The 57,671-nt window shown below is 45.5% G+C and carries 54 protein-coding genes, 2 pseudogenes and 2 riboswitches (1 of these 58 running past the window's edge); of the genes and pseudogenes, 3 read left to right on the top strand and 53 right to left on the bottom strand.

The features are described 5' to 3' along the window. From cysK to QFZ78_RS23940, 41 genes and pseudogenes are all read right to left on the bottom strand, one after another. Nucleotides 1–517, bottom strand: the 5' portion of a protein-coding gene (gene cysK / locus QFZ78_RS24140) for a cysteine synthase A (RefSeq protein ID WP_261303583.1). It extends 425 nt beyond the left edge of the window; the window shows 517 of its 942 coding nt (coding positions 1–517); the start codon lies at nucleotides 515–517; its stop codon lies beyond the left edge, outside the window. A 113-nt stretch (nucleotides 518–630) separates the two neighbouring features. Continuing rightward, complete coding sequence (locus QFZ78_RS24135) at nucleotides 631–1,581, bottom strand: peptidyl-prolyl cis-trans isomerase (protein WP_307551329.1); 951 nt, start codon at nucleotides 1,579–1,581, stop codon at nucleotides 631–633. A gap of 36 nt (nucleotides 1,582–1,617) precedes the next feature. Next, on the bottom strand, nucleotides 1,618–2,484 hold the full coding sequence (gene hslO / locus QFZ78_RS24130; RefSeq protein WP_307551327.1) for an Hsp33 family molecular chaperone HslO: 867 nt from the start codon (nucleotides 2,482–2,484) through the stop codon (nucleotides 1,618–1,620). Nucleotides 2,485–2,507: 23 nt separating this feature from the next. Next, nucleotides 2,508–3,272, bottom strand: coding sequence for a type III pantothenate kinase (locus QFZ78_RS24125; protein WP_307551326.1), 765 nt, complete (start codon nucleotides 3,270–3,272; stop codon nucleotides 2,508–2,510). Further along, nucleotides 3,269–4,138 (bottom strand): carboxylating nicotinate-nucleotide diphosphorylase, encoded by an 870-nt coding sequence (gene nadC / locus QFZ78_RS24120; RefSeq protein ID WP_057303840.1) that lies wholly within the window; start codon nucleotides 4,136–4,138, stop codon nucleotides 3,269–3,271. Before nadC ends, QFZ78_RS24125 begins: the two co-directional genes overlap by 4 nt. Before the next feature lies 1 nt (nucleotide 4,139). Next, on the bottom strand, nucleotides 4,140–5,750 hold the full coding sequence (gene nadB, locus QFZ78_RS24115; RefSeq protein ID WP_307551323.1) for an L-aspartate oxidase: 1,611 nt from the start codon (nucleotides 5,748–5,750) through the stop codon (nucleotides 4,140–4,142). 118 nt (nucleotides 5,751–5,868) lie between these two features. Next, nucleotides 5,869–6,807 (bottom strand): quinolinate synthase NadA, encoded by a 939-nt coding sequence (nadA, locus tag QFZ78_RS24110; protein ID WP_047682971.1) that lies wholly within the window; start codon nucleotides 6,805–6,807, stop codon nucleotides 5,869–5,871. A 212-nt stretch (nucleotides 6,808–7,019) separates the two neighbouring features. After that, a complete protein-coding gene (ftsH, locus tag QFZ78_RS24105; protein ID WP_307551321.1) occupies nucleotides 7,020–8,972 on the bottom strand; it encodes an ATP-dependent zinc metalloprotease FtsH in 1,953 nt (650 codons plus the stop codon). 97 nt (nucleotides 8,973–9,069) lie between these two features. Beyond that, nucleotides 9,070–9,609 carry a hypoxanthine phosphoribosyltransferase gene (gene hpt, locus QFZ78_RS24100; protein ID WP_029197788.1) on the bottom strand — a complete coding sequence of 180 codons (540 nt, stop codon included), beginning with the start codon at nucleotides 9,607–9,609 and terminating at the stop codon, nucleotides 9,070–9,072. 71 nt (nucleotides 9,610–9,680) lie between these two features. Next, the gene (gene tilS / locus QFZ78_RS24095; protein ID WP_307551319.1) at nucleotides 9,681–11,096 is read right to left on the bottom strand and encodes a tRNA lysidine(34) synthetase TilS; all 1,416 of its coding nucleotides are present in this window, start codon (nucleotides 11,094–11,096) and stop codon (nucleotides 9,681–9,683) included. Nucleotides 11,097–11,132: 36 nt separating this feature from the next. Then, complete coding sequence (locus QFZ78_RS24090; RefSeq protein WP_307551317.1) at nucleotides 11,133–12,038, bottom strand: protein kinase domain-containing protein; 906 nt, start codon at nucleotides 12,036–12,038, stop codon at nucleotides 11,133–11,135. Beyond that, on the bottom strand, nucleotides 12,022–12,741 hold the full coding sequence (locus tag QFZ78_RS24085) for a vWA domain-containing protein (protein ID WP_307555862.1): 720 nt from the start codon (nucleotides 12,739–12,741) through the stop codon (nucleotides 12,022–12,024). The genes QFZ78_RS24090 and QFZ78_RS24085 overlap by 17 nt, the downstream gene beginning before the upstream one ends. Before the next feature lie 158 nt (nucleotides 12,742–12,899). Further along, entirely contained in the window at nucleotides 12,900–15,785 is a 2,886-nt protein-coding gene (locus tag QFZ78_RS24080; RefSeq protein ID WP_307551316.1) for a collagen binding domain-containing protein, read from the bottom strand. Nucleotides 15,786–15,984: 199 nt separating this feature from the next. After that, nucleotides 15,985–16,797: a transglutaminase-like domain-containing protein gene (locus tag QFZ78_RS24075; RefSeq protein WP_307551314.1), complete on the bottom strand. Its 813-nt coding sequence runs from the start codon at nucleotides 16,795–16,797 to the stop codon at nucleotides 15,985–15,987. Nucleotides 16,798–16,810: 13 nt separating this feature from the next. Beyond that, nucleotides 16,811–16,898: riboswitch (cyclic di-GMP riboswitch) on the bottom strand. Nucleotides 16,899–16,977: 79 nt separating this feature from the next. After that, nucleotides 16,978–17,679, bottom strand: a complete 702-nt coding sequence (locus QFZ78_RS24070; protein ID WP_307551312.1) for a class D sortase — start codon at nucleotides 17,677–17,679, stop codon at nucleotides 16,978–16,980. Between the two features lie 286 nt (nucleotides 17,680–17,965). Then, nucleotides 17,966–20,458 carry a stage II sporulation protein E gene (gene spoIIE, locus QFZ78_RS24065; protein WP_307551309.1) on the bottom strand — a complete coding sequence of 831 codons (2,493 nt, stop codon included), beginning with the start codon at nucleotides 20,456–20,458 and terminating at the stop codon, nucleotides 17,966–17,968. A 328-nt stretch (nucleotides 20,459–20,786) separates the two neighbouring features. Then, entirely contained in the window at nucleotides 20,787–21,383 is a 597-nt protein-coding gene (locus QFZ78_RS24060; protein ID WP_307551306.1) for a S1 domain-containing RNA-binding protein, read from the bottom strand. Nucleotides 21,384–21,491: 108 nt separating this feature from the next. Beyond that, a complete protein-coding gene (locus QFZ78_RS24055) occupies nucleotides 21,492–21,815 on the bottom strand; it encodes an FtsB family cell division protein (protein WP_307551305.1) in 324 nt (107 codons plus the stop codon). Nucleotides 21,816–21,830: 15 nt separating this feature from the next. After that, nucleotides 21,831–22,406, bottom strand: a complete 576-nt coding sequence (yabQ, locus tag QFZ78_RS24050) for a spore cortex biosynthesis protein YabQ (protein WP_307551303.1) — start codon at nucleotides 22,404–22,406, stop codon at nucleotides 21,831–21,833. Then, nucleotides 22,403–22,690, bottom strand: a complete 288-nt coding sequence (yabP, locus tag QFZ78_RS24045; RefSeq protein ID WP_029197777.1) for a sporulation protein YabP — start codon at nucleotides 22,688–22,690, stop codon at nucleotides 22,403–22,405. The genes yabQ and yabP overlap by 4 nt, the downstream gene beginning before the upstream one ends. A gap of 138 nt (nucleotides 22,691–22,828) precedes the next feature. Then, the gene (locus QFZ78_RS24040; RefSeq protein WP_029197990.1) at nucleotides 22,829–23,092 is read right to left on the bottom strand and encodes an RNA-binding S4 domain-containing protein; all 264 of its coding nucleotides are present in this window, start codon (nucleotides 23,090–23,092) and stop codon (nucleotides 22,829–22,831) included. Further along, nucleotides 23,092–23,364 (bottom strand): HU family DNA-binding protein, encoded by a 273-nt coding sequence (locus QFZ78_RS24035; RefSeq protein ID WP_029197991.1) that lies wholly within the window; start codon nucleotides 23,362–23,364, stop codon nucleotides 23,092–23,094. Before QFZ78_RS24035 ends, QFZ78_RS24040 begins: the two co-directional genes overlap by 1 nt. Nucleotides 23,365–23,528: 164 nt before the next feature. Continuing rightward, a pseudogene (gene yabN, locus QFZ78_RS24030) lies at nucleotides 23,529–25,053 on the bottom strand (bifunctional methyltransferase/pyrophosphohydrolase YabN). A gap of 509 nt (nucleotides 25,054–25,562) precedes the next feature. Beyond that, the gene (locus tag QFZ78_RS24025) at nucleotides 25,563–27,398 is read right to left on the bottom strand and encodes a putative polysaccharide biosynthesis protein (RefSeq protein ID WP_307551301.1); all 1,836 of its coding nucleotides are present in this window, start codon (nucleotides 27,396–27,398) and stop codon (nucleotides 25,563–25,565) included. A 132-nt stretch (nucleotides 27,399–27,530) separates the two neighbouring features. Continuing rightward, the gene (gene spoVT / locus QFZ78_RS24020; RefSeq protein ID WP_307551299.1) at nucleotides 27,531–28,073 is read right to left on the bottom strand and encodes a stage V sporulation protein T; all 543 of its coding nucleotides are present in this window, start codon (nucleotides 28,071–28,073) and stop codon (nucleotides 27,531–27,533) included. Between the two features lie 244 nt (nucleotides 28,074–28,317). Then, nucleotides 28,318–29,415: a peptidylprolyl isomerase gene (locus QFZ78_RS24015; RefSeq protein WP_307551297.1), complete on the bottom strand. Its 1,098-nt coding sequence runs from the start codon at nucleotides 29,413–29,415 to the stop codon at nucleotides 28,318–28,320. After that, nucleotides 29,402–32,923: a transcription-repair coupling factor gene (gene mfd / locus QFZ78_RS24010; protein ID WP_307551294.1), complete on the bottom strand. Its 3,522-nt coding sequence runs from the start codon at nucleotides 32,921–32,923 to the stop codon at nucleotides 29,402–29,404. Before mfd ends, QFZ78_RS24015 begins: the two co-directional genes overlap by 14 nt. A gap of 74 nt (nucleotides 32,924–32,997) precedes the next feature. Next, entirely contained in the window at nucleotides 32,998–33,225 is a 228-nt protein-coding gene (gene fin / locus QFZ78_RS24005) for an anti-sigma-F factor Fin (protein ID WP_307551292.1), read from the bottom strand. Between the two features lie 131 nt (nucleotides 33,226–33,356). Next, nucleotides 33,357–33,917, bottom strand: coding sequence for an aminoacyl-tRNA hydrolase (gene pth, locus QFZ78_RS24000; protein WP_307551290.1), 561 nt, complete (start codon nucleotides 33,915–33,917; stop codon nucleotides 33,357–33,359). Between the two features lie 392 nt (nucleotides 33,918–34,309). Then, entirely contained in the window at nucleotides 34,310–34,957 is a 648-nt protein-coding gene (locus tag QFZ78_RS23995; protein ID WP_307551288.1) for a 50S ribosomal protein L25, read from the bottom strand. A 153-nt stretch (nucleotides 34,958–35,110) separates the two neighbouring features. Continuing rightward, nucleotides 35,111–36,514 carry a bifunctional UDP-N-acetylglucosamine diphosphorylase/glucosamine-1-phosphate N-acetyltransferase GlmU gene (gene glmU, locus QFZ78_RS23990; protein WP_307551286.1) on the bottom strand — a complete coding sequence of 468 codons (1,404 nt, stop codon included), beginning with the start codon at nucleotides 36,512–36,514 and terminating at the stop codon, nucleotides 35,111–35,113. Nucleotides 36,515–36,645: 131 nt separating this feature from the next. After that, nucleotides 36,646–36,930 (bottom strand): septation regulator SpoVG, encoded by a 285-nt coding sequence (gene spoVG, locus QFZ78_RS23985; RefSeq protein ID WP_028557369.1) that lies wholly within the window; start codon nucleotides 36,928–36,930, stop codon nucleotides 36,646–36,648. Between the two features lie 118 nt (nucleotides 36,931–37,048). Continuing rightward, nucleotides 37,049–37,432, bottom strand: a complete 384-nt coding sequence (locus tag QFZ78_RS23980) for a RidA family protein (RefSeq protein ID WP_307551283.1) — start codon at nucleotides 37,430–37,432, stop codon at nucleotides 37,049–37,051. A 4-nt stretch (nucleotides 37,433–37,436) separates the two neighbouring features. Next, entirely contained in the window at nucleotides 37,437–38,273 is an 837-nt protein-coding gene (gene purR, locus QFZ78_RS23975; protein WP_307551282.1) for a pur operon repressor, read from the bottom strand. 198 nt (nucleotides 38,274–38,471) lie between these two features. After that, entirely contained in the window at nucleotides 38,472–39,326 is an 855-nt protein-coding gene (gene ispE / locus QFZ78_RS23970) for a 4-(cytidine 5'-diphospho)-2-C-methyl-D-erythritol kinase (RefSeq protein WP_307551280.1), read from the bottom strand. Nucleotides 39,327–39,806: 480 nt separating this feature from the next. Beyond that, a pseudogene (locus QFZ78_RS23965) lies at nucleotides 39,807–39,977 on the bottom strand (small, acid-soluble spore protein, alpha/beta type); the annotation flags it as partial. A gap of 105 nt (nucleotides 39,978–40,082) precedes the next feature. Continuing rightward, a complete protein-coding gene (gene veg / locus QFZ78_RS23960) occupies nucleotides 40,083–40,358 on the bottom strand; it encodes a biofilm formation stimulator Veg (protein ID WP_028557365.1) in 276 nt (91 codons plus the stop codon). A gap of 296 nt (nucleotides 40,359–40,654) precedes the next feature. Continuing rightward, nucleotides 40,655–41,527: a sporulation peptidase YabG gene (yabG, locus tag QFZ78_RS23955; RefSeq protein ID WP_307551278.1), complete on the bottom strand. Its 873-nt coding sequence runs from the start codon at nucleotides 41,525–41,527 to the stop codon at nucleotides 40,655–40,657. Between the two features lie 56 nt (nucleotides 41,528–41,583). Beyond that, a complete protein-coding gene (gene rsmA / locus QFZ78_RS23950) occupies nucleotides 41,584–42,492 on the bottom strand; it encodes a 16S rRNA (adenine(1518)-N(6)/adenine(1519)-N(6))-dimethyltransferase RsmA (protein ID WP_307551277.1) in 909 nt (302 codons plus the stop codon). Between the two features lie 226 nt (nucleotides 42,493–42,718). Further along, entirely contained in the window at nucleotides 42,719–43,261 is a 543-nt protein-coding gene (gene rnmV / locus QFZ78_RS23945) for a ribonuclease M5 (protein ID WP_307551276.1), read from the bottom strand. Nucleotides 43,262–43,377: 116 nt separating this feature from the next. Further along, entirely contained in the window at nucleotides 43,378–44,517 is a 1,140-nt protein-coding gene (locus tag QFZ78_RS23940; RefSeq protein WP_307551274.1) for a resuscitation-promoting factor, read from the bottom strand. 293 nt (nucleotides 44,518–44,810) lie between these two features. Continuing rightward, nucleotides 44,811–44,996: riboswitch (cyclic di-AMP (ydaO/yuaA leader) on the bottom strand. A 282-nt stretch (nucleotides 44,997–45,278) separates the two neighbouring features. Here QFZ78_RS23940 and QFZ78_RS23935 point away from each other — a divergent pair. Then, the gene (locus tag QFZ78_RS23935; RefSeq protein WP_307551272.1) at nucleotides 45,279–46,022 is read left to right on the top strand and encodes an ABC transporter ATP-binding protein; all 744 of its coding nucleotides are present in this window, start codon (nucleotides 45,279–45,281) and stop codon (nucleotides 46,020–46,022) included. Next, nucleotides 46,019–47,251, top strand: a complete 1,233-nt coding sequence (locus QFZ78_RS23930) for an ABC transporter permease (protein WP_307551270.1) — start codon at nucleotides 46,019–46,021, stop codon at nucleotides 47,249–47,251. The genes QFZ78_RS23935 and QFZ78_RS23930 overlap by 4 nt, the downstream gene beginning before the upstream one ends. Here QFZ78_RS23930 and QFZ78_RS23925 read toward each other — a convergent pair. After that, entirely contained in the window at nucleotides 47,237–48,004 is a 768-nt protein-coding gene (locus QFZ78_RS23925) for a TatD family hydrolase (protein ID WP_307551268.1), read from the bottom strand. The two genes, QFZ78_RS23930 and QFZ78_RS23925, sit on opposite strands and share 15 nt — an antisense overlap. A 56-nt stretch (nucleotides 48,005–48,060) precedes the next feature. Beyond that, nucleotides 48,061–49,338, bottom strand: a complete 1,278-nt coding sequence (locus tag QFZ78_RS23920; RefSeq protein ID WP_307551266.1) for an HD domain-containing protein — start codon at nucleotides 49,336–49,338, stop codon at nucleotides 48,061–48,063. A gap of 371 nt (nucleotides 49,339–49,709) precedes the next feature. Between QFZ78_RS23920 and QFZ78_RS23915 the strand changes: the two genes are divergently transcribed. Then, nucleotides 49,710–49,964 carry an AbrB/MazE/SpoVT family DNA-binding domain-containing protein gene (locus QFZ78_RS23915; RefSeq protein WP_028557356.1) on the top strand — a complete coding sequence of 85 codons (255 nt, stop codon included), beginning with the start codon at nucleotides 49,710–49,712 and terminating at the stop codon, nucleotides 49,962–49,964. Between the two features lie 170 nt (nucleotides 49,965–50,134). Here QFZ78_RS23915 and rsmI read toward each other — a convergent pair whose 3' ends face one another. The 10 genes from rsmI to QFZ78_RS23865 all read right to left on the bottom strand — a co-directional run bounded on the left by rsmI (nucleotide 50,135) and on the right by QFZ78_RS23865 (nucleotide 57,634). Then, nucleotides 50,135–51,022 (bottom strand): 16S rRNA (cytidine(1402)-2'-O)-methyltransferase, encoded by an 888-nt coding sequence (gene rsmI, locus QFZ78_RS23910; protein WP_307551264.1) that lies wholly within the window; start codon nucleotides 51,020–51,022, stop codon nucleotides 50,135–50,137. Nucleotides 51,023–51,146: 124 nt separating this feature from the next. Beyond that, nucleotides 51,147–51,908: a tRNA1(Val) (adenine(37)-N6)-methyltransferase gene (locus QFZ78_RS23905; RefSeq protein ID WP_307551262.1), complete on the bottom strand. Its 762-nt coding sequence runs from the start codon at nucleotides 51,906–51,908 to the stop codon at nucleotides 51,147–51,149. An 81-nt stretch (nucleotides 51,909–51,989) separates the two neighbouring features. Further along, on the bottom strand, nucleotides 51,990–52,331 hold the full coding sequence (gene yabA, locus QFZ78_RS23900) for a DNA replication initiation control protein YabA (protein ID WP_029198494.1): 342 nt from the start codon (nucleotides 52,329–52,331) through the stop codon (nucleotides 51,990–51,992). A 59-nt stretch (nucleotides 52,332–52,390) separates the two neighbouring features. Continuing rightward, nucleotides 52,391–53,194, bottom strand: coding sequence for a PSP1 domain-containing protein (locus QFZ78_RS23895; RefSeq protein ID WP_307551260.1), 804 nt, complete (start codon nucleotides 53,192–53,194; stop codon nucleotides 52,391–52,393). 1 nt (nucleotide 53,195) lies between these two features. Then, on the bottom strand, nucleotides 53,196–54,173 hold the full coding sequence (gene holB / locus QFZ78_RS23890; RefSeq protein ID WP_307551258.1) for a DNA polymerase III subunit delta': 978 nt from the start codon (nucleotides 54,171–54,173) through the stop codon (nucleotides 53,196–53,198). 104 nt (nucleotides 54,174–54,277) lie between these two features. Next, nucleotides 54,278–54,724 (bottom strand): YaaR family protein, encoded by a 447-nt coding sequence (locus QFZ78_RS23885; RefSeq protein WP_029198491.1) that lies wholly within the window; start codon nucleotides 54,722–54,724, stop codon nucleotides 54,278–54,280. A 33-nt stretch (nucleotides 54,725–54,757) separates the two neighbouring features. After that, nucleotides 54,758–55,087 (bottom strand): cyclic-di-AMP receptor, encoded by a 330-nt coding sequence (locus tag QFZ78_RS23880; protein ID WP_029198490.1) that lies wholly within the window; start codon nucleotides 55,085–55,087, stop codon nucleotides 54,758–54,760. 46 nt (nucleotides 55,088–55,133) lie between these two features. After that, nucleotides 55,134–55,793, bottom strand: coding sequence for a dTMP kinase (gene tmk, locus QFZ78_RS23875; RefSeq protein WP_307551256.1), 660 nt, complete (start codon nucleotides 55,791–55,793; stop codon nucleotides 55,134–55,136). Nucleotides 55,794–55,833: 40 nt separating this feature from the next. After that, complete coding sequence (locus QFZ78_RS23870; protein ID WP_307551254.1) at nucleotides 55,834–57,339, bottom strand: aminotransferase class I/II-fold pyridoxal phosphate-dependent enzyme; 1,506 nt, start codon at nucleotides 57,337–57,339, stop codon at nucleotides 55,834–55,836. A gap of 94 nt (nucleotides 57,340–57,433) precedes the next feature. Continuing rightward, nucleotides 57,434–57,634: a sigma factor G inhibitor Gin gene (locus tag QFZ78_RS23865; protein ID WP_307551252.1), complete on the bottom strand. Its 201-nt coding sequence runs from the start codon at nucleotides 57,632–57,634 to the stop codon at nucleotides 57,434–57,436. Between the last annotated feature and the right edge of the window lie 37 nt (nucleotides 57,635–57,671).

The raw sequence follows: 57,671 nt of genomic DNA, 5'->3' as shown, positions 1-57,671 counted from the left end.
TGCCATCATGAGCATTAATGGCTTCAACGATTTCCGGACCTGTTGTTTCACGGTGAACCTTCACGTTTGCTAGGTTTTTGAATTGTTGCGGGATGAAATAGGAAGGATTCTCTGCTTGAAGCTCCTCAGCACGTTTGATCGCGCCTTTCATTCCTTCTGCTCCTGGCGTCAGAACCAGCTGAGCTCCATAGGCGCGAAGCAGGTTGCGTCTTTCCAAAGACATCGTTTCCGGCATAACCAGAATCGCCTTATATCCTTTTGCAGCTGCTACTAAAGCTATTCCGATTCCTGTGTTACCGCTAGTTGGCTCAATAATCGTATCGCCTGGCTTCAATTTACCTTCTTGCTCAGCCACTTCGATCATGGAGATAGCAATACGGTCTTTTACGCTGGCACCTGGATTTTGGTACTCGAGTTTCACATAAATCTCTGCGCTTCCTTCCGGAACAACGCGGTTTAAACGAACAAGTGGTGTATCGCCAATCAAATCTGTAATGCTTTGTACTAATCTTGCCATACTTTTTTCCCCTCCAGGTTGAATAATCAATGATTTCCGAGTTAACTAGTCGGTATTAATACATTCATCTTATCAATGCACTTACTGGTTGTCAACCATATTTTCACAGAATGTCAACGCAATTGAGGGTCAAGAATGCTAACCTTCCATTTCCCTCGAAGCTGCTGCACATAATCCTTAAGAGGTGGCGCTTCCCGAAGCGCTAGCTCTCTCCGCACATTTTCTCGAACGAAAACAAGATCTGGATTTACTTTCTCTCGCCGATTTATCAGCTTCACAATCGCGAATCCTTGTGGCAGAGGGACTGGCTTACTTACTTCTTCAACCTTCAGCAATTTCGCCGCTTCAAGAACGGGAGCAGCAACAAAGGGATCGTCTCCTTCAATCCAGCCCAAATCACCGCCGGTGTTATTGGTTGCATCATCTAGGGAACGATCTCTGGCAAGAGTCGCAAAACTCTCTCCTTTCGCCAGCTCCGCAATGACTTTATTCGCTTGATCCTTGGTTGACACGATAATTTGAAGGATATTATATTCGGTATCTTGCTTGAATTCATCGGCATGCGTCTTCATATAGTCTTCTACCTGAGCATCCGTTATCTGAATATGTTTGGTTGCGAGCTTCTCAAGTAACAGCTTATTGGTTACATCTTCCTTGATTTCTTGCTCTGACAATCCTAACTGATTTTGCATGGATGCATAAAATTGTTGCTCACTCTCATAACCTTGCTGCATCCGTTTCAACTCACGGTTCAACTCCGCGCTTCCAATCGAAATCCCCGTCTCGTTACCTTCTAGACGTATCACTTCACGATCCAACATTTGACCCAGCAGTTCTGCCCCATAATGACGTTCAAGAGCTGTTTGAAGCTCCAGAATGGTCATCTCACGATTTCCAACTTTGGCGACTACCCGATCATTCTTCTGCTCACCCTGCTTCTCAGGTTCTGGTGGTTGACTTGGTTCTGATTGGTTTATGGTATGGGTGACCAGCAAGGATGCGAGCACGAGATTACCTACAGCCATCACGATAATGACTCCCCACAATCGCTTCACGTTCTGCATCCTGACTCCCTCTTTACATCTATAATGCTGCTTGCTCTATAGTTCAATCATCCGCTTCAAATCATCTTCGTTAAAGCGATAAGCTTCATTGCAGAAATGACAAACGACTTCAGCAAACCCTTCATCTTCAAGAATTTCTTGCAGCTCTGTCTTCCCTAAGGAAATAAGCGTTGTTTCAACTCTTTCACGACTGCATTTACAGCGGAACATGACATCCATTTGATCAAGCTTCTGGAAAGATGGGAGTACGGTTTGAAGGATTTCCTCTAAATTCAAACCCCCACCGAGCATACTGGTGAAGGAAGGAATGCGAGCGAGCATCTCTTCAATCTCCCCAATTTCATCATTTGTTAATCCTGGGAGCAATTGAATAACGAATCCGCCTGAGGCAAGAATGGAGTGATCGGTATTGACCAATACCCCGAGAGCTACAGCCGATGGCGTTTGTTCAGACATGGCAAAATAATAGGTGAAATCTTCAGCCAATTCTCCTGAAACGAGCGGAACACTGCCTTTATAAGGCTCTTTCATACCTAAATCTTTCGTTATGTACAAAAATCCATCAGTTCCCACCGCAGCAGCAATATCTAGCTTGCCATCCTCTTTAAGGGGAGGATCAACCAACGGATTATCAACATAGCCGCGTACCTCACCCTTCGCATTAGCATCGACTACAATTTGACCGATGGGTCCATCGCCTTTAACTTGAACAATAAGATGCTCTTCACCCTTGAGCATGGCTGCAATGAGAAGTCCCGCTGCTGCCGTTCTTCCTAAAGCGGCTGTGGCTGTTGGTGTTGTTTGGTGTCTTTGACTAATTTCTTCTGTGAGGACAGTCGTTTCCACGGCAAAAGCGCGAACTTTTCCTTCCAGCGCCGTTCCTCGAATTAAATAATCACCCATATTAAATCCTTTCCTTAAACAGCTTATGCATTTTTCTCATAAATCATTTGTAAACCTTGCAGTGTTAGCAATGGATTGACGATCTGAATGGTACGAGATTCACTGGAAATCAACTCTGCAAGACCGCCTGTAGCAATAACTGTTGGATTTACATTAAATTCTTGAATGACACGTTCGACAATCCCATCAACTTGGCCTACATAGCCGAAAATAATCCCTGCCTGCATCGCGGCTACGGTATTACGACCAACGACGCTCTTCGGCTTGACCAGCTCGATGCGCGGCAGCTTCGCCGCCTTCTGATATAAGGCTTCCGTTGAGATCCCGATTCCTGGTGCAATCGCACAGCCGACAAGCTGCTGGGAAGGATCGATGTAGTCGTATGTGGTGGCCGTCCCGAAATCAACAATGATACAAGGTGCCCCGTACAGCTCAAGAGCCGCGACAGCATTTACAATGCGATCAGCGCCGACCTCTTTGGGATTGTCTACACGCACGTTCAGCCCTGTCTTAATGCCAGGACCAACGATGAATGGCGTCCTTTTCAAATAGTGTAAGCAAAGGTTTTCCATTACATTCATAAGCGGGGGGACGACGGAAGAGACAATGACTCCTTCCACCTGTGCAAATGAAATGTCCGAGTGTTGAAACAGGCTATGCAGCTGCATCCCATACTCATCGACTGTCGCTGAACGGTTTGTACTAACCCGCCAGTGATGAAGGAGCGTCCGCTCTTGATAGAGGCCGAGCACAATGTTCGTATTCCCAACATCGATAACGAGAATCATAGCGCCGTCTCCTTCTGTTCATTCAGATCTAATGAGATATCAAGCGCTGCAACCGAATACGTCAAGCGCCCAACGGAGATCACATCGACGCCTGTTTCTGCCATCGCTTTAATGGTTTGAGGTGTCACAGAACCTGAGCCCTCTACTACAATATGCGGCGCTTTACTTTTAATTATGGAAACTGCTTCTTTCATCTTCGCAGGAATCATGTTATCGAGCATGATGATATCCGCACCAGCCGCTAACGCTTCGTGCAATTGGTCAAAATTCTCGACCTCCACCTCAATCTTCATGGTGTGGGGGATCTGCTGTCGAGCCGCTTGTATAGCTTGTGTGATGCCGCCTGAACCTTTAATATGATTATCTTTAATCATCACAGCATCGTAGAGTCCGAATCGATGATTATGACCGCCACCCACTCGTACAGCATACTTTTCAAGCAATCTGTGTCCCGGAGTCGTCTTCCGTGTATCGACAAGTCTAGTCGGCACGCCTTCTAAAGCATCGACAAACTCACGGGTCTTGGTCGCAATTCCTGATAATCGCTGCATCAAATTAAGACTTAAACGTTCACCTAGCAGAATACTGCGCGTATTGCCTTCCACTTCAGCTAGTATGGTCCCTTTATAAACAGACGATCCTTCTACTACTTTTGTTTCAAAACGAAGAGAAGCATCGACTACAGCAAAAACTTCTTGGGCGATTCGAAGTCCACAGACAATTCCGTCTTCTTTGACGTGGATAATCCCTTTGGACGCATGTTCCAAAGGGATCGTTGTCAGAGTCGTGACATCGCCGGTTCCAATGTCCTCTTCCAGCCAAAGCCGAATATGTTTACGAATGAGTTCCATATTTAAATCCAGCATGTTAAATCCACTCCTCAATGCTATCTTCCCCGCGCTTAAAAACAATATGCTTCTTCCATGCTTGATCATCCCGTTCAGGGAAATCTTCTCGGTAATGACCGCCACGACTTTCTTCCCGCGCTATAGCCGCAGTTGTCGTTAGAAGTGCACAATTGAGTAAATTAGCAAACTCATAATCTTCACGTTTCGTCATCAAAGAACCGAAGATAGAAAGTTGTCTTGCCAATTCATCATACCCTTTTTGCAAGCCTTTGGCTGAACGTTTCAGTCCTGCGTAACGAAGCATAACCTTTTGCAGCTTAAGCTTTTTCTCGACAACGGCTTGATTCGGAATTTCCGTTCTTGGCGCTTTCGATTCAGCACGTATTTGAATATTACCTTCTAAAGGAGCGAGCTCTTGAATTCGTTCAATGATTCTTCTACCGAACACAATAGCTTCAGATAAAGAGTTACTTGCTAATCGGTTAGCGCCATGTACACCTGTAGAAGACACTTCGCCACAAGCGAAAAGGCGGCGGACGATCGTTTCTCCGTGGAGATCTGTCTTGACGCCGCCCATCATATAATGAGCTGCAGGAGCAACAGGAATCCAGTCGGTACTCATATCTAGACCGTAGTTTAGGCAATATTCATATATCGTCGGGAATCGATGTTTAATTAACTCTTCAGATTCGTGCGTTATGTCAATATAGACGAAGGTCGATTTGCAATTCTCCATCTCGTCGACAATGGCACGCGCCACGACATCCCTAGGCGCTAGCTCAAGCTGGGGATGGTAACGTTCCATGAAACGCTCCCCCTTGATATTGCGCAGATAAGCCCCCTCGCCGCGCACCGCTTCCGAGATCAGGAATCGCGGAGCCCCAGGATAACAAAGCGCTGTAGGGTGGAATTGAATAAATTCCACGTCTTGAATTTGCGCACCCGCGCGATGAGCAATCGCTATTCCGTCGCCAGTGGCGATGTCAGGATTTGTGGTGTACCGGAACAATTGCCCTGCCCCGCCGGAGCATAGGATCGTGGCATTGCCGCGGACGAATACCCGCTGGCCGCTAGGCTTCTGTACGAGTGCGCCATAGCACTCGCCATCCTGCGTGATCAGGTCGATCACAAAGTGATCGTCCCAGATCTCAATATTCGGATCTTGCTTCGTGCGTTCCGAAAGAGCTCGTACAATTTCGGCGCCTGTGGCGTCGCCATGCGCATGCAAAATGCGACGTTGACTATGCGCTCCCTCTTTGGTCAAAGCAAACTCCCCGTTCTCAAGATCGAACTGGGTACCCATCCGAATGAGGTCCTGAACGCCGTTAGGACCTTCATGAACAAGGACGTCAACGGCCTCCGGCGAACATAAACCGGCACCTGCTATCAGGGTATCCTGCATATGATATTCCGGTGAATCCTCGTCCGAAATAACAGCAGCAATTCCTCCTTGCGCATAGCGTGTGTTACTGTCGAGGAGCGATTTCTTCGTAATCATCAGCACTTTCTTATTTTCACTAGCGCGAAGAGCAGTGAATAAACCTGCAATGCCCGCGCCAATCACAATAACATCTGTATGTACATGAGGAATGGAATCTAAATCTACATCTACGAGGTATCTAGGAATCATGCCGCTTCACCTGTTCTTCACCATTAATAGCTCGCAAAGCAATCGTATCCGAAGGATTAATCGATATCGGAATGCTTTGCGAGGGTACCCTACCTATTAAACAAGAGAGTAGCGCATGCTACTTTACTTGTAACATGCGCTCTAAGGACAATCTTGCTTTATCGGCTACATCTTCTGGCACATAAATCTCTGGCTGCATCGTTTCAAGACATTTCACAATTTTCTTCAAATTGTTTACTTTCATATTCGGGCATACCAAGTATTTGGTAGCAAAATGGAACTGTTTATCTGGACTGTCCAGACGAAGCTGGTATCCAGTTCCATCTTCCGTTCCAACGATAAACTCTTTGCAATCGGACTCTTTGCAATATTTGATAATCGCTGTCGTACTACCGACGAAATCTCCCAGTTTAACAACTTCTGGACGACACTCCGGATGAACAACGAACTGAGCATTCGGGTATTGGGCTCTCATTTCTTCCACATCTTTAACGGTCAGCATATCATGCGTATTGCAATAGCCTTCCCAGATGATCACTTTTTTGCTTGTGAATTTTGATACATAGTCACCTAAATTTTTATCCGGTACCCAGATGATCTCATCTGAATCGACGGAATTGATGACATTGATGGCATTTGCCGAGGTACAGCAAATATCTGTTTCTGATTTCACATCAGCAGATGTATTAATGTAAGCAACAACTTTGGCGTTAGGATGCTGGCGTTTCAGAGCACGAAGACCTTCTACATTCACCATATCCGCCATCGGGCAGCCTGCGCGTTCGTCAGGAATAATGACTGTTTTGTTAGGAGCAAGAATCTTAGCACTTTCCCCCATGAAATGTACGCCACAGAATACAATCACATCAGCATCGGTTTGCGCTGCCTTCTGCGCAAGCAGAAAGGAATCCCCCCGGAAATCGGCAACCTCTTGAACTTCGTCACGTTGATAATAATGAGCAAGAATAATAGCATTCCGTTCTTTCTTTAGCTGCAGCAACCGTTCTTTCAGTTCGCGGTTCTGCTCCGCTTTGCGTTCTAATGCTAAAGCTTCCATAGTGCTTCCTCCCCAATCTGGGACGTATAATGTACTTCTTGTCTATCTAAAAATAGGATTAACTGTAGTATGATCTAATCGTAATAAAATTAGAGATTTACAACTAATTTACACATTCTCACATCCCCTGTCAATGCGCAAATATGCCGAAAAAACCAGAAAATCCGGGTACACCTGACGTGTACACCGGATTTACGAGTTGCTATTGCTTGTTACTCTTCGGAATGATCCGAATTAGAATCTTTATCTTTGTTTAACTCCAATTTGTTGCTTTCGCTAGATTGGCTTTGCCCTTGAATGTTCACTTTGACCTCTTCGTCATCTGCGCTTGCATTCAATCTGCCTTTCTCTAGAAGCTCGATGATTTCGTCTTTATCGAGTGTTTCTTTCTCAAGCAGCGTTTTGGCTACGAGATGAATCTGATCCGCATGCTCCGTAAGCATCGCACGAGCACGCTCATAACAAGTGCGAATAAAGTTTTGCATCTCTTGATCAATCTCATAAGCAATCGCATCACTGTAATTTTGCTCATGTCCGATATCACGGCCTAAGAACACTTGGCCTTGCGAGCTGCCGAACTGCATCGGTCCAAGCTTATCGCTCATACCATATTCCATAATCATGCGACGAACAATACCCGTTGCTTTCTGGAAGTCACTATAAGCCCCAGTGCCAATTTCTCCGATAAATAGTTCTTCGGAAACGCGGCCTCCCAGGAGTCCTGTTACTTTATCCAGCAATTCGTTCTTCGTCTGCATCATGCGATCTTCGCCTTCTTTGGGCAGCATCATGACATAACCGCCAGCGCGTCCGCGCGGAACGATCGTAACTTTGTGCACCATATCAGCATTCTCGGCGTAATAACCAATGATCGCGTGTCCGGCTTCATGATAAGCAACAATGCGTTTCTCTGTATCGCTGATAATCCGACTTTTCTTCTGCGTACCAACAATAATACGGTCAAAAGCTTCCTCGACTTCAGCCATCGAAATATCTTTACGGTTACGACGGGCAGCAATCAAAGCTGCTTCGTTCAATAGATTCTCTAGATCAGCACCTGTGAATCCAGTTGTGTAGCGAGACAGGGCGTCCAGCTTCACATCTTTGGCAAGTGGTTTGTTGCGGGCATGTACTTTCAGTACAGCTTCGCGGCCTTTGATGTCTGGACGATCTACCGTGATTTGACGGTCGAAACGACCTGGACGCAGTAAGGCTGGGTCAAGGATATCTGGGCGGTTAGTCGCTGCAACGATAATGATACCCTCGTTCGCGCCAAATCCGTCCATTTCTACTAGCAATTGATTGAGTGTTTGTTCGCGCTCGTCATGTCCGCCGCCTAAACCAGCGCCACGTTGACGACCTACAGCATCGATCTCATCGATAAAAATGATACAAGGTGAGTTCTTCTTCGCGTTCTCGAACAAGTCACGAACACGGGAAGCACCGACACCGACGAACATCTCAACGAAGTCAGAACCTGAAATACTGAAGAATGGTACGCCTGCTTCACCAGCGACAGCTCGTGCAAGAAGGGTTTTACCGGTTCCCGGAGGACCATTGAGCAGAACCCCTTTAGGAATTCTAGCACCGACAGCTGCGAATTTCCGTGGATCTTTGAGGAATTCGACAACCTCGATCAATTCTTGCTTCTCTTCGTCAGCACCTGCCACGTCTTCAAATGTGACGCGTTTTTTCTCCTCATTATATAAGCGGGCACGGCTTTTGCCGAAGTTCATCACTTTGCCGCCGCCACCTTGAGCCTGATTTAACAGGAAGAAAAACAAGATGAAGATAATGACGAATGGGATGATGGAAGTTAGGAAACTAATCCAAACGCTATCCCGTTCCATAGTCTCGTACGTTTCGGATGGAACGCCATTCGCTTCAATCAGCTGGACGACCATAGGCTCGAACGGAGCATGGGTTTCGAAGCTCTTCTTATCAGCACCACTTGGTGGGTTAATGTACTTACCTTTAATCAAATATGTGTACCCATCAAACTTTAAGGTCACGGATTCCACATTTTTGTTAACAACCGCTTGGCGGAATTTATCGTAAGTAATTAACTCCTTTTGCTCGTTTTGGGTACTAATGAAATGGACGATCCCTACTGTAACCAAAAATATAAGTAAATAAAAGCCGGTATTCCGGATAATTCGATTCATCCCGAGCCTCCTCTCAAACGGCACACGTTTATTATTTTACCACATCCCGGTAAAGCACTACAACATAACAGCGCTGATGAGTCTGCGGGAAGTGACATTAGCTACTGTAGATCTCTGGTTTCAATATGCCGATAAATGGAAGGTTGCGATATTTCTCTGCATAATCCAGACCATATCCGACTACGAACTCATCTGGAAGCACATAACCTGCATATTCAGGTTCGAGATCCACCGTTCTGCGTGCCGGTTTATTAAACAGCGCAACGACCGAAATCGTCTTAGCATTGCGTCGCTCTAGCACATCTATCAGATAACTCAACGTTAACCCGCTATCGATAATGTCCTCCACGATAAGAATATGACGTCCTTCTACGGGAACATCAAGATCTTTAATAATCTTGACAACACCAGAAGATTTCGTGGATTGACCATAGCTGGATACAGCCATGAAATCGAGTTCCAATGGTACTCTGATTTGCTTCACAAGATCAGCCATGAAAATGAAAGCTCCCTTAAGCACACAGATAACCAATGGATTCTTACCTTCGTAATCGATGGAGAGTTTCTCCCCCAATTCTTTAATCTTGCCTTGAATCTGTTCTTCACTGTAAAGAACTTCTTGAATGTCGCTGTACAAGGATGAACCCCCTAGTTTTATATTATGAATCCTTATAAATTTACATTCTAGAAGAACGAAATTTACGCATATTACTTCAGCACTAGCTTCATATGAAGTACACGTACTGTATCTGGTCCAACCAGAGCGTGCTTGGACCTACGAAAGCCAGCAATCCAAAGAATTTGCCCGGAAGCATCGACCAGTAGTGGAATGACATCACGCCGGCTTAGCGGCATTTTGGCATCAATGAACATATCCTTTACTTTTTTGGATCCGTTTAAACCATGCGGCTCAAACCGATCTCCTGACCTGCGACTCCTTACAACAAGCGGCAAGTTAAGTTGATCCAGATCCAAAAACACGTCCGTTGCAGTTGAGAAATAAGCAGCTGTCTCCTTCGAACTAGCCGGCACCCATGAGCAGATCAGTTTGGCTTCCACTTCCGGCAGGCTCAACTCGCTTGTATCTAATCCAACCTCATAAGAATAAGGCTTCGGAGAAGGAGCGAAGGACTGAAATTGAATAGACTCATATTCTCTCACAATATAAACCTGTTCATCCACCTGAAGGACTTGATTAGAAACCTGATCCTGTAAAATCAACTCACGCATACTTTCAATTCGTGTAAAATCCAACCGATCTCTTTCCAAACAAAGACAGTTTAATATTAATTTAATCAAACGCCTTTGTAAAGCAACGTGCAACTCAGTGAAATCACGTCTTTCTAGGCGGCAGCAGGCTTGCTGGAAAGTAGTTATTCGGCGAAAAACCTGCTCGGCTTCTTTGGCCAAATAATCATCCTCAGCTCGCATCAAATCCGTCAATCGATTCAGTGACTCTGGAAGTTGTTCATTATACTGCTTCAGCATCGGCATCACATCAAGCCGAATCTGATTGCGAAAATACTTCCGCAGCTCATTGCTGCTGTCCTTACAATACGCCATTTCATGCTGAGCGCAATAATTCACAATATCTGCTTTGTATATACGTAAAAAAGGACGAATCAGTTCCACTTTTTTTTCGCGCCTGCGTTCCGGCATGCCAACCAGGCCTGAAGGGCCTGTCCCTCTCAGAATCCGCATCATGACGGTTTCGGCTTGATCATCCGCATGATGAGCGAAGGCAATACGCTTAGCGCTGTATTTCGCTGCGATCTGATGCAGAAATTCGTAGCGCTTCTCACGTGCCGCGGCTTGCCCATTGAGTGACGTTTCCTCTATATAGGCAGGTACATCAATGACACCGATTTCACATGGGAGCCCTAGCTCATCCGCAAGCTTCCCTACGAAAGAGGCTTCCGCATCCGATTCTGCACCGCGGAATTGATGATTCACATGCGCAACAACGAGCTGCCAGCTATAACGCTCAGCAAGGGCAAAAAGGACATGAAGCAGCCCCACAGAATCAGGTCCTCCTGAAACCGCAACGACCACCACATCTCCTGGATCGACGAGTTTTTCTTCAATAATTCGTTGTTCCACCTTGGCAACAAGATCGATTTCCATCGGGTATTCCTTTCTATTCCTGCACTTTCCGTCATGCTACCAGTACATATAGAGCGTTGCTCCAAAAATAAAAATAGAAGCGGCGAAACATATTTTTAGCCATGGCATTTGGAGTGTCGACTGTGTAATCTTCTTACCGGAGACCAACGTTCTCCAGTACTGATAGGCTTCTTGCGAAGAATTAAACTCACTATTCAAAGCTTTATGAAGAAAAGGTGCGATATGGGCGGCAACTGAATTTTCACGCATAATAGCTGTTAGTTGATCTAGATCTCGGTTTTGAGGCAGCATTTTGGATAAACCAGTGAAGCGTTTGCGTTGATCGAGCGATTTTAATAGTAAAATGGCAAATGAAAATAAATCATAGCTTTCTTCCGCAACCCGCTCCCCCATATTCCAAAAGCCGCGGTCATACACTTCGGTTAACTGTTTAATCGCTCTGCCTTTAGGAGTCACACCCCCAAAATCAATGAGATCCACATCGCCATAATTGGAAACGATCATGTTCTCGATCTTCAGATCACCGAAAACATAGCCGCTCTTGTGAACTTCCGTTAACTTACGAAGCAGGTTAGAACCAATCACATAGATCCAATCCTGCCCACGTTTATGTATAAAATTAGAAATCGTCATACCCTCAATATATCGCATGACATAGAAGGAGACTTCTTTCCCATTTATCGTCATATCATCAGCATCTATTAAAAAGTTCTTGAACGAGGTTTCCGTCAGTGATATGGCAAGCAAGGAATTAATCTCCGATTGATGATCAACCGTCTCATGACCTGCCTTAAGCGCAAATCTAGCTGTCCCTCTTCGTACGAGAGCCACTACACCATTGGAACCAGCACCTAATAAACGTTCGACCACATACATCCGGCCGTTCCATTTCCCTTGGATTTCTGACCCAGGACGGAAGGCGTCTTCATACCACGTAGTCACTCAGCATCCCATCCTCGGTCTTTGGTAAGATAGGCTTCTCCGTTATGAACTGCAAAGTTTGCAGTAACGCTGGACCAGTCGGAGTTGTACCCTTCATGTTTATTTTATAGAACATCTTGTCCAAATTTGCAAGTTGATTCGTCCAACTGAGATCCATTTCTAACTCCTGATCCCTCGTTTTGGTTGACGGAAAGTGGAAAACTGCTAGCTCACTCTTGCCGCTGCGGGCTCTAAGACTAAGCAAAAGATCATGAATCGCTTCACGCACCGCTGCATGCTTAGGCTTCATACTGGCACTAGCATCTATTAAAAGAGCTACGCGAAGTGAGGTGGTTTCACTCATGGTATCGATGACTTGAACCACTTCAGCACGCTTCTCTGGAGGTAACTGTTCCAATTGATTAAAGCCAAGAATACTTTGTAACTCTTTGCCTACGGCATGCTGAATCGTTGTGGTGACCGTTTTGCGCGTCATCATCTGAACCGTTTGGGAGAGTTGGCCTGAATTCACGATTCGGCTCATCCCGCCGCCCGCCGCAGCAATCTCTTGAATCTCCTCAGAGCCTAGCACCCCTAGCTCCCCATGGTCAATCACACCGATAACATTTACGGTAACACCTTCGGCATGTGCTTGTGCTGCAGCTATTACCGGACTCACCCCTACATTTGAACACCCATCTGTAATTAAAAGAATCTGCTTCATCATGATATTTGCCTCCCTGGCCCAAGAAAAGATTAGCTCTCTAGTAGTTCTACTCCTAGTTTTTCCATTTATGAGAGAGTCTAATCACTAGCCAACTGAGCGAAATAAAAAGACAGCCCGCCAAATGGTAATGGCAGAACTGTCTCAATATTGAAGATTTATCGAGTAAATCTCCTTCTTAAGATAAGACCCAGTAGGATTAAGGTGATACCTGCGATTTCCACGTACAGATGGCTAGATTCTCCTGTCTTCGGGAGGGTCTCTGGTTTAGTGATAGGAGGAATTCCCCCCAAGGGCACATCATTATCAGTATCAATCGGTATGTCCGGATTCGTCGGTTTGGGATCCGTTGATGGAGTAGGAACTGTTGGTGGTGGTGGTGTTACACTTGGCGATGGTGTTATAGACGGTGTTGGCGTCACACCTGGTGTCGGGCTTGGTGTTGGCGGTGTTGGCGATGGCGTTGGTGTCGACGTGGGCGGATCATTTGACTCCGGCGAATCCGGTATGGGCGTCTTAACATTTGTAATGGTTACATTCAAATTTTCCGCTGCACGAAGCGTTATCGTGCGATCGATAGCATCTAACACATAACCTTGAGGGGCTACTTGTTCTTTCACAATATAATCGCCGGCCAGCAGGCCAGAAAAGACAACCTTACCCGTCTCATTTGTTGTCAAGGAACGAATAATATCCTTCTCTTGACCGATCTTGCGATACAATTCAAAGGTCGCTCCACTAAGCAGTAAGGTGTTGTTTGCCAAATCAACTTTCTTAATCGTCAATGAACCTCTATCGCCACTGCCTGTGCCAGAACCACTGGAGACACCTACCAAAATATCCTTCACCGTTTCTTTAGTTACCGTGGTTGAATTTTTACCGCTAAAGCTGACTTTATTCGAAACAGTTTCTTGATCATTAGCAGCAATGACAGATTGATATTCCAAGATGTAAGCTGCCGCAATCGGATTCACGAACTTTAATTCAAACGATTGCTTGCCGATATTATCCGTACGAATAACCAATGTGTAGTCTGTCCCCTTGGTTAATTCTGCGCCCTTCGTTATATTTCCATTCGAAGTAACAGACGTACCAAACAGATGGAAAGAATCCGGTATCAATATCTGATTGACTGATGGTGTATCGATGATTGCCGCGTCAGTTACGGTTGACTGACTTCGATTAATCGTAATTGTCCAAACAATCTTATCTCCACTCTGCAAACCGTTTTTACTAACATACTCTCCCCCATACGGGATGTTAACACTTGCTATGAGATCATTCGATGCAGGAAGATTACCATCAAATAATTTAGCCGAATTCTTAATGTTACCGCCAATAAGTTGACCATTCAGACTTGTTTTAAAGGTGATATAATACGGACCTGAAATTGTTTGTTTAAATGTTAGAATGAGCTTGTTATTAGCATCAACATTGTAATAATAGTTTTTAGGGTCTATAGCAACAGGGTCCATTGAAGGATTGCCATTTGGTGCGACTATCATGTTGTATACGGCAAGCGAATCCTTGACAAGCACTTGATTGGACTCTAGGAGATCCTCAACGACTGCTTCTGTAAGGATTTTCTTGTTGTTGTTGACCCCTACTGTCCAAGTCAGCTGTTTTAATAATGCGTCGTAGGATCCGTATTTAAACCCGTTGTTCTTCACTTCAGTCCTTATAACGAATTTTGCTGTTACTGTTTTGGATTGCTCTTTGTTAGTAGGATCTATCCAGTCTATTTTGGCCGAATTATTGAAATCAGTTGTGCTGTCAACAGATTGAATCCAATCTAAATTGAAATCGGTTTTGTAGCTAATCGTAACAGGTTCGGTAATAACATTAGTGAATGTCACTGTCAAGCCTACATCAGAAGCTACCGAATTGTCGAGCGTGTACTCTGCTGTACTTAGTGTAGTTACACCCTTTTTGATGACCAATGAACCCGGGATGAGATGAAGTCCTTTGTTCGGAAATGTATCGGTCACAACTACGCTGTTCATTCTCTGACTATCACCGTTAATCGTGATGTTCCACACTACTGTCTTAGCCTCGTAATCTACAGCTCCTAGAGTTTTGACAATCGCCAATTTGCTGATGGACTCTACAGTGACCGTTGCAGATGCATGGACAGGCGTCTTGTTGTTTCCTTTGAACGTTGCCGTATTTACAAATGACTCCTTGGAATCGTCAGTAATTGGCGTTGTGTATTGAATGCGGTAAGCAGTTTCAATAGGGCTATCTGCAAAACGGACTGAAAGAACGCTCCCCGCTGTACTCACCATATACTTGCTGCTATCCACCAGTCCTCCCTTGACAACAGAGCCGTCCAAACGTACATCCAAATGATAGACAGCTACTGTAACCGGAACTGACAACCCTACCGGTATGGGGTCCGTTACAACTGCTTCCTGAACGGAATCCAGCGCCTTGTTCACATCAATGGTCCAATCGATTTGCTTGGAATTAATACCCTGGGACACACCCGCTTTGCTTATTGTAGAAGTGACTGTGGGTTTGAAGTTGAGGTTAAACACCTGTTCTCCAGAATTAATCGGAATTGTAATAATTTGCGTGGTGCTTCCAGTAATCTGACTCTTATTGAATTGTGTGTTGAAGGTTAGAGTTCCTTGCACATTATTATAGCCTTCTATGAATTTATTAAATGTAATTAACACCCGATGGCTGTCTTTGTCGGCATAGAACGTTCCCACAAGATCATTACCCATCCTCAGTTCACCGTTGATGTGATTGAATAATAAAAATTGCTGCGGCAGTGTGAATGTAAATGTATCCCCGGCAAGGTAACCATGTCCGTTTGGCAAAGACCAGGTATAATCCAACTTCACTCTGGCACCTTGCTCGTAAACATTACCAGTCACCACTTCTCCTGCGCTGTTGTACACAGCCATCGTCACACTGTCGAGAATGTTGTTTGAAATTGTGTTTGCACTGGCCTTAGGCAAAAAGCCAATCCCGTAAATACTCTGCATAAAAATTAATAAGGTAATTAGCAGTGCACTCGTTTTTTTCTTCAACATCATTTCATACCTCCATTCATGGATCAATTTTTTATAGAGATTATTTATGTGTGCTACCTCCTATGACTTTGAAACAAAATGTATCATTATCAATGATATATGATACAAGATGTATTGTAAATATTGGGATTTATTGTTTTTCAACATGGAAAAGCACAAAAAAACCTGTTCTCAGCTATGAGATCAGGTTTCATCATTTCACTTAATATATTCTGGATATCTGATAATTAGAATCATTTTTTATGAGATCTATCGTTTCACCGGCTTGTATATGAACAGCGTCATACGTGGTATCGATCGTCACCCATTCCTTACTTTCCTTTAGGAAGACTTGATTCCACGCATGATAAGTATCTGGCGCATGACTTTCATACCCCATAACCAGACGAGTAGGAATCCCCTCGCTTCTTGCCATTGCCGCAAAAGTAGCTGCAAAGTCATAACAAATTCCGTTGGACGCTGCGTAGACCATATCCAGATTAGGTACGTAACTATCTGCTACCGTTTGGGGCTTTTCATAATCATACTGAAAATGTGTCGTGATATATCCATAAATAGCTCTTATTTTGTCGATATCTTTTTCTTTATCTCCAACTAATTGCCTAGCCTCAACGACCGCCTTCGATTCATTGTCCCAATCGATCAACGGAATGGACTGCAGAAATACGGCATTCTCGTCTTCCATTTCTAACTCTATTTGTTCTTGCGTAACAACTTTATATTTATTAGCTCCTATGGACTCTCCAATCAGTACTTTATACTGTCCGTTTCCAAGCTGCAAAGGGTACTGACCCCCTTCTTCGAAGGTGTAGTCATATTTGATATTTTCTCTCATGATTCGAACGAGAACTTTGGTTTTCTTGTTCTTATCGTTTGAATAATGAACCGAGATAATTCCTTTATTCAGAGCATCTTTATCTATCATGGATGGATTGGAAGCTGCAAATATCCCTTGTGGAGCAAGTGTAAATAGAAAACCTGCGATGATTGTTCGTATAATTGGCTTTTTAAACAAAAATAAATCCCCTTTCAGTAACTGGCTGCCAACTTAGTTCGGCTAAGGAAGGCCCTTTAGTTTTGCGTCTCTAGTTTTCGCTAGATTTGCCTTTATCGGAGGAACTCACCGACTCCCTATAATCACTATAGTGCAATCTTAACATAGGCTTGTCTCTCTGAATAGACAAAATATTACATTTTATTCCTTTGATTGCACCATGATTCCCTTAATGGCAATACGATGAGTAGGATTTTCCATAGGATGACAAGTTATTAGCGTAATCTCCCGATCTTTGCCGTTGCCTTTCAGCACCCAGACATCCTCTGGGAGGACATACTGTTTGTCCACAACTTTGTAGATATGCGTTTTGCTCCCTGTATTCACTTCTATGAAATCCCCTTCGGTGACCTCATCTAATCTATTAAAATTTTTCCCGTAAGTCAGGTTTCGATGACCCGCAATGGCATAATTGCCAACAGCGCCTGCTTTGCCTGTATTGGCAATACTAGCAACGGAAATCTTCAAATTATTCACGGTTGCATCTGTCAGTATAGGGAGCTTCAGATTAATTTTATCGATAATAAGGACACCCTCTGTATTCTTCTGCGGCAAAGTTACAGGCTTCGGTGTCGTTTTCATAGCCAAAGGGCTTGGCTGGCTGCTCGGCTGGCTGCTTGTCGGCAGAGCTTCCACTGCGGGACTGGAAGAAGGCACGACCAACCCTGCATCTGTCTCCTCCTCGATGTCAGAGGCTGTCTGATCCATATCTTGCAGATTTTCCTGCCATTGTTTCAAAATTTTGTTCTGCTGATAGCTCTCATAACGATCGTTTAACGTTGGATAGAGAAAAATGATAATCCCAAGAACGATAAATAACAGTGATAGCTTTTTTCTAATCACTAGTGGTACCACCTTTCTCTTCGATCTCATGCACCGAGGACTGTCTGAGCATGCTTAACATCATATAAAGCCCTGGCAACTTAGATTTATCGAAATCGCCAGATTTAGCATAATTAGTTAACAGACATATTTATAAGTTAATCATGCTTTGAATTCTAAGTGCAACCTATACGAAGTTAAAATTTTCCAGCTTAGAAATACGCAGCATTCGCTATGCTCTTAAGGGAATAACAGCACATAAAAAAGCCATAACAGCAAATGAGCTGTTATGGCTTCTATATCTCCATTAACTAACCGTCTTCGGACGCTCCATTCGCGTAATTCCTGGCCAGCGGAATGTAGCCCACTCGGGCTGCCGCTTCTCAATTCGTGCCACAACGACGGTCATATCATCTTGAATTTCGCCATGATGATGGCGGAAAATTCTTTCTAATAAACAGTCCGCAAAATCCTGCGGCATCGTGGTATCAATTTCCTGAATCATCCGCTTCATCCACATCTCTTTGTTTACCGCATGTCCCGGCGCATCGTAGATACCGTCTGTCATCATGACAAGGATATCACCCGATTGGAGTGGAATCGAGACCAGATCAACATCAATCTCGCTCAGGATGCCGACAGGCAGATTATTAGCCGAGATCGAAATCACTTCCGTCCCTCGCTTAATGAAGCTAGGGGTGGAACCAATTTTCATGAACGTTGTGTTTGCACTATACATGTCGATCAAGGCCATATCTACGGTTGCATACATCTCATCCGAAGATCGCAGCATCAATACTGAGTTAAGCGATTTGATCGCCAGCTTCTCGTCCATCCCTGACTGCAGCAGCTGCTGCAGGATGTTCAGAGCCGTCTGGCTCTCCGCCTGTGCTCGCTCGCCGTTGCCCATGCCGTCGCTAAGCGCCACGGCATATTTGCCATTGCCCAGCTCCACCGTGGAGAAGCTGTCGCCCGAGAAGAGGTCGCCTCCCTTGGCTGCGCCAGCGACCCCGGTCTCCACCTCGTATTCCTTGGCAGAGCCGAATACGACCGTGCTGTAACCCTCGCCGCGCGCATGCATTTCCTCGCGCATGACGGCGACGTTCTCGCCGATAATTTCGCTCAAGAGCGGCGCAATGATTTTCCGACATTCATCGAAGCCCTTCGTGTATTGATGAATGATCTCAATTTCGATATTTCCTTCATCCAAGGAAATGATATCGATGGTATGGATGGATAAGCCCAGCTCCTCCAGGGCATTACGAATTTGCTCTTCTTGAAGGAACAGTTCCTGCCCTTCCCGTTTAATCTCCTTGGCCAAGTCCTCCATTACTTGGGACACCCCTGAAAGCTGGTCAGCCACGAGATGCCGGCTATCCATAATCTGCTTTTTCCAATGCAAATCATTCTTGTACAAGCCATACTGCTGCTTCATCACATCCAGCACTTGATCCGTGCGAATACATACCTTCCTCCACTCCGGTGGAATATTCTTCTTCGTCATACTCTCCTTCATCTCAATTTGGGTCATCATATCGGTCATATACGTATAGGTTTGATAAAATTTCTGATCCCAGCACTGGCTCTTTTTCCAGCAGGAATCACAAGCCTTCTGCGCAACCGCATTCATGAAATGGCCAACATCCTCCTCCTTGCGGCTCACCGCATCATCGGTCGTCAACTGCTTAAAGCTGCGCGCCAGCTGGCGGAACACTTCAGAGAACTGTTCCACACGTCCTGCCGTAACATCACGAACCCGCTTCGCATAGTCCTGTTGGGATTTCAAATTTTCCTGCGTACCGGGTACATATTTAGCAAGCGTCAGAATCAGACTCCGCGGTGTCAACAGGAAGAGTGCAACAGCTGCAAGCGACTCCCATGTAGAGTTGATTACATTAGCCCCTGATCCCATATAGAAAGCAAGTATCGATGACCCTATCAGCATTCCGAATGCAACAGCCAATCGATTACCATCTTTGAGAAGCCCTGCTAACATCCCCGAGAAAGCCAGTAAACTCATTTGATAAACCGCATTGCTATTCGCAAGACTTAGGATTAATCCTGTAATGACTCCTACCGAGGCTCCGAAAGGCGCTCCTCCCACCAGCGCAAATAATAGAATTAAATACCGGGACAGCACATGTTCTACGGTGATTGGACCCACAACCCAGCTCACCGTTCCTGTCATCACAGAAGCTAACAAGATAATCAAACAAATAATTTCCTCATGTTTCAAATGATAGTTCTTACGGGTAAGCGTAAATACAGGAATAGCTTGAATAAAAATTAACGTCAGTACTAGACTTAGCAGTGCCTCAACGGAGACCATCATGAGCGTATACCAGCTTAAGTTCGAGACTACAAGCTCTGCAAAGAGCTGAACCAGCAAGGTTGAGCTGAATACAAGAAGCGGTGCTAAGGAAATATCGGAGCGTTCAAATTTCTCCAAAGCTTTTTGGATGAGTAAGAAAACGATGATCTCCGTAACAAGATAACCAGTATTCGAATTCAGCGAGAATAGGCTTCCAGCAAATGCAGCGACACCTACCCAATGTAAAAGATCTCTCCTTGTAAAATAAATGACAGCAATGAACGCAAGCGCAAACGGAGATAGCTGTTCCAAAATCATCGCACGACCGAGTAAGAAAGCCATCACGATGAGCAGTAAAGACCACTTCTTAGCTACGAAGGCTTGTACGAATCGATTCTCCACAGCAGCGCTATGTGCGCCCATCTTCGCTTTCTGCCACAATCCCGACCAACCGCCACCAATCACTGTGCTTAAGCTTCTTCTCTGCATGTTTTCGAACACCATCCATTCATTCCTTATTTGTTTCTCTAGTATAGAGACAATCTAGCAGAAAGTTTGTCAGAATGAGTTGATAGATTCAAAGAAATTTCCGACAAGCCGTGTTTGCTTTGTCACCATGCCTCAGCCCTTGCCTAGTCTCGTTTTACCATATAGAAAACGTTTCCAAAAGTCTGATTGCCTCGAACTTTCGCCCTGCGTATGGGGGAGATACCCGTAATTCCATGTCGATTGTTCTTTATGTTATTTTAACTATTTGACGTTTGGACAAAAAAATAACCACACTCGCCTAAGCGAATGTGGTTCGTTATTGCATCTATTAATCTCTTCTTCCGCCTCGGCCACCGCGTTTGGACTCGGTGTTCTTTTTCAAAGACGAAATCCGCTCTTCACTATCTTTAAGGAACCGAGATACTTTATCTTCGAACGAAAACGGTCTAGCTCCGCCTTGCTGCTTGTTAAAGCCGCCGCGACCACCACCACCGCCGCCTCGATTGAAGCCACCGCCGCCACCTGGACGACCGCCACCACCACCGGGACCACCGCTTGGAGGACCACTACGTTCTCCGCCGCTACTTGGACGACCACCTTGGTAGCCTCCTGGACGATCTCCACTTGGACGTCCTTGATAGCTGCTGCCACCTGTACGTTCAGGACGAGCTGGTCTTTCCTCAACTGGCTTGTCAACCGTCTGCTTGATCGACAGTCCGATCTTGCCATCCTTGTCCACGTTAATCACTTTGACCAATACTTTGTCTTCCAGCTTTAAATGGTCATTAACGTCTTTCACATAATTGTCTGCGATCTCCGAAATGTGAACAAGACCGGTAACTCCTTCAGCAAGCTCGACGAATGCTCCAAAGTGAGTAATCCCCGTCACTCTACCCTCTAACTTGGTGCCAACTTCAATTGCCATAAAGTAAAATGTTCCTCCCTTAAAATGTTGAAAACACTGGCTACGCCGATTATAACCGATGCAGAAACCACGGTCAACACGGCAACAGCCTCTTCTTCTTGTTGATTTTTATTGCGACTTTGAGACACTTAGTGGCGTCTCTCCGGTTTTACTATAATGAAAATCTCGACGAATAATTTGATCCAAATATTCGTCATTATGAAGTCGAGCGATTTCTTTCGTTGTTTGCTCTTTGAGTTTTTGTGACTCTACAAGCTGTTGCTCCATATTCGCTACGACACTACTCTTCTCTTGCAGCTTAGCGAACTGGCCCCAGATGTTCACAGCAGCCCAGCTCATAAAACATAGGACAAAAATCATAAGAAAACGCAGTCTTCGTTTCGAGCCTACACTGTTGCTGCGCTTGGATGGAACGGTTGCTTTAGCATGCATGAATAGGAATGCCTCCTACTTTGAGAATAACCTGCGATAGATCAATATGATATTACCCTTTAGTTTCTTCAACCAAACAGGGATAACAAAATATTTATGCACAGGCCGAGTCATCCAATGGAGTAATCTCCACACAGGATAAAGCAATTGTAGCACAATTCTATAAAGGAATATAGCTACAGCTAGTAAAAAGCCTAAAATAATCACAGTTAGACGATATAAGCCAATAATCGGTTTAATCAGGATAATTTCGACAGTTTTAGCAATGAAACGGTAGATAGCAATCGTGATTCGAATGAGAAGCAGTGTAAGACGGATAACCCCAGTGCTGAGGAAGGCAAAATAAAAACAAACGCCAATCCCCATCCCCAGAAAAATAAATACACGAACTTGTCCTTCATTACTGTAAATGAGCAGACGGAACACGAGGATTGTCGCCACAATCCAATAAACCAGATCAATGAACGGAATCGTCCATCTTGGCAGTCTCAGCTTGCCAGAGAGCACACGAAACACATCGAAGATCGCACCTATGGCGATTCCGCTCAGGAACATCATGAAGATCGTATGGAACTGAACATTTAGGGTCACTTGAATAACTTACCAAGGAACCCCTTGGATTTCTCCTGGGTATTTCCGTCCACATAAGCTAATTCGTGAATGATTCCTTCTATGGCGACCAACCCTTGTTCCAAACTTAAGTTCTTGATGTGCAAATTTTGTCCTTTAATCATCAAGTAGCCCATTTCCGTTTCAAGGAGGAACTCTTCACTGTCAAAGCTTTCTACGTTCAAAACTCCGGAGATCTCCAAGAGCTTGCGATTCAGCATTTTAATTTCTTGCCGCTTATTCGTGTTTTTCACGGGTTCAATCATGGCCTGTACCCCTCCTTCATCTATCATTACGATATGGGAGGATGTCCTCTTTTAGAACCATGCATAGCTATCAATCAAATATAAAAATAGCCCAAGACCCCTATTCAGGAATCTCAGGCTATTTAACAACTTGCAGGGTTATTCGGATTGAAAAGCTTCTTCCTTGAGCAGCGTGTACATCTGAGCAGCGTCTTCCTTGCGGGTCGACTCCGACAGAACTTCCACTCGAATCGTCACTTTTTTCTGACCGAATTGAATAGAGAGCTCATCCCCGACTTTCACGTGTGTACTCGCTTTGGCATCTCTACCGTTAATCCAGACACGCCCTTGATCGGACACATCCTTCGCCACGGTGCGACGTTTAATGAGACGAGATACTTTGAGAAACTTATCGATACGCATTATTTTACAGCGTCTTTAAGCTTGTTGCCCGCTTTGAAAGCAGGAACATTGGATTCCGCGATCACGATTGGGTTGCCTGTTTGTGGGTTACGGCCTGTACGACCAGAACGTTTGCGAGTTTCGAATGTTCCGAAACCGATTAATTGAACTTTATCTCCGGATGAAAGAGCGTCCGTTACTTCACCAAGGAATCCGTTAAGTACAACTTCAACGTCTTTCTTAGTAAGTCCGCTTTTTTCTGCAATGTTGTTGATCAAATCTGTTTTGTTCATGTGGTTTCTTTACCTCCCAAAAATGTTTGAAGATCTAGTCTTCTACTATGTAGCCATTTTGCAAAGCTGAGAGACTTTGAATTTTTTTCAAAGATCTCTATCTTATATTTCCATATTCAACCTTACACCAAATCTAGTATTCTGCTTTTTTCGGCAAAATCCTTCTAACTCTGGCCAAGTTTTGCAACTTTTTTTGCTTCTTGCCATAAATTTTCCATCTCTGATAATTCAGTTTGTTCAAAAGAAAGCCCTCTTAAACGTAGCTGATCTTCAATATACGAAAATCTTTGGATGAATTTGCGGTTCGTCTGCGCGATCGCCTCTTCCGGATCAACCTTCAGAAATCTAGCGACATTGACGATCGAGAAAAGGACGTCTCCCAGCTCCTCGAGCCGATCTTGAGCCCCTACATCGGATGGATTAGCGATGGCTTCGCGAAGCTCAGTCAACTCTTCTTCCACCTTATTCAGGACATCCTCGAGCTCTGACCAGTCAAAACCAACTGTCGCCGCCTTCTTCTGAAGCTTCAGCGCCTTCATAAGGCCTGGCAGCTCGCGTGGCACACCGTCCAGTACGGATTGCTTCGTGACATCAATGCCTTTCTTACGCTTCTCCTCCGCCTTCATGGCATTCCAGTTCACAAGAGCTTCGTCGGCATCCTCAGCCTTGTTCTCACCGAATACATGAGGGTGACGGCGGATGAGTTTCTCATTCAATGTGGCGATGACATCATAAACGGTGAACGTGCCAATTTCCTCTTCCATCTGCGCATGCAGCATCACTTGTAAAAGCAGATCGCCGAGTTCCTCACACATATGCTCCGGATCGTCTTCGTCTATTGTTTCAAGAACCTCATACGCTTCCTCGATGAGATTTTTGCGCAGGCTGGCATGCGTCTGCTCACGATCCCAGGGGCAGCCTTCCGGGCTGCGCAGGATTTGAACAATTTCATGCAATCGGCCAAAAGTGCGGTAATAATCTTCATCCTTTTCACTTTTCGGCACCCAGACAAGGGAAAGATTGCCGTACCCCTTCACATGATCAAGCTCATGCAGGGGGACCTCGATAATCTGTTCCTCTCCAGCCACACCCAAGGAATGACCAACGACAACACGGTAATCATCCGAATAAGCATCCATGAGGCTAATCTTAAGATCTGATGCCGTAAGACTATCATACACTTGTCCAATAACCGTATGAAGCTGCGGATTAAGAGTATAACGGCTCAGGCTTGTCGCGTCAAGCAATTGAAAGCCATCAATCGGGTCAAAACCAAAACGTAGAAACGCCCTGATCCAGAAAACTCTCCCCGCCGATGATTTGGAGCGAAATGCCCTCAGACGGACAGCGTTGTTTCAGAAGCTGCACCGTGTATTCAGCCACCATCGGATGGCCTGGCACCGCATAAATAACCTCAGAAGATTGCGTCTTGGCGGATTGGATGAGCGCCTCTGCGATCGATTCGTACACTTGTTCGAAGGTTTGGTGCGCTAGGTAATTCTCATCAAACGTTTGGTAAGGAATCTGGTTCGTATCCAGCATCTGAACCATCGGGTGATCCAGCGTTCGCAGGTATAGCACGGCTTGCTCCTTGGCAGCCACTTGCAGCTTTTTCCAGACACCTAGTGTAAGCTGGTCTTCGTCTCCCGTTCCGAGTCCGAGGACGGTTATTTGCAGGTTAGTTGACATGTAGGAAACACCTCCTGATTAATGGTTAACTGCTGTGTGTAAGGTAAAAAATATTTGAACACTTGCAGGGAACATGAGGACACTTGAACCGTTTTCTGGGGCTTCTACATGTCAGTCAAAGTTGTGAACTCCAGTTTTCGTTTATAAAGTCATTGCTAGTACATGTAAATGAGCATCCGTGGTTACCAATGTTGTATTTTCTGCAACTATTCCCACTCCCAAAGGCCATTTGGCATGTTCAAGTTGTAGTTTGTACAACATTTCGAACCCATTTGTTGCTAAATAGCCTGTATAGGGCCTAAATTATTGTACATTATGCAACATCGGAGGGAAAGAGGCGGGATCTAGGCAGACATTGTTGCACTTTCTACAACATCTTCAACCGAGAATATGAATTCATTCTTCAGCTCATCCAGCAACCTCAAGTGAGCATATATGACAATGGATTTCGATTTAAGACACCTCAATGTAGAAAAAGATTAGCATTTACTCATGTTCATAGGCAATCCCTAGCCTCGGTCGCGAGGGCCGGTGGATGCCTTAGTCGGCCATAGCTTCGCCAGGACCGGCGCCAGCTTCCGGTCCAGCTCTGGCATCAGCCGCAGCTCCTCGCGGCTGATACTGCCGCTGCGCAGCAGCGCAAGCGCGTAGACGGCTGCACCGCCGACTACGCAAACCAAGGCGATTGCGCTAGCGCTCAATCGCTCAGGTACGTGCCACGCCGCCGCAGCAGGCATGGCCAGAAGCTGCAGCGCTGCGAGGCAGCCGCCCATCAGCCCCACGGCAAGCAGCGGACTGACGGCGTACGGCCGCAGCGCGAAGCGCGCCCCGGTGCAGCGGCGCAGCTGCACCAGATTCAGCCCCGCCGCAGCGGCATAGGCGATCACCGCGCTCAGCGCGGCGCCGTCGATGCCCCAGCGGGGCATGAGCACCACGTTGCCTAGTGCTTTCAGCACGATGGCAACGAGCAGGGCCTTCACCGGCGTGCGGATCGCGCCGGCGCCCTGGAGAACGCTGGCCGAGAGAGCGTTCACCGTACTAAACAAGGCCGTGAAGGCCAGCACGGCCATCGTCCAGCTGGCCTCATCACTTTTGTATAGCATCACGTTAATCGGCACTGCTGCAAAGGCAAGTCCGAACGAGGCTCCGAGCCCGATAAGCCAGGAGAGCCTTATCGCCATCTCAGCCCTAAAGCGGATGAGTTCGTCCTGCCTTCTTACCTTGGCTTCTGCTAGAGCAGGAACTAGCACGGCGGACATAGAGGAAGCGATCATGACAACGAGCTGAACAAGAGGAAACCCTCGGTTATAAAGCCCGAACTGCCGCATGGCCTCCCCCTCGCTCCCTTGCGCAGCCTCGAGAAGACGCGGCATGGTAAACGTGTCGACAAGCGTGAGCAGAGGAACCACGATAGCGCCTAAACAAACTGGAATCGCATAAGCCGTAATGCGTTTCGCCCAGTCCCAGGAAGAGAGTTCCTTGGGCGGCATCATGTCTTTTCGCTTTTCATTCGACCCCTGCCAATTCAGTTCTTTCGACAGCAGCCCGTCACCTTCACTCATTACATCCTGCCTCTGTCCCTCTGTATCCCCAGACTGCCACCGATCCTCTTCATTCACTCCATGCTCCCGTATCCGTTCCCGCTCCTGTCTCATCGCCCTCCGCCAATAAACATACATCACCAATAGCCCAGCCGCAGCACCTGTCACGGAGCCAAACGTTGCTCCAGCAGCAATCCACTCCTCGTCATAAGCTAAGGCCACCATATAGAGCAGCAGCGCGACCATGGTGATCACCCTTATAAGCTGCTCAATCACTTGTGAAACAGCCGTAGGCAGCATATTTTGATACCCTTGGAAATAACCGCGCAGGACAGCAAGCATCGGGGATAGCAGCAGCGCGAAGGATACGCTTCGGATCGCCCTCTCTGTCTGGCTAATTCCAATCCAACGGGCAATCTCACTTGCTCCGAAGTACAACAGAACAAACATTACAAAACCGGAGCTCATTAAAATGGCTGTGGAGACATGTACAATACGTCTAGCCCCTTGATAATCACCTTCAATAGCTCGTTCGGCTACGAACTTGGATACGGCTACCGGAAATCCAGCTGTGGCCGCAAACAAAATTAGAATATAGAGCGGATAAACCGCATTATAAATACCAAAAGCCGTATCACCGGCTACATTTTGCAGCGGAATCTTCTGCAGTGTTCCCAATAGTTTAGAGAGAATAGCGGCAGCCCCAAGGAGAGCAGCACCTCTTAACAGCTTGGCACCCTGTTTACCGACATTCCTCTGGAGCTCCTCTTTATTACCTTGATGCCCCTTGTCGGTGTCCCCCATCTTACTTCTCCTCTACCCTGATTTCACGCATATAGACATATTATAACGAAATCAGCCATGGCAGACAAAAAAAGCTTCACTTACAGATGCTGGGGCATCTCTGTAAGGAAGCCTTTATGTCTTATTTTTCTTTCATTGCTCCATCTGCTTGGCCAAAAATCCAGCCGCTGTCTCTACCATCTTAACTTCCATATTCCCCATTTTCACATTCTCATCTTTGGAGAGCAAAATGACACATCCAATAGGGTCGCCACCAGCTACAATCGGAGCGGCTACGAAAGAAGAGAATGTTTCACTTGTATCCTTGATAAGCTCAAATTGACCACTGCCGCTTTCCAGAATCGCTTTGCGATTTTCCATACAGGATTCAATGATCGATCCAACCGACTTTTCGAAATAGTCCTTTTTGGACCCCCCAGCCATCGCAATAATGTTATCTCGATCTGAGATCAGGGCCACGTGATTCGTGCTTTCAAATAACGATTCCGCATATTCCTTGGCAAAATCACCAAGTTCACCGATAGGTGAATACTTCTTAAGAATAACTTCACCATCTCGATCCACGAAAATTTCCAAAGGGTCACCTTCGCGAATGCGTAGTGTGCGTCGTATTTCCTTGGGAATAACAACTCTCCCTAAATCATCTATCCGACGGACAATTCCAGTTGCTTTCATACCTCTAGATGCCTCACTTTCCGCTCAGTAATTAGATACGACAGGAGCATGAAATCTTGTATGCTAGATCGGGATTTGGTGGGAACTCGAATTCTATCCATAGTATTCTTCACTTCCCATTCTTCTATGCAGACGCTTTTACTACGGAATTTACTTTATTTAGCTTTGCATCCTGCTGCGCTTATCATGTCCAAAAATAACAAATAAAAACAGGATGCCCATTATCGGACATCCTGGTAAGTTCTTACTTTGCAGCTGGACTTGCCGCCGGGCTTGCTGCCGGACTTGCAGCAGGAGCTGGGCTCGCTTCCGGTTTCGGCAGATTATTGGTTTGAATCAAATTCGGGTATTCTTTCTCTGCAAATTCAGATAGGGATTTCTCCGCAAGCTGAGATTTGATTTGTGTTTTGAGCGTATCATCCAGTGGCTTCGTGCTTCTGGACTCCACTTTCATCACGTGGTATCCGAAAGAGGATTCAACAGGATCACTGATTGTATTCAAAGGAAGCGTACTAGCTGCTTCTTTGAATTCAGGTACCCATTGATTGATGTCTGCATCTTTATACGTACCGCCAGCGTCTTTGGAGCCTGGATCGTCGGAGAATTCTTTCGCAAGCGCTGCGAAATCGCCGCCTTTATCCAGTTTACTTTTTACATCCTTGGCTCTGGTTAAAGCTTCTTCTTTGGTGCGCAGATCTGCTTGAGTTGCCGCATCTTTCAATGAAATCAGAATATGGCTAACTGTTGCAATATCAAAGGCATGAGTAGCTGCTTGTTCTTTGTAGGCATCCTGAACAGCTTGATCAGTGATTTTACTCTCCATGCTGCCCATCGTGTAGAAGCTCATTTTCATTAATGACTCGATATCCTTAAGCTCGATACCATTGTCTTTCAACTGCTTGTCCATTCCGCCTTCTTGCTTACCGAAATAATCGGTGATGGCTTTCATTTGCTCCGTCACTTGTTTATCTGCATCAGCTTTCACTTTATCGTCTGCTTTGGCAGATAGAACACGGAAAGTTACCATTTGCTTCAACATATCTTGTTGAAAAGCTGGATCTGTCATGAATTGCGCTAGCTGCGGTGAAAACATTTTGTTCACATTGATGAAAGAGTCAAACTCGCCGCGCGTAATTTTACCGCCTTCTTTATACGTAGCAATTACGTCACTCGGGTTACCAGCTGCTGCTGCAGTAGAGGCCGGTGAAGGTGAAGCTGTTGCTGCACCTTCCTTTTTACTTCCACATGCACTTAGGACTGAAAATGCAAGGAGCAATGCTACCATGCTTAAAATCCATTTTTTCGAAAAACGTCGTTGTACACTAGTATCATTTGGCAACATCTTGTAATTCCCCTTTCGTTTTCAGAACATCCTTATATTGTACCAGAAACTTCTCCACCAATTCGATGGAAGCTTCTGGTTTCATGCCTTTACATCGAATAACGATAAGAAGCTGAGGGTCCGCGTTCAACTTGATTCGACCATCAAAGCCTTTGGACAATGCGATAAGCTTCTGTCCTTCCAGCCTGCCATTCTGGTCAATATGCACTTTGATTAGGTAATCATCCCCTTTTTGGCTGATCGTTTCTATCCGGTACTCCGAACCGTATGCTTTCAAACGAGCCACTGTCAGTAAGTTGAACACGGCCTGCGGCAGATCCCCGAAGCGATCAACAAGCTCATCATGCAGATCCGCGGCTTCTTCCAACGTTCGAATGGCGGCCACTTTTTTGTAAATTTCGATTTTTTGCATGCTGTCGTAGATGTAGTCGGATGGTAAGTACGCATCCAATTGTATATCGATAGAAGTATTCCATTCCGGCTCTGGAATGACTGCTTCCCCATCTATTTCTAGTTTCAGCTTTGCAATTTCTTCCGCTAACATTTGGGAGTATAAATCAAATCCGACAGATGCAATGAAACCATGCTGCTCTGCGCCAAGCAAATTACCAGCACCACGAATAGATAAATCCCTCATCGCAATTTTAAAGCCTGATCCAAGTTCTGTAAACTCTTTAATCGCTTGAAGACGTTTCTCCGCCACTTCTGTGAGCACTTTATCACGCTGATACGTGAAATAAGCATACGCTACGCGATTAGAACGTCCCACACGTCCACGCAGCTGATAGAGCTGAGACAGCCCCATTTTATCCGCATCGTGAACAATCAGTGTGTTGACATTCGGAATATCGACACCCGTCTCGATAATACTCGTGCTTACCAGCACATCGTATTCCCCATCGAGGAAATCTAGGATCGTCTTCTCCAGCTCCTGCTCGCCCATTTGTCCATGTGCCACAGTAACGCGGGCATCCGGAATCATCATGGAGATCTGATCAGCAATCTGAGTGATACCTTGTACGCGGTTATATAAATAATACACTTGGCCTTCACGCGCTAATTCCCGCTCAATCGCTTCTCGAACAAGCGTTGGTCCGTACTCGACCACATAGGTCTGTACAGGGAAACGATTTTCCGGCGGAGTCTCGATGACCGATAAATCACGAACACCTAACATGGACATGTGTAAAGTTCTCGGAATCGGTGTTGCCGTCAGTGTGAGCACGTCCACATTCGTCTTGAGCCGTTTCAGCTTCTCTTTGTGGGACACGCCAAAACGCTGCTCCTCATCGACGATTAGCAAACCAAGATCTTTGAACTGCACATCCTGCGACAAAAGCCGGTGAGTACCAATAACGACGTCAACCGTCCCTTTCTTGACGCCTTTCATAACTTCGGTCTGCTCCTTCTTGGAGCGGAAACGACTTAATACTTTGACATTAAAAGGATAGCCCGAGAACCGTTCACGGAACGTTTCGTAATGCTGCTGAGCCAGAATCGTCGTCGGCACCAAAACAGCAACCTGTTTGCCGTCAATCGCTGCCTTGAAGGCCGCACGCACCGCAACTTCCGTCTTCCCATAGCCTACATCGCCGCAAAGCAAACGATCCATCGGACGTGCTTTCTCCATGTCTACCTTGATTTCTTCGATCGCACGAAGCTGATCCCGAGTTTCATCGTAAGGAAACATCGCTTCGAATTCATTTTGATAAGAGCTGTCTTTACTAAATCCGTAGCCGGTTGCAGCTTGGCGTTCTGCATAGAGCTTGATCAACTCATCAGCAATATCCTTAACGGATGCCCGCGCCTTGCTCTTCACTCTAGCCCAGTCAGCGCCTCCGAGCTTATAAACCTTCGGTTCCTTCTCTTCGGAACCTACATATTTCTGGATTAAATCAATCTGGTCAATCGGTACAGACAGCTTATCGCCACCAGCATACATGATGTGGAGGTAATCCTTATGAATACCGCCCACTTCCAAGGTGCCGATCCCAACATACTTCCCGATCCCATGATTCACATGAACAACATAGTCGCCTACCTTAAGCTCTTGATAGCTTTTGATACGCTCAGCGTTCTCCAGCTTCTTCTCGACCTTACGCGCTTTACGCTGTTTCTGTGTGAAGATTTCCCCTTCCGTGATGACAACCAAATGGATCGAAGGCATTTCAAACCCTGTCTGTAGATTTCCATCTACAATTTCGGGCACTTCAATTTGGTAGTCGTGCAGCACACGCCGCACACGTTCAGCACGGTCCTCTCCGTTTGCCAGCAAAATGACATTGCTTCCATTTTTCTTCCAGCGCTCCATCTCCGCTTTAAGGAGATTCATTTGTCCATGGAAGTTTTGCATAACACGGCAAACGAAGTTTACGATATTTTGCGGTTGAATCCCAGCCACTTGGCGCAGGAATAGCGATACATATAATGTCGGGAAAGGCCTGCGATGCAGCAGAGTTTCATACGATTTGGACAGCACAAAAGCCGGCAAGCTCTTCCCCTCTGTCAGTGCATGCATCATCCACTCTGCCTCGTCGCGCTCTAGCTGCTTTGCTGTCTCCAGCAATCGCGCCGGTTCGTCGATGATCAGCACAGTATCCTTAGGCATGTAGTCCATGAGGGTCTGTCTTTCCGTATATAAAAGCGAAATATATTTATAAATACCAGGAAACGTCTGCCCTTCACGCAGCAGTTCAATATCATGTCCGATGCCTTCGAGCAGCTTATCTTTGGCTGATCGGTCCGTCATTTTCTCCAGCTGCGCTTGAAGCAGCTCATAGGCATGCTGCGCAGCTGATTGTAACCGCTTTCTATCCGCTTGAATCTCGCGACAAGGGGGGATCGTTATCGACTCTAGTTTATCAATTGAACGTTGGTCACTTACATCAAAGGTACGAATAGAATCAACTTCGACATCGAACAGCTCAATCCGAATAGCGTTCTCTGACGTTAAAGGAAATAAATCCAGAATTCCGCCGCGTACGCTCATTTCACCTTTGGTCTCAACCCGCTCCACGCGTTCGTAACCCAGACTGGATAAAGCACCTAAGAGCTCATCCAATTGCACGGTATCCCCTACGTTTACCGTAACGCGGGATTCTTCGAATACTTGCTTGAGCGGAAGCAATCGACGCACTCCAGCAAATGGCGCAATAACAACCCCACGGAAACCGCCAGCTAGCTTGGTGAGAACGTCAATACGCTGCGCTAGCATCTCTGGGCTGGAAGCCGCTTCTTCTGTCGTCAGAAGCTCTTGAGATGGGTAGAGCAGCACTTCATTAGGTGATAGACATTCTAGTAAATCCTCCGCTATTTTCTGAGCGGCGAACATATTGTGAGTAACAATGAACAGCGGGCGCGCTAACTCTCGCGCAAGAGTGGCAATCATCACCTGCCTGGAGGAACCGGTAAGTCCGGCAACGAGCTGCTCTTTCATTTCGGACCTGAGGCCTGTCACGATCGTTTGAAAGTCGCTATCCGTAGAAAAAGCTTGAATTAAAGCTTGCAAACAAGTACACTCCCCTCACAAAAAGAAGCCTCGGCACACTTGCCTCGGCTATTAACTCTTTATCTTCATCAATTTTACTGCAACGGACTTGCCAGCAGGGACAATTCTGGGTTTGCTTCTAACGCCTCACGACAGTAGTCACAAACGACCCTTACCGTAACATCTCCATTCGTGTTATACGATATTATATCTCTACGCTCATCGGGGGTCAAGAAATGGAAGCCTAACTGCTGCTCCGTGATCGAATTCTCATTAATTTCCCCAACAAAGGTATGACAATGTCTGCAAATATACTTAATCATATATGTATGCCTCCTTCGACTATTCGATTACATCCTAGTATGACCATTCTCCGGAGAAATTAGCCGAATGTGCCATTGTCATTTTCGAATAGTCAATTTGCATACAATGAGTCTGAAGTGGATGGCTTCACTTATTTATTAAACTTCGCCATCGTCTTTTCGAATGATTCACTCAGACTGAACAGCATGGCTTCGCAGGTGAGGTCCAGTACCTCATCTATCGACTTCATCTCGTCTTTGGAAAAGTTAGATAAGACATAATCAGCGATATTATAGCCAGGCGCAGGCCTGTTCACACCCACTCGAATTCGGTTAAAGCTTTGCGTTCCAGCGTGTTGAATAATGGATTTAATCCCATTGTGACCACCAGGGCTCCCTTGATACCGGAGTCTAATTTGACCGAATGGTGTATCCATATCATCATAAACAATCGTAACGTCTTCCAGTTTTGCTTTATAAAAGTCCAAGAACGCTCGCATGGATTCGCCCGAAAGATTCATATAAGTCATCGGTTTAAGTAAATATACCTTCGTACTATTCACTACCCCTTCACCCAGAAGCCCTTTACCTTTATTTTGAAAAGAAGTAATACCCCATTTGGCAGCAAAACGGTCAATGGCCATGAAACCAACATTGTGTCGATTCATCTCATATTGTTTTCCCGGATTACCCAGTCCAATAAAACATTTCATCTTCTTCTAAATCCTCCTAAAGTTAAACTAAAAAATCCTTTGCGGAACCATCATCTAAAGGTTATTGTTTACCTATATGAAAAACGAACCATCAAATTTAAAGCTGTGGGTGAATCAGTCATATGTATTTAAATGGTCAACAGCTTACAACCGATATTCATTTTCAAGATCATGCTGAATCCTGTATTCCCGTCCAAGTATACTATCAAAATGTACATAAGGATATAGGCTTCATTGAAATCTACACCTTGTATTTTATCAAAGTAAATAATACATTCTACAATCGAAATACTCACGTTTTTCTTTCACGCCCCGGATATTAAGCGCTTACATCGCAGTAATTAAGGATACCCTCTACATATTGTTGAGGGTTCCTTGTCGTTCGTTTGGATCTAAACCGGCTGTCCTTCAGTCGCAGCCTCGTTCGAGGTTTCCGCTTGTCCAACCTTCTCTTCATTATTAGCCGGCTCTTCTTCACCAGTCTCTTTCTGAGGCGAAAGAACGGTGAGAATCAAATCATTAGAGTCAGACTTCACTTCAATCCCGGCAGGTACTGAGAGTTGGTTTACAAGTAAGTTATCACCAAGCCCTACGTTCGAAATGTCCACCTTGATTGAACTTGGTATCTGATTGGGCAGGCACCGAATCTCCAGCTCATGCATTTGTATCTGCACAATGCCGCCTTCTTTGGCCCCTTCTGCTTCACCGATAAATTCCAAGCTGACAATCGTTTTAACAGGCTCATCCATATTAATTTGATGAAAATCGACATGGAGCAGCCGCTCTCGTTTTAGTTTGTCCCGCTGGATCTCGTTGATCATCACTGGTTGCTTGCCACTGCCGTCTGGCATATCCAGATCAATAATAGCATGAGGATTTTGGCGCAGCAGCGCTAGTAATTCTTTCTGATCAACCGTAATGACCGCAGAGCCCACCTTTTGGCCATATACAACGGCAGGTATTCTACCTTGGATACGCAGTTGTTTAATATCTGATTTCGTTGTTTCTTTGCGGGATTCCGCTTTTAATGAAAATGCCATAAGAAAAAGAACCTCCTAAGAGTTTTGCTCAGCACGCTCGATTAATAAGCAATGCCAAGTAGGTAACAGCTAATTCATAGCCTACCCAACCTCAAGAAGTTCCATCCAATTCCATCCTCACAAAGTGAGATTTACCGTTTCTAGTCCGTGAATTTACTCTTTGTTCTGTTTATTTTCCTTCTTCGCTTTTGCTCGCGATCTAATTTTATCCGCATAGCCAGGCTTGTTGGATTGTCTCTCACGGGCAATAGCTAGATCCCCATCATCAACGGAATGTGTAATCGTAGAACCTGCAACAACATAAGCGCCCTTGCCAATTTTCACAGGAGCAATCAAATTCACATTACTGCCCACAAAAGCATCATCGCCAATTTCCGTTAAACTCTTATTGAATCCGTCATAGTTCACGGTTATGGCGCCGCAGCCGATGTTTACATTCGTTCCAACGACCGCATCCCCTACATAGCTTAAATGAGAAACTTTCGACCCCTCACCAAGCGTCGCGTTCTTAATCTCAACAAAGTCGCCAATTTTCACTTGCTTCCCAATATTAGCGCCAGGTCTCAAATAAGCAAACGGCCCCACACTAGCCTCATTATCCACATAGGCATCCTGAAGGACGGATTGTTTAATCGTAACCTCATCCCTAATCGTCGAGTCGATAATTTCCGTTTGCGGTCCAATGGTGCATTGTTCCCCAATAACGGTGCGCCCCCGCAAAATAGTACCCGGCAGCAGTACGGTATCCATACCGATGGTAACATCTTTTTCAATATACGTATTAGACGGATCTATAATCGTAACCCCGTTCAGCATGTGCCCACGGTTAATACGCGCTTTAAACAATCGCTCTGCTTCAGCCAGTGCCACGCGATCGTTCACACCGATCGACTCTGCGCTGTCCTCCATGCAGTAGCCTTGAACAACTTCTCCACCACTTGTCATAATCCCAATGACATCCGTCAAATAGTATTCATTTTGCGTATTATTGTTCGTAACCGATGCTAGGGCCTTGAATAGTTTTTGATTATCGAAAATATAAGTGCCTGTGTTGATCTCTTGAACAGCTGCCTCTTCACTGCTGCAGTCCTTCTGCTCAACAATCCTTGCTACTCGGCCGTCTTCACCGCGAATAATACGTCCATATCCATGCGGTTCATCGAGTTTGGCTGTCAGAATTGTCGCAGACGCTCCAGACCGTTCATGCAGCTCAATGGTGCTCATCAAGGTGGCTTCCGAAATCAGCGGTGTATCGCCGCAAATGACAACGGTCATCCCTTCCTCTTCGCCAAGAGCATCCTTCGCTTGAAGAACTGCATGCCCTGTTCCCAACTGTTGTTCCTGTAAAGCGTACTCCACTCGATCTCCCAGATGTCCCTTTACGGCTTCCGCCCCGAATCCAACAATGACGAGTGTCTTTGTTACTTCTATATGCTGCAGCGTGTCTACAACGTGTTCCACCATTGGCTTACCTACAACCGGATGAAGCACCTTGTACAGCTTCGATTTCATGCGTTTTCCTTGTCCTGCGGCTAGTACAATCCCCATGAGTTTCAACTAACATCCAACCCCTTTAATATAAATAGTTACACACTACTATATGTATAATCGATGAGTTCTTCAACCAAATATAGCATCAATACCACCCAAAAGAAAAGAGAGCCCAAGGGCTCTCTCAATAATCTGAATTATGCGCCTTCTTCAATTACCTCTTCTTCTACAGCCGCGCGATCATATTCAGCCAATACCGCCGCTTGAATTTTCTCACGTGTTGTGGAAGAAATCGGATGAGCGATATCACGGAATTCACCATCCGGTGTTCGTTTGCTTGGCATAGCCACGAACATCCCATTATTACCGTCGATGACACGTATGTCATGAACGACGAACTCGTTGTCAATGGTAATGGAAGCAATCGCCTTCATCCTCCCCTCGGAGTTGACCCGGCGGAGTCTTACATCTGTAATTTGCACTTGTGTTCACCACCTTTTTCCATCTCTGAGACTTGGGTGTAATATTCCACATCGTCGTGCAAATTCCTTCTTCTTTTTTTGAAATTTTCGATAATTTTATACAATCTTAATGTTACTGTTAAATTTCGACAGAAATCACAGCAATTAACTCAATTTCGACAAAAACATCACGTGGTAATCTGGCCACTTCGACAGTGGATCTAGCCGGTTTATGATCTCCGAAGTACGATCCATAAATTTCATTCAGCTCTGCAAACTGATTCATATCCTTCAAAAAAACCGTTGCTTTCACAACTTGATCAAACGATGAACCTGCTGCTTCAAGCACACCCTTCAAATTCGCGAACACTTGATGGGTTTGTTCCTTGATTCCACCCTCTACAATCTGTCCATCCTGGCCAAGTGGAATTTGTCCAGAAGTAAAGAGAAGGTTACCTAGCTTTACCGCTTGCGAGTAAGGTCCGATAGCAGCTGGTGCTGCTGTTGTTGAAATAAGTTCCATCGTTTTACGATTCTCCTTTTTTACTGTCAAAATAGTTCCCAGGCTCTACGGTGATTTGTTTCGTCTTGGAATCTACGCCGTATAAACGAGCAAGCGATACGTAGTGATCAACCAAATGCTCTTCAACCTCACAAGACTCCATGAATACACCAACCCCTTGAACTGAGGCTTTGAATTCCGCTAACAAATCCATCATGCCGTGGATGGTACCGCCAACATGCATGAAATCATCAATGATAAGCACCTTTGACTCTTCTTTCAAAGCACGCCTTGCGAGTGACATCGTCTGGATCCGCTTATTGGAACCTGAAACATAGTTGATGCTAACCGCTGAACCTTCCGTCACTCGACTGTCCCTGCGGACAATCACAACAGGCAGATTCATATAAGTTGCCGTTGCATAAGCGAGTGGAATGCCTTTCGTTTCTACCGTCATAATCACATCAATATCACGACCGGCGAAAGCGGATGCAAACGTCTTGCCAATTTCATTCAAATATTGGGGCTGCCCCATAATATCTGACATATACAAATAACCGCCTGGAAGAATCCGTTCTGGCTGCTGCAGTTGTAAACAAAGGTTCTGTATAAATTTCAGTGATACTTCCTTAGGCACCTTTGGTGAAAATTTCACACCTCCGGCAGCCCCCGCAAGCGTATTCAGCTCGCCTAGTCCTTCTTCTTCAAATACTTCCTTGATGATCGCTAAATCTTCACTAATGGAGGATTTAGCAGAGTTGTAACGCTCGGCAAAAGTCGTTAAAGGGATTAACGAATGGGGGCGGAATAACAAATATTGCGTCATTTCCACCAGCCTAGCGCTCCTTTTCAACTTTTTCATCGCACTACCCCCAAAAATCCGAATATTATAATGAAAATATACCATTTTTATACGTATTTATTCAAGCTTCTCATGAAAATTATATTAACATGAACTTAACATCAATCTAACACGGCATATGGGAATGGATGGAGCCATAGTTCACCCTCTATTCAATGAAAAAGAGCCCTTCGCGGGCCCTGCAACCGTCTACTTCATCTACGTCAACATCCGCACTGCGTAAACATCCTTACAAAATCCACGCAGCCCGTTATAAATCCGGGGTACCTTCGCTTCCTTGGATACGAGACCGAATACCGTCGGTCCGCTGCCCGACATCAATACACCATCCGCACCAAGCCTCTGCATGCATTCTTTGAGATGTCTCACCTCAGGATAAAGGTCCAGCGTCACTTCCTCAAGCACATTGCCGAGGCTTCCGCAAAGCTGATCGAATCGCTTCTCCCGAATCGCGTTTAGCACACCTTCCGTCGAAGGATGATTCTTAATCTCCCGAGCATTCAGCTTCCCGTAAATCTCCGATGTGGACACATTGATAGGCGGTTTCGCAAGTACGACCCAGCACTGAGGCGGCGAGACGATCGGTTCCAGCTTCTCTCCACGTCCTCTAGCGACAGCCGTCCCTCCCGTTACGCAGAAAGGTACATCCGAGCCAAGCTCCGCTCCAAGCACCTGCAGCTCTTCCATAGGGATGTTTAAGTCCCAAAGCCGATTCAAACCTCTAAGCGTCGCTGCCGCATCGCTGCTGCCCCCTGCTAGACCTGCCGCTACGGGGATCTGCTTGTCCAAATGGATGTACACGCCCTGTTTGACGTCGTATCGATCCTTGATAAGGCGTGCCGCCTGAAAGGCTAGGTTCTTCTCATCGAGCGGAATATAACCCGCCTGACTGGAAATGATGATGGTGTCCCGCGAAAGCTCCTGCATTTCGATCCGATCTGCTAGATCTACCATCGTCATGACCATCTCAACTTCATGGTAACCGTCTGATCTTTTATGTAAAACATCAAGGGATAAATTGATTTTAGCCGGTGCTTTTTCAAAAATTTTCATCAGATCACCTTCTTTTGCTCGTTTGCCGTTAAAATATTATAACAAAAGCGCAAAAAAAAAGCTAAAGCATTCGCTTTAGCTTTAGAAGGGACGCTGTTCCGCTTGCGTTGCTTGCTTCGATCCCGCAATTATTTGATTTAAACCCGCCGCATTAGGTTGTATTGAATTAGAAGGTCTATAGGTATTTACATTGGTCGTATTCGACGTGTAGGCAGCAGGTGTATAGGAAGATTGTGTTTGCTGCGTTCCACTGTATACGTTCTGATTAAAGCTCGTTTGAGGCTGTGAATAGGGTTGTTGGGAAGATACAGTTTGATAGGTGGACTGATTAAAATTCGACGGAGTGTAGCTAGACGGATTGGAAGCAGCTTGACTGTAGTTAGTTTGATTGAAGTTAGGCTGACTATAGTTAGGTTGAATGTTACTTTGCTGACTGTACGTTGATTGCGTCTGGTTGATTGTGGAAGCCGCAGGGTTATACTGTTTCACCAGCTGTTCCTGAGCAATTTGGATCGCTCTCTTCACCATGTTCCCTGCATCCTTCGTTCGGATGCCCTCCCAGCCCTCACGCTGCACCACATCATAAAACCCTAGATCCTTGGCTAATTCATATTTAAAGCTTTCTGACATGATTCCTCTTCTGCGACTCATATTTGGAACCTCCTTAGAGTTTTGCTATAGTATGCCCAACCGGATGAGGTCCATTCAAATGCAAAAACAGACCCTCTGGGTCTGCTCATATAGGAATGCATTAAGCTAATGTTGGATGTAGGTGATACGAACCTGTCCATCGTCATTACATACGGTAACTTCAACGGATTCGGTAAGGATATCGGCGTAGCTGTACGACACTCGTTTAAAGGCGTGGGATTCTTGATCTAATTTCACAATAAACACAGAAGGGTAGGTTTCTTCTAAAACACCAGAACGCTCGACAGTCTTTCGACGGCCACCATTCGCTCTTAACATGATCTTCTGCCCAACGTGGGGCTCCAAACTGCGTTTGATCTCCAACAGCGCATTTTTTGCCATTGTCAACTACCACCTCTTTCCTAGTTAATTATAACTCATTCAGACAGGCATGTCAAACGCGGTCAAATATTATATCAGCACCACATTCCTGTTGTCAACGGCATTTTTGCTGAATTTTCGAAATCCCTCTCTTACAGGTTGTCTCCAAAGTTCGCAAATTATTCACACTTTTCCACTAAAAAAAGAACACTTACCCAGTCAGCCCCCTCCAAGGAGTCGAATGATAGGTAAGTGTTGATATTGTATACCATATGTTTTGTCGATTCATGTTGTTTTTACATGTACTATAGGAATATTTAAACATGATCTTCCGTATGTTTAATACCCGGAACTCCCATGCGATAGCTACCTTTCGTCTCTACCCCACCTAATCCATCCAAACCTGTCACCGTCAAATCAACGATATCAAGCATGGATATGGTATCCTTCACGGAAGTATACGACAACTTAGCAGCGATACAAAGCGGATCTAAGGCATGAATGAGGATACGAGCAGGAGAACTCGCAAAATTAGCTCCAGCTCGCAGTAAGGCCTCAAAATGAGACTGACAAGCACCAGCCACAATAATCATGGAGTCCCGATTACGCTCATATTGCCTAGCGATCTGAACAGCATTCACGAAGTTTTGTGAATTCTTATAGCTGGTCAGATTGCTCGGACCTCCACCTTTACGTTGTTTAAGTATTCCGTCATGACCGGTAATGACAACAATGTCCGGCTTAATTTGTGGAAGCAGCCTATGAAGAGCATCCGCCATTTGTGCTTCAGGAATATAAAACCCCTCTGCAGGTACACGCAATTCTCCATAGATCTGCATACTTTTACGTAAGTAAGTAGGATCGCCGTCTAAGTGCAGCACTTTGCCAGGCACTTCGAAGTAGGTTTTATTGGTATTTTGTTTATGGTTTATAGAGAGTTGGTTCTTCTCCTGCAGCTGCACCTGGGATACCGCCAGACGCCGGAGTGATTCCCGAAATTCGGGTGAACTCGATCGCGGATGATCCATAACATCTGTCGGATTTGAAATGGTTAAATCAACTAACGGCGCATCCGCAAGCAGCCTATAATCTACCCCTCGCAGGATAGCCTTCAGCTGCTCTATGCGCTCAATCTTAAACATGACGTCTCCGCCATAGGATTTACGGGTTACAAAGTCTCCTTGCCTCATCGCACAAATCCCCTCCTATGGGGTATCCTATGGCGAGACTAGGCATTTGGTGCGGGTTATTTGCAGCCGTGCGCGCGAAGAGCAGACGACAAGCGCGCGAACTCTTCCATACTGAGCGTTTCGCCGCGACGCGAAGGCTCTATGTTAATGCTGAGCAGCAGCGCTTCCAGCTCAGGCTTGTTTTCCTTAGTGAAGAACCGCGCAGCTAGGTTATTGTAAAGGGTTTTGCGCCGCTGGACGAAGGACGCCCCAACGACGGCGAAGAAGAAGTCCACGTCCGCCACCTCGACCGGCGGGGTTTTGCGCACACGCAGCCGGATCACGGCGGAGTCGACATTCGGCTGCGGCACGAAGACGGTGCGCGGTACGATCGTGACAAGCTCCGGCTCGCAGTGGAACTGCACGGCAATGCTGAGGCTGCCGTAATCTTTGGTGCCCGGGCGAGCCGCCATGCGGTCGGCCACCTCTTTTTGAATCATCACGACGATATTCTCCAAGGGAAGCTTCTCTTCGAGAAGCTTCATGATGATCGGCGTCGTGATGTAGTAGGGCAGGTTGGCGACGACACTGACGCCGTCCATGCCCTCGAAGTGCTGCCGGAATAGTTCTGGCAGATCAGTCTTCAAGATGTCCCCATGGACGACAGTAGCGTGGGGATAAGGCTCTAGCGTCTCGTCCAGGATGGGCAGCAGACGCTGATCGATCTCGACGGCCAAGACGCGGCCAGCGAGCTTGGCCAACTGCTGCGTGAGCGCCCCAATGCCAGGGCCGATCTCAAGCACAGCCTTGTTCGGCCCGAGCTCTGCCGCCATGACAATCTTGCTTAGGATATTTTGGTCAATCAGAAAGTTCTGACCCAAGCTCTTCTTGAGCACCAGACCATTTCTCTTAATAATTTGTTTCGTTTTACTCGGTGTAGCCACGTCATCGGCTGTTACAATCACTTCATTGTTGGGTACATTCATGATATAGACCTCATTATCTATAGGTTCTGGATTTCACATTCTTCATTATCATTCAATTACTTAATAAACTCTGCCCAAATCTCATGCAATTTATTTCTACATGCATAGTCATGTAAGCTCATGAGAGCTTGCTGAATGAATACATATTTTCAGTTGGAAGTTGTTGCAAGAAGTGCAACAATTGCTGCTCAATTCCCGTCTGTACGAATAGAGAAAAATAGCCATTCTACTTATCAGCTTCCAAATGCTCCAAAGCCGCCTCAAATTCCTCACGAGAGATTTGAAACATCGCACAGCGCTTATAAAACTGCTTGCCATTGCAATAGCCAATCCCTAACGCTTTACCCACAATCAGCCGGCGAGAAGCCGCCTCAACATGAACAATCAACCCTGCGGCCATAAGATCCTCCATGGTCAGCTGTGAAACCGCACCATCATATTCCGTGCGAAGGCTTTGAAGAGCCTGACGGATCGTCTCAGGCGTCGCATTCTCGACGCCAATATCACCCTTATACTCCGCCTGCTCCTGCGTAATGAAGGCATGCTTGCAGCCAGGCACCTTGGCTGCTACAATCTTCCGAATCCGTTCACCTGCGTGATCTGGATCCGTGAATATAATAACGCCTCTGCGCTGCTGCGCAAGTGCAATACGCTTTAGCACCGCTTGTCCGATCGCAGAGCCGCCTGTTTCAATCGTATCCGCCTCTACCGCTCGGCGAATAGCAGCTGTATCGTCTTTGCCTTCGACGACAATCACTTCTTTTATCATAAGCGGTTCCCTTCCCAGTACGCAGAAAAAGAAGAGGGGTCCCCTCTTCTTTCGCCCAGGTCGTCACCTGGCAACGTATATATGACATTCTTCCCTCTGAAACAGACGTTTACACGTTAATTTTCAGACGGCTTTTTCGGTCCTACCACATACACGGTGTACCCTTGCTTCGTCCCGAATTTATTGGCATAACCATGATCTTCAAAGTAGACATCAATCATTTGACCTTTCACACCGCTGCCAATATCTTCAGCACGGCGGAAGCCAATGCCCTCGATGAATACCCACCATCCGAGCGGGATGACTTTTGGATCAACAGCAATCGTTCTGCCTTCTGACACCGTAGTCCCTGTATAGGTTTTACCGTAACCAGGTGATCCTTCGGATTTACCTGTGGATGCAACGCCTGCTGAATACGCAGTTAACTTCACATTCTTCAGGATTTGTTTATAACCAAAGGTAACACCGTTCTTCGAAACCTCATCCACACTAGGCGATGAAGCCGAAAGAACAACAACAGGGTTTTTCGTTCCCACGGACACGACTTTATTAATACTTTCTGTTTGTACTTCTTCACCCACAACTGCTTCCGCGACTAAAACACCATCTTCGAAAGTCTTTTCTTTCTTCTTCAAGAGTACGCCCTCTTTACCTTCTTGGACGACTTGCTCTTTGCCTTTAAGCAGCGATGCGTCGCTCTTCTTTTCCGTGTCGAACGCAATCGGCTCAGTTACTTCCTCCGTCTCTTTTTTCACACGGACGATTTTGATTTCATCGCCCGAGCTCAGAGCGGCTGTCGGTTCGGGAGTTAAACGATCGTGCTCCCCAAGTGCAATATGTAAACGTTGCAATGCACTTTCTACCGTTCTTGCAGTTGTGTAAACAGTGGTGGTCTTTCCATCAGCAGTCAATTGAATCGGTGAGGCATGTTCGATGATAATTTTGTCTCCACCCTTGATTGTTGTCGTTGGCGCAGCGGAAATTTCATCGTGTTCACCAATCTTTATGGCTTGTTCATCCAGTAGGCGTTGCAGGACCCATTGCTTCGTATGCACAACGGTTTCTTGTCCATTCACAACCACGGATACGCTCTTGGTAGCCGTACCGTACAACAACACCAAAAACATGAAAGTCATTGCGATTGAAATTATGGCTAGACTTAAAATCAAACGCAAGTTTTCATGCTTCCATCGCAATGCGAAGGACATGCTGGATGATCGTTTTACATGGGTCTCGCTAATAGAGATACTGCCCACTTCTTCGGTCCTCCTTCAAAGCCTCGCCGCCAGGTTACAGCATGATTAGATTTGACGCGACTAAGGTTTTTTAGTTTAACTTAACGTGTTCGCCATCAGCAGTACGGTGCGAAACCGCTGCCTTCTGGTCGTCCCACACCAGTTTGCCTATTCAACATTCATATGAATTCCGGGCAATTTTTAGTCGTCCGAAATGTGTATAGCCCTTTATGAAGACAAAAAGCCAGCAAGAAGAGGACTCTTCTCGCTGGCTTAGTTTGTATAGTAAAATACACAAATAGCACGCACGACAATCGTTACCTCTCTTACGCTTACGAGGTTAGCTGACGGATTCGGACGTGAGAGTCGCCCTACTAATAGCATACGAAGTATGCTAAAAGATTCACCCCTGTTACTCACTCTGTTCACTCAAGAAGCATGCTTCTTCAGCTTACAGTGGTTCCCCCGTTCCCATAAATGGAACTCAGCGAATGGAAAAATGGCAAATTGGTTATTAAGTTATTATGAAAAGTATATTACGCTGTTAATCTTAACCTGTAAAGGGATTAACACCTACTAAAAAGGGCTAAATCGACTAAAATTCGCTTAAATGAACAATTAAATAGCTCTATTTCTACTTATATCTCACTTTAACGTACGTATACTAACTCTTTTCAACTTTTCACCCCAAAACTAGGCTTAAATTACAAATTTGTTTATAATGTTCGTATAGGAAAGTGATTCATAAATACCAATAATTTGCTAATCAGGGAGGCAATGAGATGGGCTCCATTCTACAAGTTGACTCTTTATATGGGGGATATTTACCAAGAAAACCCGTTCTTCATGACCTAACCTTTTCTATCCGTCAAGGTGAAATGATGGGTCTGATCGGACTTAATGGCGCGGGTAAAAGTACGACGATCAAAAACATTCTCGGCCTTCTTCAACCGCAAAAAGGATCCATTCGAATTAACGGTCTGACTTTAGCTGAAAATCCTTTGTCCTATCGTGCTACATACGCTTATGTACCCGAAAGCCCTGAGCTCTACGAAGAGCTTACGATCCGCGAACACCTTGAGCTAACCGCTATGGCCTACGGCTTGTCGAAGGACGACTATTTGGCTCGATCCAACTCCCTTTTGGAGCAGTTTCAAATGAAGGACAAGCTGAACAGCTTCGCCAGTCATTTATCCAAAGGAATGAAACAGAAAGTCATGATTATGAACGCATTTCTGATCGAACCCTCGTTATATATTATCGATGAACCCTTTCTCGGCCTCGACCCATTAGCGATCCGTTCATTACTCGAATTAATGGTGAAAATGAAACATAAAGGAGCATCATTCCTCATCTCATCGCATATTTTGTCAACCATTGAAAAATATTGCGATAATTACGTTGTCCTTCATCGAGGTCGTATGGTTGCTCAGGGTGATTTAGTCGAATTACGCGGGCAAACCGAACTCCCTGGAGCGTCACTAGACGACATTTTCTATAAGCTTGTACAAGGGGACTCTTTATGAGCAATATGGATATCAACACCCGTGCCTTATGGCAGCAAAGATTCGAACATTATATGAAGGAATCCATGGGCTATTGGCAATACGCAGCGCGTAGTAATTTCATCGGTCTCGTGTTGTTTCTTGTCATCATTTCTTCCTATTATTATGCAAAAATACTACAGCGTCTTCCGACAGATTATCCCTATCTGTGGATCGTGCTTTTGCTGCTCGTTCCTCTGCTATCTTCAAGCCCTATTCGTACCTTGGTAAGGAAAGCAGACCGCATGTTTTTGTTACAGATCGAACATCAAATGGGCGCTTATTTCCGAAGTGGATTCATGTACAGTTTGACACTGCAAGCTTTTTGGACATTTATCGCCTGGGTGATTTTATGGCCGCTTTATCACCACTGCCTCGGCGCTTCAGAGCAGCATTTCTTACTGATGCTCGCACTACTTCTTCTATTAAAGATAGCTAATTTATTAGCGAGTTGGCAGGAAAGTCGCTTTGCCCATGAGCGCACCAGATTAGCTTCGGTTAGCTTTCGCTGGATTGCAACAACCGCTCTCATTTCACTGCAATTTCTAACCAGCATTTTATGGGCAAGTTGCGCTGCGCTGCTTCTTATTTTCTTATGGATAGCAGCCGTTTATTTTGTATCTAAATACGTCATCGGTTGGGACTACTTGATCACCAAGGAAAATCAGCAGCAAGCTCGGCTTTATGCCTTTTTCAGCTGGTTCGTCGATGTGCCTCAAATGGGAACGCGAATAGCCCGCCGAAGTTGGATCAGCGGGCTGACACGGTTCATACCTTTTAGACAAGATGCAACCTTTTTGTACCTATATATGAAGACATTGCTGCGTACGGAGCTGTTCGCGATCGTACTGCGTATCACCTTGTTAGGGGTACTAGCTATAGCCGTTTCAAGCAGCGGTACTGCAAGGAGTTTAATCTTCATGATTTCTCTTCTAATTTCCCTTGTTCAGTTATCGTCTCTCGAGCGCGCCCATCGCTATACGTTCTGGCTGGAGATGTACCCGCTCAATCAGAATTCAAAAGCCGGTTCGCTGGCCTTTATTATTTGGTCTGTCTTGCTTCTAGAGCTATGTATCTTGACAATTCCTCTTATGATTCGCTCTTCACCAATCTATCTACTCGTTCCACTAATCAGTCTCATCTTCATCTCTTTCAGCTGCGGCATTGTGCTTCGTCGCAAGTTCGAGAAAAACGCTTTACTTGAGACCTAACAATCGAATGGCATTGTTCGTTGTTATTTCCGCTATTTCCTCCAAAGTCAACCCCCGAATTTCCGCGGCTGTCTCAGCTACCAAGCGAACATAGCCGGTTTCATTGCGCTTGCCGCGGAAAGGATGGGGGGTCAGGTAGGGAGCATCGGTCTCAATTAATAAACGATCTAACGGAACTTTCGCCAGCACTTCCTTCGGTTGCTTAGCGTTCTTAAACGTAACTGGACCTCCAAAAGAAATATGAAAATTCATATCCAGACACTGCTTCGCCGTCTCCCAGCTTCCTGAAAAGCAGTGCATGATTCCCCCCACTTCCTCGGCCTTCTCTTCTTTTAAAATATGCAAAATATCTTGATGGGCATCTCGATTATGTATGACAATGGGCATCCCCAATTTACGCGCTAGACGAATTTGCTCCCGAAATACCCGCTGCTGTACATCCTTCGGCGACTTATCCCAGTAGTAATCTAGTCCAATTTCTCCGATGGCAACAACTTTCTCATGCTTGCACAACTCTTCAATCCATTCCAAGTCCCCAGGCATCATATCAATAGCATCAACAGGATGCCACCCTACCGTAGAATAGATGAAATCGTACCTCTCAGCGAGGGCAATCGAACTGGGTATGGTCTCCCGGTTGAAGCCTACATTTACTATTCTTGTCACCCCGGCGTCCAGCGCTCGTTCTATCACTTCATCTTGATCTTCATTAAATTGTTCAGCATTTAAATGTGTGTGTGAATCCGTTAGCATTTATGTTCTCCCTTAAATTGAAATATTCTATTGCACTTATTTTCTAGCTTATCTTGTTAATCTTGCTCACCTAGCAGTGCCCATAAATCAGGATAATTGGTTGCGTTCAAGCGTTCCAACAGCTCTTCTGGATAATAAACATGATGCTTACCCATTTGGAATCCGCTGATGGACTGCACAATCTCAGATCGATGAGTAATTTCCGTTAATGTCTCCTTATGATCCAGCAGAAAAATTGGCAAATTGTCATCTGTTTCACCCGGTCTGTACACGTCATAGGATTGATTCGATGGAAAATCAATTTCCATGTAATAGGTAGGGTCGAATCCGACCTCAGCCATCACTTTTTCCATCAGCTTAATCTGACGTTGATTAGATTCATCAAAGGTGCTGTATTTGTACAACTTACGGTCCAAAAACCGTTTACACATATCGCCTAAAATAGGATCTTTCTCATTACTCCAGAAAGCTAGCATCGTCTGCATAACAGACTCATCCAATAGTAAATAATCTTCCAACGTAATTTTATTCTGAATCAGATGCAAAATAGGCTCAACCATAAATCCAAACGAATAATTTTCTTCGTATAAATGTTTAGCACGCGCAAAAATCTTGTGCAGCAAAATTTCCGCACTGCGTGTCACAGGATGGAAATATACCTGCCAGTACATTTGATAACGGGACATTAAATAGTCTTCTACAGCATGCATGCCGCTTTCCTTAACAACAATGTGCCCCTTATAGGGCCTAATAACACGAAGTATTCGCTCCAGATCGAATGTGCCGTAATTTACACCAGTGAAATAGGCGTCACGCAGCAAATAATCCATACGATCTGCATCCAACTGACTCGATACAAGACTAACCACAATTTCTTCACTATACGATTTACAAATAACGCCCGCCACTTTTTTCGGAAAATCAGGTGACACTCGACTGAGGACTTTGTTCACATCGGTATCTCCAAGGACAATTCTGCACGACCAATCTTCATGTCTCGTTCCAAAAGCTTTTTCAATGGAATGCGAGAAGGGTCCGTGACCAAGATCATGTAGCAATGCCGCACAAAGGCAGAGTAAACGTTCCTCTTGTGGCCAATCCTCATAGTGATTGCGTTCGAATTGTGAAATGATTTTCCGAGTGATTTCATACACACCGAGTGAATGAGAGAATCTACTATGCTCAGCACCATGAAAAGTTAAATAAGAGGTGCCTAATTGCCTTATGCGGCGCAATCTCTGAAACTCTCGCGTATTAATTAAATCCCAAATCGTATTGTCCTGCACATAAATATATTTATGAACCGGATCTTTAAAAACCTTCTCTTCCTTCATCCATTCACAACCTCTCTCTTTAGCAAATTTAAATTATTTCGACAGTTCTCTTCGTTACTTCGACACGTTTGTCGCATTATGTCGAATTGCAAATTCCAATTTATCAGTCTTACTAGGCTAACCTTTATCTTCGTAATTTTAAACTTTTATAGGAAGACACACGTAATATATTCCTTACATCTCCTTATTCTGCTTGGTTTTTCTGATATTTTAAACAGAAACTACATTTAAATTTTTTTTGAATAACTTACTTTAATAGTCGAAAATATGGTTGACTATTTTGGGAATCGTTGGTATCATAAAGCAAGAAGATATGTCGAAACATGACGATATTGATAAATTTTTGATAAAATCGAAAGGGGTTTATATATATGATGAAATCTACGGGAATTGTAAGAAAAGTTGACGAATTGGGTCGCGTTGTTATTCCAATCGAGTTGCGCCGCACATTGGGTATTGGTGAAAAAGACGCTTTGGAGATTTATGTAGATGGCGAGCGCATCATGTTGAAGAAATATGAGCCTGCTTGTATCTTCTGTGGTAATGCTGAAAACGTATCTTACTTCAAAGGAAAAATTGTTTGTCATATTTGTTTAGCAGAAATGCCAACACCTGTGACAAAATAAGAAAAGTAGTATATAATAGAAGTAGCACTTATCCTATTGGTAATTCTAACCTTTTTCATATCTCCTTTAATCTCTAATTTGTTGGCTTCGGCCACGAATTAGAGATCTTTTTTTTGTCCGGAGAATGATATAACGGAGAGTGTGGCGGGAACGCTGCACTTCCCGCGGCTTTAGCGCTCGAGCAGTGCATTGTAAACATCGCGCTTGGAAAGCCCACGATCGCTCGCGACCAACTTCAGTGCATCCTTACGATCACTTCCGCTTTGCTCGTAGTGCTCAACATGCTCCCCTAGCGTCATCGCCTCCCACCAGCCATCAGCTGCTTCGCGGACTGCCTTCTCCGAGGCGCCTTCGGCGATCACGCAGTACTCGCCCTGAGGCGGGTACTGCTCTAAGTGCGCGAGGCACTCTGCGATAGTACCCCGCAGGAACTCCTCGTACCGCTTCGTCAGCTCGCGGGCGAGACATACCCGGCGCTCCGCCCCCCACACTTCCGCCATGCGGGTAAGTGTTTTCTCTACACGGTGCGGCGATTCATAGAACAGCAGCGTATCCTGCGCATGCTGCAGCCCTTCAAGCACCTTCGTCTGATCCTTTTTCTCCCGGGGGAGAAACCCGACGAAGGCGAAACGCTCTGTCGGCAAGCCTGATGCAATCAGCGCCGACAGGGCCGCATTCGCGCCGGGGATAGGCACCACCGGCACGCTCTGCTCTACGGCCATCCTCACCAGGTCATAACCTGGATCGGAGATGGCCGGCAGCCCTGCATCGCTGACTAGCGCGATGCTCTGCCCTTCAAGCAGCAAGCGGACGAGTTCGGGTCCGCTTGCTTGCTTGTTGTGTTCGTGATAGCTGACGAGTCGCGTAGCGACCTCGAAGTGCGTCAGCAGTTTGCGTGTTTGCCGCGTGTCCTCAGCGGCAATCATGCTCACTTCCTTCAGGGTGCGAATCGCACGGAAGGTCATATCTTCTAGGTTGCCTATCGGTGTGGCAACCAGGTATAGCGTGCCAACGCCGCTTCCATCCTCGCGATAGCTCTTTTGCACATTCAAGCTCACTGTTAGTTCCCTCTTCACTTTTTATGATTATCTTACGAAGTTACGATAATTAAATAATGCTTACGCATATGTTGTTATTTTTTTCTACGAAAATTCTAAGATTATGCTTACGTAGCTAGATTTCTTACGAAAACTCTAAGGAGCTTCTGCCCCCGTAGTAAATTTCTTTCAGTTCTTTACAGTACTCTTGATTCTCATCATAAACAATAAGCGGCGGTAAGGTACGGATCTCTGGCTTTCCATCCTTCATTCCCTCGATCAACACCATCATTGCTTCTTCCCCAGCACGTGCGTGCACATAGCGAATGCGTTTCGGTTCAAGACGATATTGCCTCATTAAGCAGCAGATATCGATTAAACGCGTAGCCCTGTGGACCATCGCCACCTTACCGCCAGCCTTCACCAGCTTTGCGCTCGCCGCAATGACATCTTCCAAGTTGCAATATATTTCATGACGAGCCGCAGCGAAATGCTCATTGGCGTTCTGCTCACCGTTAGGCACAGGCAGATAGGGAGGGTTCACCGTTACGGCATCAAATTGGCCATGACCTAAGGTTTCGTGAATGTTCTTCAGATCCCCCTGGAGCATATGTAACTGGTCCTCTAATCCATTAATCTCTGCATTGCGAACCGCCATATCCGCGAGCCGCTCTTGAATTTCAACACCCCAAATCTCAGCGCGTGTCCGCGTTGTTAAGAGCAGGGGGACGACCCCATTGCCAGTACATAAATCAATCATGCGCCCCTTGGGAGCCACACTGCAGAACCGGCCTAGCAGGACGGCATCTAGTGAAAAGCTGAACACTTCATCACTTTGAATTATTTTCAAATCATACGTCAATAAATCATCAATTCGTTCGGTAGGTCGTAACTGTACTTGCTTCATACGTATTCTCCGTCATTTCCTTTCGGGTCTGCTTATTATGGAAAAAAACCGTAAGGCATACACCCCTACGGTCAAAATCACTTATTTATTTAAAAAGGATAAGCAAAACAAACAATCTCCCTCGGTCCGAAGGTGTCCATAATATACATTGCAAATATGAAAACCTTCATTATACAAGCGAGTCAAATTATCATAACCTGCTCCAGGTAACGGAAGTGGTTCCTCCGCCTCTCCTACAGGCTGCTCGACAATTGTTTCCTCTTGTCGGATCAGTTTGCGGAGCTGCTGATTTTCTATGCTTAATCTCTTATTTTCTTCGATGAGGTTAATAATTTGTTTCTTTAAGGCACCCAACTCGGCATAAGTGGCACCCATTCGTTCTTCGATCCCATCTATTTGTCCAAAAATATCTTGTTTATCCACGCTTTCACCTCTAGTGCCATGCATGCTTACTGGCCAGCGCCTCCTTGGATACTATGCCTCTACTCTTGTTCAACTACATCATCGAAAGGTAAATCAAGTGCTTTACCAAGGTCAAACAATTGAACCTTAGCTGTACGTTCTTTGATATTCAATCCAAGTACTTTACCATTCCCAAAAGAAGTGATTACTTGTCTACCTACAGTTGGCAGTGAATCCTTCGCGCTCTCGTAGTTATCATGTTCATATTTCAAACAACACATTAACCGTCCGCATAATCCCGAAATTTTCGTTGGGTTAAGTGACAAGTTCTGGTCTTTCGCCATCTTAATGGATACGGGTTCGAAATCACCTAAGAACGAGGAACAGCATAGAATTCGCCCACACGGACCTATACCTCCAAGCATCTTCGCTTCATCCCGTACGCCAATTTGACGCAGTTCAATTCTGGTCCGGAAAATACTCGCCAAATCCTTCACGAGTTCGCGGAAATCAACGCGCCCTTCAGCCGTAAAATAAAAAATAATTTTATTACGATCAAAGGTATACTCTACGTCTACGAGCTTCATCTTTAGACTATGGTCTTTAATTTTCTCGTGACACGTTTGGAACGCATCTTTGGCTGCTTTCTTATTTTCTTCAACTAAATCAGCATCTGAGTCATCCGCAATGCGAATCACCTTTTTGAGAGGAAGAACGACGTCATTTTCTTTGACAATCTTCTTTCCAACGACAACCTTGCCGTATTCAACTCCGCGAGCGGTTTCAACAATTACGGCACTTTCTTTCTCAATTGGCAAATCAATCGGATCAAAATAATATATTTTACCCGCTTTCTTGAAGCGGACACCAACTACCGAATACATCTTACACCCCCTGCATCTCCACGAGCATTTTCTCTATAACCAGCTGAGAATTGGCGTTGAAACGCAGTCGTTTTTGTAGATCTACGGCTTGCTCCATCATACGCACCCATACTGAGACATCCCGGCTGAACGCGAGGGAGTTCATCCAGTCCAGCTGATCATTATAAACAAGCTTATCTTTGCGCTCCAGGCGCAACTGCACCATATCTTTAAACCAGAGAATCAATAAATCGAAAAGACTCGACATATGATCCGCTAGCTCCGTTTTTACAATCCGTTGCTGTACCGTAATCATTGAAGTAGGAAAACGTGTGAGCGTCTCCTTAGCTAATTGTAACACTACGGTTCTCATTTCTGCAAACCAATTCGCAGCAATTAAATCCCTAGCTGCTTGCAATCCTGCCGTTAAATGTGCGGCGGGCTGCACAAGCGACGCAGGATGACCCTCTTGTAAAAGCGTCAAGACCATTTGCTCACGCGGCATTGGCGTGAAATTAATCCACTGTGCCCTCGATTGAATCGTTGGCAGCAGGGCATTGCCATTCTCTGTAATGAGAATCGCGACCACACGTGAGGTCGGCTCTTCTAGAAACTTCAACAAGCTATTAGCAGCCTGCACCGTCATTTTATCTGCATGATACAGGATATAAATTTTAGTTCCGGAGGCTGTGGCACGGTAAGCAAACTCCTTTTGCAGCTCACGAATCTGCTCGATCTTAATCGAAGCTCCATCTGGCGTAACCATATGTAGATCCGGATGATTACGATGCTCGACCTTACGGCATTCCAAACATTCACCACATGCCTCATCGATCCCGTGCTGGCAGTAGATAGCTTTAGCCAAAGCAATGGCCATCTCCGAGCGTCCAGTTCCTACTGGCCCACTAAAAATATAGGCGTGAGACAGCTTGTCTTGCCGCAGCCCGTTCTGCAGAAGCTGCTTAGCCGCTGTTTGACCCGGTATGGCTTGAAAGGACATTAGAAATACGCTCCATCCCGAGGATAAACGGCTACACTGTCCTTCCAGGACGAGTGCGTTTACCCAGAAATATATATAGCGTGAAACAACTATTTTCTTATATTTTAAAATAACAAGTTAATCAGCATCCCTCGGATTTCTCCGATTTTGTGCAAAATTTCGATTCGACCCTGCTCATTTTCTAGCAATTCATCTGCTAAGGAAAGCAGCTCTAGATCGATTTCTTCCAAAAGCTTATATCGTTTCGAACGGCCGCGACGATCCCAACCCTTCGTATCTCTTAAATTGACACCACGGCGAGCGGTTTCCTCTAAAAACTGCTTAATCAGTAGCTTGTATTGCAGAAGTTCTCTCACCGTCATTGCCCGCGACAGACGATCGCCTTGCAGCGTAATTTGCTGCACCATCTTGGATAATTGCTCCTGCGTAAATTTCTCATCCTGCTGCTGCATAATGTCAGAGAAATTCCGGGGGGCCATCTGTGGCGGCGGGACGTTCTCATTCACTTTGACGTTCTTACCGATGGGCTGCCACCCCGGATTAATTTTCAAGACGCATCCATCCTTGTGTATGTCTGATTGAACCTAGTAATGCTCGAAGCGCTCTACTGGCAATACGAAAACTGCGGCTCCACCCACTTGAACTTCCACTGGAAATGGAATATAAGAATCCGTCGTTCCTCCCATTGGAGAAACCGGTGTAACAAGCTGTTCCCGAATTTTGCAATTGGTGCGAATGACCTGCATGACTTCTTGCACCCTCTCATCTTCCGTACCAATCATAAAAGTCGTGTTTCCCGCACGTAAAAATCCACCGGTACTTGCCAGCTTCGTAGCGCGAAACCCTTCTTTAATTAAAGCATTTGAGAGACGGTTACTGTCCTTATCTTGTACAACGGCTACGACTAGTTTCATGGGTGATTCCTCCTTTTTATTATAAACTAAGAATGGATTTTTTGCTTTAGCCGGAAATATGTTCCTCGAGCAAACGATTACAATCCGTCCTTATCTCTATTGCAATCTCCTCTTCGTTACGGTTTGCATTAACAACTCGTATTCGTTCAGGATGATCAGCTGCAATCTGATGAAAACCTTCCCGAACCCGGCTATGATAATCTACATTTTTCTGTTCAATGCGATCCAACTGCTGGGCATTCACGCCTGTGCCCGATGCTCTATGGTGAAGTCTTGCCAAGCTTACTTCTACTGGCACATCTAAGATGTATGTTCGGGTAGCCTGTAATCCTGAACTGGCATAACGCGAGATGGCTTTAACCATATCTACATCTACGCCAAGCCCGTAAGCCTGATAAGCGACACTTGCATCAATGAAACGATCACATAGTACAATTCTGTCAGCTGCGAGTGCTGGAAGAATTAACTGATGTACATGCTGTGCTCTCGATGCTGCATAAAGCAATACTTCCGCTTGATCCACCATCTCCTTATTCACAGGGTCAAGAATAATACTGCGGATTTGATCACTGATTGCCGTTCCGCCCGGTTCTCTCGTTACGAGGACATCATGTCCTTGTTTCTTAAGCTCCTCAGCCAATTTCTTAAGCTGTGTAGTTTTCCCAGCGCCGTCCGGCCCTTCAAACGTTATAAATATTCCGTTCACGCTTCCTCCTGCATGCTGCTTTACCAGATCATATAATGGTTTATGTGTATATCTTTAGCTTTTGTGTCTGCCCAAATTCTGTTCCTTGAAACTTGATTCCGTTTGCAGCCAATTGCAATAAGGCTTCGGCCACGGAAGCCGAGATGATTTCGCCAGGGTATAAATAGGGAATTCCCGGTGGATAAGGGATTACCATATCCGCAGAACGCTTCCCGACTGACTCCTGAACACTAACCTGACTAAACGCCCCCTCTGCTCGTGATGCTTTGGAGATATCTCTTATCTCAAAAGCAACTGGAGAAGAGATTGATGTATAGTAGGGTAATTTAAGTATATTCGAGATAGGCGCTTGAAGTTCCTTCTTTTGTGCGGGAACGTCCAAACAAATGTTAGTTAATGCTTCGACAAATCTTAACATATCCACTCTGGTTGAAGCAGGGGTGAATACAAGAAGTACTTGACGCCCGTCCGTCATTTCGACAAAGCAGCCTTGAGCTTCTAGCCTCTCTTTGAGTTCGGTGCCAGATAACGTATTCGTCACATCATAAATGGCCATTTTAAACGGATCTGCAGTTTGACCCTCTTGACTCTCATTCCCCGGAAGCTCTCTTGGGTGGTAACCGAACATGGTAAGCCCATCAAGAAGCGACCTGAACTCTTTTACAACAGCAAGTCCCTGTTCTAGCCAGTCCCTGCCTTCGATATGCATCCTCTTTCTTGCCAAATCTAGTGAAGCCATTATAGGATAAGAGGGGCTTGAGCTCTGCAGCATAGCAAGCAGCAGTTGGATAGCCCTTCGGTCTATCCGCGGCCCTTGGACATGCAGCATAGCCCCCATGGTCATTGCCGTTAGCATCTTGTGCGTGGATTGTACCACCGCATCAGCCCCTTGTGATAAAGCGGAATCCGGCACCTCATCATGGAATCCATAATGCGCACCATGCGCTTCATCCACGAGCAGCAGCTTCCCATGTGCATGCATCAATTCCGCGAAAGGCTTGAGATTGACACCCATGCCGTAGTAATTCGGGTTTGTTAGGAAAAGCCCCTTAGCCTCCGGATACAGCACTAATGCTTGCTTTACATCTTCAATATATAAACTTGTGGCCACACCTGTTTCCGTATGAATACCAGGAGCTATGAACACTGCCTTGGCACCGGCTAGCATAAGCCCATTTATGACCGATTTATGTACATTCCTCTGCACAAGAATAATATCATCTTTCTCACATACGGCTGAAATCAGGGCCAAATTACCAACCGTACTCCCACCTATCAGAAAATACGTTTCCTCAGCTCCAAAGCAATCCGCCGCTAGCTGCTCGGCCTCACTAATGACACCCTCTGCGTGGTGTAAATCATCTAGACCCGTAATTTCTGTATAATCAATAGACATTACCGTCTTTAAGAAGCTTGTCCCTTCATCTAACAAGCCTTGACCGGATTTATGACCAGGTACATGGAAACTTGCAGGGTTTTTATCATGATGGGCGACCATTGCTTCAAAAAGCGGCGCACGTAACTGTTTTGAATGCTGGCTGCTCATGTTGACACGACTCCTTGAGCTTTCTATTTTATACCCTTATAGTAGTGGATTGACGCTAAAAAAACAAAAAAGCTTCCATAAGAAGCTTCTCCCATTAGTTCATATATTGTTTCGAATTGCCCCTATAAAATGCTTTCTTCATCTGCTTCACAAAAAACGGATATTTCTGATCACTTACATTCGTTTTGACCATTTCACTGCTGCACTCATCGCAGATAAAAGCCATTATAATATGAATTCCGCCAATCCGCTGCTGTTCGCAGATCATACATACCCCTGTTCGGATCTCCTCCATATGATCACCCCACGATCTTTTACTATTAGTATATCCG

The sequence above is a fragment of the Paenibacillus sp. V4I5 genome (genome assembly GCF_030817255.1).
In the GTDB taxonomy this organism is placed as follows: Bacteria; Bacillota; Bacilli; order Paenibacillales; family NBRC-103111; genus Paenibacillus_E.
This window is presented reverse-complemented; position numbering and strand designations above follow the sequence as displayed.

What these genes read in the sequence shown, in the direction of transcription:
- QFZ78_RS24015 (WP_307551297.1), bottom strand. Translation starts at nt 29,415, where the DNA reads ATGTTGCCAAATGATACTAGTGTACAACGACGTTTTTCGAAAAAATGG.
- holB (WP_307551258.1), bottom strand. Translation starts at nt 54,173, where the DNA reads ATGTCCTTTCAAGCCATACCGGGTCAAACAGCGGCTAAGCAGCTTCTG.
- rnmV (WP_307551276.1), bottom strand. Translation starts at nt 43,261, where the DNA reads ATGATAAAAGAAGTGATTGTCGTCGAAGGCAAAGACGATACAGCTGCT.
- QFZ78_RS23925 (WP_307551268.1), bottom strand. Translation starts at nt 48,004, where the DNA reads ATGCTAACGGATTCACACACACATTTAAATGCTGAACAATTTAATGAA.
- QFZ78_RS24055 (WP_307551305.1), bottom strand. Translation starts at nt 21,815, where the DNA reads ATGCATGCTAAAGCAACCGTTCCATCCAAGCGCAGCAACAGTGTAGGC.
- ftsH (WP_307551321.1), bottom strand. Translation starts at nt 8,972, where the DNA reads ATGAATCGAATTATCCGGAATACCGGCTTTTATTTACTTATATTTTTG.
- ispE (WP_307551280.1), bottom strand. Translation starts at nt 39,326, where the DNA reads ATGAAAATTTTTGAAAAAGCACCGGCTAAAATCAATTTATCCCTTGAT.
- pth (WP_307551290.1), bottom strand. Translation starts at nt 33,917, where the DNA reads ATGAAATGTTTTATTGGACTGGGTAATCCGGGAAAACAATATGAGATG.
- yabP (WP_029197777.1), bottom strand. Translation starts at nt 22,690, where the DNA reads ATGATTGAACCCGTGAAAAACACGAATAAGCGGCAAGAAATTAAAATG.
- QFZ78_RS23870 (WP_307551254.1), bottom strand. Translation starts at nt 57,339, where the DNA reads ATGAGCAGCCAGCATTCAAAACAGTTACGTGCGCCGCTTTTTGAAGCA.
- hslO (WP_307551327.1), bottom strand. Translation starts at nt 2,484, where the DNA reads ATGGGTGATTATTTAATTCGAGGAACGGCGCTGGAAGGAAAAGTTCGC.
- QFZ78_RS23930 (WP_307551270.1), top strand. Translation starts at nt 46,019, where the DNA reads ATGAGCAATATGGATATCAACACCCGTGCCTTATGGCAGCAAAGATTC.
- QFZ78_RS24025 (WP_307551301.1), bottom strand. Translation starts at nt 27,398, where the DNA reads ATGGGGGACACCGACAAGGGGCATCAAGGTAATAAAGAGGAGCTCCAG.
- QFZ78_RS24060 (WP_307551306.1), bottom strand. Translation starts at nt 21,383, where the DNA reads ATGGCAATTGAAGTTGGCACCAAGTTAGAGGGTAGAGTGACGGGGATT.
- QFZ78_RS24135 (WP_307551329.1), bottom strand. Translation starts at nt 1,581, where the DNA reads ATGCAGAACGTGAAGCGATTGTGGGGAGTCATTATCGTGATGGCTGTA.
- nadC (WP_057303840.1), bottom strand. Translation starts at nt 4,138, where the DNA reads ATGCTGGATTTAAATATGGAACTCATTCGTAAACATATTCGGCTTTGG.
- QFZ78_RS23905 (WP_307551262.1), bottom strand. Translation starts at nt 51,908, where the DNA reads ATGAAGCAAGTACAGTTACGACCTACCGAACGAATTGATGATTTATTG.
- QFZ78_RS23895 (WP_307551260.1), bottom strand. Translation starts at nt 53,194, where the DNA reads ATGTATTCGGTAGTTGGTGTCCGCTTCAAGAAAGCGGGTAAAATATAT.
- purR (WP_307551282.1), bottom strand. Translation starts at nt 38,273, where the DNA reads ATGAAAAAGTTGAAAAGGAGCGCTAGGCTGGTGGAAATGACGCAATAT.
- QFZ78_RS23880 (WP_029198490.1), bottom strand. Translation starts at nt 55,087, where the DNA reads ATGAAACTAGTCGTAGCCGTTGTACAAGATAAGGACAGTAACCGTCTC.
- QFZ78_RS24125 (WP_307551326.1), bottom strand. Translation starts at nt 3,272, where the DNA reads ATGATTCTCGTTATCGATGTTGGGAATACGAACATTGTGCTCGGCCTC.
- fin (WP_307551292.1), bottom strand. Translation starts at nt 33,225, where the DNA reads ATGATTAAGTATATTTGCAGACATTGTCATACCTTTGTTGGGGAAATT.
- spoIIE (WP_307551309.1), bottom strand. Translation starts at nt 20,458, where the DNA reads ATGCAGAGAAGAAGCTTAAGCACAGTGATTGGTGGCGGTTGGTCGGGA.
- QFZ78_RS24085 (WP_307555862.1), bottom strand. Translation starts at nt 12,741, where the DNA reads ATGAAGCAGATTCTTTTAATTACAGATGGGTGTTCAAATGTAGGGGTG.
- QFZ78_RS23980 (WP_307551283.1), bottom strand. Translation starts at nt 37,432, where the DNA reads ATGGAACTTATTTCAACAACAGCAGCACCAGCTGCTATCGGACCTTAC.
- QFZ78_RS23915 (WP_028557356.1), top strand. Translation starts at nt 49,710, where the DNA reads ATGATGAAATCTACGGGAATTGTAAGAAAAGTTGACGAATTGGGTCGC.
- QFZ78_RS24080 (WP_307551316.1), bottom strand. Translation starts at nt 15,785, where the DNA reads ATGATGTTGAAGAAAAAAACGAGTGCACTGCTAATTACCTTATTAATT.
- QFZ78_RS23935 (WP_307551272.1), top strand. Translation starts at nt 45,279, where the DNA reads ATGGGCTCCATTCTACAAGTTGACTCTTTATATGGGGGATATTTACCA.
- yabG (WP_307551278.1), bottom strand. Translation starts at nt 41,527, where the DNA reads ATGAGGCAAGGAGACTTTGTAACCCGTAAATCCTATGGCGGAGACGTC.
- QFZ78_RS23995 (WP_307551288.1), bottom strand. Translation starts at nt 34,957, where the DNA reads ATGGCATTTTCATTAAAAGCGGAATCCCGCAAAGAAACAACGAAATCA.
- rsmA (WP_307551277.1), bottom strand. Translation starts at nt 42,492, where the DNA reads ATGAATGTACCCAACAATGAAGTGATTGTAACAGCCGATGACGTGGCT.
- QFZ78_RS23865 (WP_307551252.1), bottom strand. Translation starts at nt 57,634, where the DNA reads ATGGAGGAGATCCGAACAGGGGTATGTATGATCTGCGAACAGCAGCGG.
- veg (WP_028557365.1), bottom strand. Translation starts at nt 40,358, where the DNA reads ATGGCAAAAAATGCGCTGTTGGAGATCAAACGCAGTTTGGAGCCCCAC.
- QFZ78_RS23920 (WP_307551266.1), bottom strand. Translation starts at nt 49,338, where the DNA reads ATGAAGGAAGAGAAGGTTTTTAAAGATCCGGTTCATAAATATATTTAT.
- tilS (WP_307551319.1), bottom strand. Translation starts at nt 11,096, where the DNA reads ATGGAAATCGATCTTGTTGCCAAGGTGGAACAACGAATTATTGAAGAA.
- nadA (WP_047682971.1), bottom strand. Translation starts at nt 6,807, where the DNA reads ATGGAAGCTTTAGCATTAGAACGCAAAGCGGAGCAGAACCGCGAACTG.
- nadB (WP_307551323.1), bottom strand. Translation starts at nt 5,750, where the DNA reads ATGATTCCTAGATACCTCGTAGATGTAGATTTAGATTCCATTCCTCAT.
- spoVT (WP_307551299.1), bottom strand. Translation starts at nt 28,073, where the DNA reads ATGAAAGCAACTGGAATTGTCCGTCGGATAGATGATTTAGGGAGAGTT.
- QFZ78_RS24040 (WP_029197990.1), bottom strand. Translation starts at nt 23,092, where the DNA reads ATGCGTATCGATAAGTTTCTCAAAGTATCTCGTCTCATTAAACGTCGC.
- QFZ78_RS24035 (WP_029197991.1), bottom strand. Translation starts at nt 23,364, where the DNA reads ATGAACAAAACAGATTTGATCAACAACATTGCAGAAAAAAGCGGACTT.